The sequence below is a fragment of the Pontibacter aydingkolensis genome (genome assembly GCF_019443125.1).
Lineage (GTDB): Bacteria > Bacteroidota > Bacteroidia > Cytophagales > Hymenobacteraceae > Pontibacter > Pontibacter aydingkolensis.
In genome coordinates this window covers 34,615-92,285 of sequence record NZ_JAHYXK010000016.1, presented here as the reverse complement: position 1 = coordinate 92,285, position 57,671 = coordinate 34,615, and the positions used below count along the sequence as shown (strand labels likewise).

At 43.8% G+C, this 57,671-nt stretch carries 47 protein-coding genes and 1 tRNA gene (1 of these 48 running past the window's edge); 40 read left to right on the top strand and 8 right to left on the bottom strand.

The features are described from left to right. Positions 1–821: the start of a type I DNA topoisomerase gene (gene topA, locus K0O23_RS16145; RefSeq protein ID WP_219878485.1), read on the bottom strand. The gene continues 1,597 nt to the left of window position 1, outside the view; 821 of the gene's 2,418 nt are visible here — the first part of the coding sequence; it begins with the start codon at positions 819–821; the stop codon falls past the left edge of the window. Positions 822–991: 170 nt separating this feature from the next. On the opposite strand from topA, the gene K0O23_RS16140 reads away from it, so the two are divergent. The 11 genes from K0O23_RS16140 (at position 992) to K0O23_RS16090 (ending at position 14,320) form a co-directional block, all read left to right on the top strand. Continuing rightward, positions 992–1,483, top strand: coding sequence for a SixA phosphatase family protein (locus K0O23_RS16140; protein ID WP_219878484.1), 492 nt, complete (start codon positions 992–994; stop codon positions 1,481–1,483). Between the two features lie 108 nt (positions 1,484–1,591). Then, a complete protein-coding gene (locus K0O23_RS16135; protein ID WP_219878483.1) occupies positions 1,592–2,341 on the top strand; it encodes a ParA family protein in 750 nt (249 codons plus the stop codon). A 115-nt stretch (positions 2,342–2,456) separates the two neighbouring features. Then, a complete protein-coding gene (locus tag K0O23_RS16130; protein ID WP_219878482.1) occupies positions 2,457–6,977 on the top strand; it encodes a HAMP domain-containing protein in 4,521 nt (1,506 codons plus the stop codon). Continuing rightward, entirely contained in the window at positions 6,977–7,567 is a 591-nt protein-coding gene (locus K0O23_RS16125) for a chemotaxis protein CheW (protein ID WP_219878481.1), read from the top strand. The genes K0O23_RS16130 and K0O23_RS16125 overlap by 1 nt, the downstream gene beginning before the upstream one ends. A 26-nt stretch (positions 7,568–7,593) precedes the next feature. Beyond that, on the top strand, positions 7,594–7,956 hold the full coding sequence (locus K0O23_RS16120; protein ID WP_219878480.1) for a response regulator: 363 nt from the start codon (positions 7,594–7,596) through the stop codon (positions 7,954–7,956). A 127-nt stretch (positions 7,957–8,083) separates the two neighbouring features. Beyond that, positions 8,084–9,718, top strand: coding sequence for a chemotaxis protein CheA (locus tag K0O23_RS16115; RefSeq protein WP_219878479.1), 1,635 nt, complete (start codon positions 8,084–8,086; stop codon positions 9,716–9,718). A 41-nt stretch (positions 9,719–9,759) separates the two neighbouring features. Beyond that, positions 9,760–10,404 carry a chemotaxis protein CheC gene (locus tag K0O23_RS16110; protein WP_219878478.1) on the top strand — a complete coding sequence of 215 codons (645 nt, stop codon included), beginning with the start codon at positions 9,760–9,762 and terminating at the stop codon, positions 10,402–10,404. Between the two features lie 44 nt (positions 10,405–10,448). Next, complete coding sequence (locus K0O23_RS16105) at positions 10,449–11,258, top strand: hypothetical protein (RefSeq protein ID WP_219878477.1); 810 nt, start codon at positions 10,449–10,451, stop codon at positions 11,256–11,258. Between the two features lie 159 nt (positions 11,259–11,417). Continuing rightward, positions 11,418–12,749 (top strand): polyamine aminopropyltransferase, encoded by a 1,332-nt coding sequence (gene speE, locus K0O23_RS16100; protein ID WP_219878476.1) that lies wholly within the window; start codon positions 11,418–11,420, stop codon positions 12,747–12,749. Then, positions 12,742–13,812, top strand: a complete 1,071-nt coding sequence (locus tag K0O23_RS16095; RefSeq protein ID WP_219878475.1) for an agmatinase family protein — start codon at positions 12,742–12,744, stop codon at positions 13,810–13,812. The genes speE and K0O23_RS16095 overlap by 8 nt, the downstream gene beginning before the upstream one ends. Before the next feature lie 175 nt (positions 13,813–13,987). Continuing rightward, positions 13,988–14,320 (top strand): phage holin family protein, encoded by a 333-nt coding sequence (locus K0O23_RS16090; protein ID WP_219878474.1) that lies wholly within the window; start codon positions 13,988–13,990, stop codon positions 14,318–14,320. 104 nt (positions 14,321–14,424) lie between these two features. On the opposite strand, the gene K0O23_RS16085 is transcribed toward K0O23_RS16090, so the two are convergent. Further along, on the bottom strand, positions 14,425–14,757 hold the full coding sequence (locus K0O23_RS16085) for a four-helix bundle copper-binding protein (RefSeq protein ID WP_219878473.1): 333 nt from the start codon (positions 14,755–14,757) through the stop codon (positions 14,425–14,427). Between the two features lie 239 nt (positions 14,758–14,996). Here K0O23_RS16085 and recQ point away from each other — a divergent pair, with 239 nt between their 5' ends. After that, positions 14,997–17,129: a DNA helicase RecQ gene (gene recQ, locus K0O23_RS16080; protein WP_219878472.1), complete on the top strand. Its 2,133-nt coding sequence runs from the start codon at positions 14,997–14,999 to the stop codon at positions 17,127–17,129. Positions 17,130–17,208: 79 nt separating this feature from the next. On the opposite strand, the gene K0O23_RS16075 is transcribed toward recQ, so the two are convergent. Beyond that, positions 17,209–18,594 (bottom strand): S8 family serine peptidase, encoded by a 1,386-nt coding sequence (locus K0O23_RS16075; protein ID WP_219878471.1) that lies wholly within the window; start codon positions 18,592–18,594, stop codon positions 17,209–17,211. Positions 18,595–19,155: 561 nt separating this feature from the next. Here K0O23_RS16075 and K0O23_RS16070 point away from each other — a divergent pair. Together K0O23_RS16070 and K0O23_RS16065 are read left to right on the top strand one after the other, a co-directional pair. Further along, entirely contained in the window at positions 19,156–19,902 is a 747-nt protein-coding gene (locus K0O23_RS16070) for a LexA family transcriptional regulator (protein WP_317195703.1), read from the top strand. A gap of 163 nt (positions 19,903–20,065) precedes the next feature. After that, a complete protein-coding gene (locus K0O23_RS16065; protein ID WP_219878469.1) occupies positions 20,066–20,785 on the top strand; it encodes a pirin family protein in 720 nt (239 codons plus the stop codon). A gap of 194 nt (positions 20,786–20,979) precedes the next feature. Here K0O23_RS16065 and K0O23_RS16060 read toward each other — a convergent pair. Next, a tRNA-Met gene (locus tag K0O23_RS16060) sits at positions 20,980–21,053 on the bottom strand. 135 nt (positions 21,054–21,188) lie between these two features. Between K0O23_RS16060 and K0O23_RS16055 the strand changes: the two genes are divergently transcribed. The 8 genes from K0O23_RS16055 to bshB1 all read left to right on the top strand — a co-directional run bounded on the left by K0O23_RS16055 (position 21,189) and on the right by bshB1 (position 29,812). Further along, the gene (locus K0O23_RS16055) at positions 21,189–21,593 is read left to right on the top strand and encodes an START-like domain-containing protein (protein ID WP_219878468.1); all 405 of its coding nucleotides are present in this window, start codon (positions 21,189–21,191) and stop codon (positions 21,591–21,593) included. Positions 21,594–21,698: 105 nt separating this feature from the next. Continuing rightward, positions 21,699–23,111 carry an LptF/LptG family permease gene (locus K0O23_RS16050; RefSeq protein ID WP_219878467.1) on the top strand — a complete coding sequence of 471 codons (1,413 nt, stop codon included), beginning with the start codon at positions 21,699–21,701 and terminating at the stop codon, positions 23,109–23,111. A gap of 111 nt (positions 23,112–23,222) precedes the next feature. Continuing rightward, on the top strand, positions 23,223–23,498 hold the full coding sequence (rpsO, locus tag K0O23_RS16045; RefSeq protein ID WP_219878466.1) for a 30S ribosomal protein S15: 276 nt from the start codon (positions 23,223–23,225) through the stop codon (positions 23,496–23,498). Between the two features lie 134 nt (positions 23,499–23,632). After that, entirely contained in the window at positions 23,633–25,765 is a 2,133-nt protein-coding gene (gene pnp / locus K0O23_RS16040) for a polyribonucleotide nucleotidyltransferase (protein ID WP_219878465.1), read from the top strand. Positions 25,766–25,956: 191 nt separating this feature from the next. Then, positions 25,957–26,820 (top strand): sigma-70 family RNA polymerase sigma factor, encoded by an 864-nt coding sequence (locus tag K0O23_RS16035; protein WP_007656436.1) that lies wholly within the window; start codon positions 25,957–25,959, stop codon positions 26,818–26,820. A gap of 145 nt (positions 26,821–26,965) precedes the next feature. Then, positions 26,966–27,904 (top strand): thioredoxin-disulfide reductase, encoded by a 939-nt coding sequence (gene trxB, locus K0O23_RS16030; RefSeq protein ID WP_219878464.1) that lies wholly within the window; start codon positions 26,966–26,968, stop codon positions 27,902–27,904. A 128-nt stretch (positions 27,905–28,032) separates the two neighbouring features. Then, entirely contained in the window at positions 28,033–29,082 is a 1,050-nt protein-coding gene (locus K0O23_RS16025) for a M23 family metallopeptidase (protein ID WP_219878463.1), read from the top strand. Positions 29,083–29,092: 10 nt separating this feature from the next. Next, entirely contained in the window at positions 29,093–29,812 is a 720-nt protein-coding gene (gene bshB1 / locus K0O23_RS16020) for a bacillithiol biosynthesis deacetylase BshB1 (protein WP_219878462.1), read from the top strand. A gap of 106 nt (positions 29,813–29,918) precedes the next feature. On the opposite strand, the gene accC is transcribed toward bshB1, so the two are convergent. Beyond that, positions 29,919–31,424: an acetyl-CoA carboxylase biotin carboxylase subunit gene (accC, locus tag K0O23_RS16015; protein ID WP_219878461.1), complete on the bottom strand. Its 1,506-nt coding sequence runs from the start codon at positions 31,422–31,424 to the stop codon at positions 29,919–29,921. A gap of 213 nt (positions 31,425–31,637) precedes the next feature. Between accC and K0O23_RS16010 the strand changes: the two genes are divergently transcribed. Beyond that, on the top strand, positions 31,638–32,876 hold the full coding sequence (locus K0O23_RS16010) for an aminotransferase class I/II-fold pyridoxal phosphate-dependent enzyme (RefSeq protein WP_219878460.1): 1,239 nt from the start codon (positions 31,638–31,640) through the stop codon (positions 32,874–32,876). 106 nt (positions 32,877–32,982) lie between these two features. Further along, positions 32,983–33,174: a histone H1 gene (locus K0O23_RS16005; protein ID WP_219878459.1), complete on the top strand. Its 192-nt coding sequence runs from the start codon at positions 32,983–32,985 to the stop codon at positions 33,172–33,174. 78 nt (positions 33,175–33,252) lie between these two features. On the opposite strand, the gene tyrS is transcribed toward K0O23_RS16005, so the two are convergent. Next, a complete protein-coding gene (tyrS, locus tag K0O23_RS16000; protein ID WP_219878458.1) occupies positions 33,253–34,557 on the bottom strand; it encodes a tyrosine--tRNA ligase in 1,305 nt (434 codons plus the stop codon). Between the two features lie 166 nt (positions 34,558–34,723). Here tyrS and K0O23_RS15995 point away from each other — a divergent pair, with 166 nt between their 5' ends. From K0O23_RS15995 to trmB, 10 genes are all read left to right on the top strand, one after another. After that, entirely contained in the window at positions 34,724–35,173 is a 450-nt protein-coding gene (locus tag K0O23_RS15995; RefSeq protein ID WP_219878457.1) for a GNAT family N-acetyltransferase, read from the top strand. 139 nt (positions 35,174–35,312) lie between these two features. Next, positions 35,313–36,359 carry a DNA polymerase III subunit delta gene (holA, locus tag K0O23_RS15990; protein ID WP_219878456.1) on the top strand — a complete coding sequence of 349 codons (1,047 nt, stop codon included), beginning with the start codon at positions 35,313–35,315 and terminating at the stop codon, positions 36,357–36,359. A 235-nt stretch (positions 36,360–36,594) separates the two neighbouring features. Beyond that, positions 36,595–39,654: a tetratricopeptide repeat protein gene (locus K0O23_RS15985; protein WP_219878455.1), complete on the top strand. Its 3,060-nt coding sequence runs from the start codon at positions 36,595–36,597 to the stop codon at positions 39,652–39,654. Between the two features lie 41 nt (positions 39,655–39,695). Beyond that, on the top strand, positions 39,696–41,378 hold the full coding sequence (locus K0O23_RS15980) for a TonB-dependent receptor (RefSeq protein ID WP_219878454.1): 1,683 nt from the start codon (positions 39,696–39,698) through the stop codon (positions 41,376–41,378). 6 nt (positions 41,379–41,384) lie between these two features. Next, positions 41,385–42,530 (top strand): HU domain-containing protein, encoded by a 1,146-nt coding sequence (locus K0O23_RS15975; protein ID WP_219878453.1) that lies wholly within the window; start codon positions 41,385–41,387, stop codon positions 42,528–42,530. Position 42,531: 1 nt separating this feature from the next. Next, positions 42,532–43,236: a MotA/TolQ/ExbB proton channel family protein gene (locus K0O23_RS15970; protein WP_246597157.1), complete on the top strand. Its 705-nt coding sequence runs from the start codon at positions 42,532–42,534 to the stop codon at positions 43,234–43,236. Positions 43,237–43,238: 2 nt separating this feature from the next. Then, positions 43,239–43,637, top strand: a complete 399-nt coding sequence (locus K0O23_RS15965; protein WP_219878452.1) for an ExbD/TolR family protein — start codon at positions 43,239–43,241, stop codon at positions 43,635–43,637. Positions 43,638–43,646: 9 nt separating this feature from the next. Continuing rightward, positions 43,647–44,567: an energy transducer TonB gene (locus K0O23_RS15960; protein WP_219878451.1), complete on the top strand. Its 921-nt coding sequence runs from the start codon at positions 43,647–43,649 to the stop codon at positions 44,565–44,567. A gap of 54 nt (positions 44,568–44,621) precedes the next feature. Next, entirely contained in the window at positions 44,622–45,869 is a 1,248-nt protein-coding gene (locus K0O23_RS15955) for a bifunctional folylpolyglutamate synthase/dihydrofolate synthase (protein ID WP_246597156.1), read from the top strand. A 3-nt stretch (positions 45,870–45,872) separates the two neighbouring features. Beyond that, a complete protein-coding gene (trmB, locus tag K0O23_RS15950) occupies positions 45,873–46,529 on the top strand; it encodes a tRNA (guanosine(46)-N7)-methyltransferase TrmB (protein ID WP_219878449.1) in 657 nt (218 codons plus the stop codon). A 177-nt stretch (positions 46,530–46,706) separates the two neighbouring features. Here the strand turns inward: trmB and trpF are convergent, their stop codons facing one another. Then, positions 46,707–47,330, bottom strand: a complete 624-nt coding sequence (gene trpF / locus K0O23_RS15945; protein ID WP_219878448.1) for a phosphoribosylanthranilate isomerase — start codon at positions 47,328–47,330, stop codon at positions 46,707–46,709. A gap of 248 nt (positions 47,331–47,578) precedes the next feature. Here trpF and mnmA point away from each other — a divergent pair, with 248 nt between their 5' ends. From mnmA to K0O23_RS15920, 5 genes are read left to right on the top strand one after another with little or no spacing between them, the layout of a single operon-like run. Beyond that, complete coding sequence (mnmA, locus tag K0O23_RS15940) at positions 47,579–48,724, top strand: tRNA 2-thiouridine(34) synthase MnmA (RefSeq protein WP_219878447.1); 1,146 nt, start codon at positions 47,579–47,581, stop codon at positions 48,722–48,724. Between the two features lie 6 nt (positions 48,725–48,730). Then, on the top strand, positions 48,731–49,462 hold the full coding sequence (locus K0O23_RS15935) for a hypothetical protein (protein WP_219878446.1): 732 nt from the start codon (positions 48,731–48,733) through the stop codon (positions 49,460–49,462). Between the two features lie 3 nt (positions 49,463–49,465). Beyond that, a complete protein-coding gene (locus tag K0O23_RS15930; RefSeq protein ID WP_219878445.1) occupies positions 49,466–51,124 on the top strand; it encodes a S8 family serine peptidase in 1,659 nt (552 codons plus the stop codon). A gap of 48 nt (positions 51,125–51,172) precedes the next feature. Continuing rightward, positions 51,173–51,829: a ribulose-phosphate 3-epimerase gene (gene rpe, locus K0O23_RS15925; protein WP_219878444.1), complete on the top strand. Its 657-nt coding sequence runs from the start codon at positions 51,173–51,175 to the stop codon at positions 51,827–51,829. 12 nt (positions 51,830–51,841) lie between these two features. Then, a complete protein-coding gene (locus K0O23_RS15920) occupies positions 51,842–54,277 on the top strand; it encodes a TonB-dependent receptor (RefSeq protein WP_219878443.1) in 2,436 nt (811 codons plus the stop codon). Positions 54,278–54,339: 62 nt separating this feature from the next. On the opposite strand, the gene K0O23_RS15915 is transcribed toward K0O23_RS15920, so the two are convergent. Continuing rightward, entirely contained in the window at positions 54,340–55,203 is an 864-nt protein-coding gene (locus tag K0O23_RS15915; protein ID WP_219878442.1) for a DUF2911 domain-containing protein, read from the bottom strand. A gap of 559 nt (positions 55,204–55,762) precedes the next feature. Between K0O23_RS15915 and K0O23_RS15910 the strand changes: the two genes are divergently transcribed. After that, the coding region (locus K0O23_RS15910; RefSeq protein WP_219878441.1) for a beta strand repeat-containing protein at positions 55,763–57,671 on the top strand (1,909 nt) is incomplete at its 3' end.

Genomic DNA, 57,671 nt, shown 5'->3' with positions numbered 1-57,671 from the left:
CGCTGCGCTACGGTCATGGTTTGTGCTACCGAAAAGTATAGCTTGCGGCTGGCTTCCTGCTGTAGGGTAGAGGTGGTAAATGGGGGTGCAGGTGTGCGCTTTAAAGGCTTTTTCTCAAGGTTTTCAATAGTATAATCGGCCCCGATGCATTTTTGAAGAAATGCCTGGGCTTCTTCTTCAGACTTGAATTTTGCAGGCAGTTCAGCCTCTAATGTTTTACCCTGCACTTCAAACTGTGCTGTTACCCTGAAAGACGCCTCGGCATTAAAGCGCTCAATTTCACGCTCACGCTCCACTACAAGGCGCACTGCTACAGACTGCACACGTCCGGCTGATAGGCCTGTCTTAATCTTTTTCCATAGTACAGGCGATAACTCAAAACCAACAATACGGTCAAGTATGCGGCGTGCCTGCTGTGCATTAACCAGGTCCATGTCGATGCTTCGCGGCGAGCTGATGGCATTGATGATGGCGTTCTTAGTGATTTCTCTGAAAACAATTCTTCTTGTTTTCTGGTCATTCAGATTCAGGGCCTCAGTCAGATGCCAGGATATAGCTTCTCCTTCGCGGTCATCGTCCGATGCCAGCCAAACTGTTTCGGCTTCTTTTGCTAATTTCTTTAACTGTGATACAACTTCTCTTTTGTCGCTTGATACAACATAGGTAGGCTTAAAACCATGGGCTATGTCAATGGCGTTGTTGCCTTTAGGTAAATCGCGCACGTGTCCGAAACTTGATTTCACCACGAAGTCTTTCCCTAAATAGCCCTCAATCGTTTTAGCCTTTGCTGGCGACTCTACAATTACTAAATTTTTTATCATTCTTATTAGTTACAGGCAAGTTTGGCCGAAATTTGCCCAAAGTTCAAATAATTTTTCAAACAATTACAACCTATCTCGTATAACATAGGTTTAATCTCAGAAGATTTTCAGGTTATTTTTTAGTATTATTATAACACATTTGCCTCTATACGAACATATCTGTCTTTTATATGCAACGTAAAATACTCATTTGCAGACACGGCGAGTCAGAAGACCCTTATCCGCTGCAACCAGATTTTGAACGTAAATTAACGCCCTTCGGTACGCAACAAGTAAAAGATACAGGTGTATGGCTACGGGAGAATTTTGCTAAAGTAGATAAAATACTGTCGAGCCCTGCCAAAAGGACAAGTCAAACTACTCGTATAATTGCTGCCAAACTATACTTTGAAGAAGAGCGCGTTGATTACCTGCCTGACCTGTATAATGCTAAAGAGTATGAGTTGCTTAAATGCCTTGCAGCCTTGCCTGATAATGCCCGTACGGTTTTGCTTGTAGGACATAACCCTGGTGTAACCCGGCTTGTGCGCGAACTTACAGACAAGATGGTAGGCTACCTGGATACAGCACAGGCTGTAAGTATAACTATTGACCTGAAAAGTTGGGAGGAAATACATTTTACAACTGGCACATTATCAAATAATACTGCACAGCAAGTATAATATAGTGTTTATACTTGCAAGGCTTATATTTTAGGTTAAATCAGAATTTCTTATCTTTAAGAATATTTATACATGCCACTAAACTATAACGGCTAAGTTTAAACCTCCATGAAAACGACTGTTGTAGCTGTCATTAACCAAAAGGGCGGCACCGGAAAAACTACAACTACCATTAATCTTGGTAGTGCGCTAAATAAATGCGGTAAGAAGGTTTTACTTATTGACTTGGATCCTCAGAGCAATTTATCCTACTCCCTTGCTATTCCTAATGCAGACAGCACACTTGCAGATGTATTTTTGGGTACAAAAAATCTGAATGATATTTTAATTGAAAAAGATGGCATCTGGATAGCGCCCGGCTCCAATGATCTTGTTGATATTGAGATATCGCTGGTGGGTGAAAGTAACAGGGAATCCTTTCTTAAAAGTATACTTTCAGAGGCGAAAGACTTTGACTATGTGCTCATTGACTGCCCTCCGTCGCTTTCCGTACTAACACTGAATGCACTAACTGCCGCACAGGAAGTTCTTATTCCACTGCAGATGGAAGTTCTGACGTTGCAGGGGCTTGATCAGATTACCAAAACAGTTGCAAAAGTAAAAAAAGCGTTTAATTCTAAACTTAAAATAAAGGGAATCGTAGTGGTGATGTTTGATATCCGCAGAAAGCTTAGTTTAGAAGTATTGCAATACCTTAAAGATAACGTGGAAGAAAGAATATTTGACAGTCATATCCGGCTTAACGTAAAGCTGGCAGAAGCACCATCATTTGGTAAAAGCATACTTGACTACGATGCATCATCTAACGGAGCCAAAGATTACATAGCGCTGGCAGAAGAGTATCTCACATTGAATTAGGTCTGCATACTACCGCCTGATTAGTTTTTAATCTGTATATTGCATATAGTAGCTAAGTATAAACAAAAGGTATACTTTCCTTTTTTGACTTACACCCAATCCAACCAATAGAAATATGGCCTTAGGTAAAAACTTGAAGCTGAGTAAAGACAAACTCATTAGTGATGTAGAAACCAAGCCTCAGAAGCCCTCCACTTCTAAAGCAAAGGCAGAAGAGAAAGCACCAGTTGCCAGTCTTAATAATGAAGAGCCTGCAAAGCCTGCGGTTGCAGCAAAAGAAAGTGGTAAGCGGAAGAACCTCACAGAGGCTCCTTTACCACTCAATGGTAACGGAGATAAAAAAGAGACCTTATCATATAATCCCGAATACATAAGCGAGCAGCTTAATAAGGTGTTGTATGCACTTGATGCCTTTAAAAAGGGCGATATCTCTGTGCGACTTACAAAACAGAACAACGATATTTTTGCCGAGATAGCTGAAGCTTATAACTCAATGGTGGAGATGATCGGTGGTGTAGGTGGCGAGGTGTCGCGTATATCTAAAGTTGCGGGTGTAGAGGGTAACCTGAAAGCACGTGCTTCTGCAGAAAGCGCCTCCGGTTTCTGGAAAGACATGATCAACAACATTAATGGTCTTGTTGACTCGATTGCAGTACCTGTATTGGAAGTGGGTAAAGTACTCAAGAATATATCGCGCGGTAACCTGGATGAAACATTCCAGATTCCGGTGTCGGGTGACTTTAAGGTGATGGCCGAAACCATTAACCGCACCATTGATAACCTGAACCTGTTTGCCGGTGAAGTAACGCGTGTGGCCCTGGAAGTGGGTACAGAGGGTAAACTGGGCGGCCAGGCATCAGTGCCGAATGTGGCAGGTGTTTGGAAAGACCTTACGGATAATGTGAACACCATGGCCTCTAACCTGACTTTACAGGTACGAGACATTGCAAACGTGGCAACTGCCGTGGCAAAGGGTAACCTGACCCAGAAGGTATCGGTGGATGTACGCGGGGAGTTTGCCCAGCTAAAGGACAACGTAAACCAAATGGTGGACTCACTTAACATCTTCGCTGACGAGGTAACCCGTGTGGCACGTGAAGTGGGTACGGAAGGTAGACTGGGTGGACAAGCCAAAGTGCCGAACGTGGGTGGCGTTTGGAAGGACCTGACTGACAACGTGAACACGATGGCCAGCAACCTTACTTCCCAGATGCGTGACATTGCCAATGTATCTACGGCGGTGGCGAAAGGTGACCTGACCCAAAAAATCACAGTAAATGTAAAAGGCGAGATGGCTGAGCTGAAAGACATCATCAACCAGATGGTGGACTCGCTTAACATCTTTGCCGGTGAGGTAACGCGAGTAGCACGCGAGGTAGGTACTGAAGGCAAACTGGGCGGTCAGGCAAACGTGCCTAAAGTAGAAGGTACCTGGAAAGAGCTTACCGATAACGTGAACCTGATGGCTGGCAACCTGACCAGCCAGGTACGTGACATCGCCAATGTAGCAACCGCTGTGGCGAAAGGCGACCTTACACAGAAAGTATCTGTTGACGTGAAAGGCGAACTGGGAGAGTTGAAAGACATCCTGAATGCTATGGTGGACAGACTGAACGTGTTTGGTGCGGAAGTAACCAGAGTGGCACGCGAGGTAGGTACTGAAGGTATACTTGGCGGTCAGGCAAATGTGCCTAACGTAGCAGGTATCTGGAAAGAACTTACCGATAACGTGAACCTGATGGCTGGCAACCTGACCAGCCAGGTACGTGACATCGCCAATGTAGCAACCGCTGTGGCGAAAGGCGATCTAAGCCAGAAGATAACAGTTAATGTACGCGGTGAGTTAGCCGACCTGAAGGAAAACCTGAACCAGATGGTGGACTCACTGAACATCTTCGCGGACGAGGTAACCCGTGTGGCGCGTGAGGTGGGTACAGAGGGTAACCTGGGTGGCCAGGCTGCTGTGCCTAACGTAGGCGGCGTTTGGAAAGACCTGACTGATAATGTAAATACCATGGCTGCGAACTTAACCAGCCAGGTACGGGATATAGCTAATGTAGCAACAGCCGTTGCAAAAGGCGACCTTACACAGAAAGTATCCGTGGATGTGAAAGGCGAGATGGCTGAACTTAAAGTCAATCTGAACCAGATGGTGGACTCGCTGAACATCTTCGCAGGTGAGGTAACCCGTGTGGCGCGTGAGGTGGGTACAGAGGGTAAACTGGGTGGCCAGGCTGCCGTGCCTAACGTAGGCGGCGTTTGGAAAGACCTGACTGATAATGTGAATACGATGGCCTCTAACCTGACAACGCAGGTACGTGGTATAGCTAATGTGGCTACTGCGGTTGCGAAAGGCGACCTGACGCAGAAGATAACAGTAGAGACACGCGGTGAGATGGCCGACCTGAAGGAAAACCTGAACCAGATGGTGGACTCACTGAATATTTTTGGTGACGAGGTAACACGAGTGGCGCGTGAGGTGGGTACTGAGGGTAAACTGGGCGGCCAGGCGATTGTGCCTAACGTAGGCGGTGCTTGGAAAGACCTGACAGACAACGTAAACTACATGGCAAGTAACCTGACCTCTCAGGTACGAGATATTGCCAAAGTAGCTACTGCGGTTGCGAAAGGCGACTTAACTCAGAAAGTATCGGTGGAAGCGAGAGGGGAGATCCTTGATCTGAAGGAAAACCTTAACCAGATGGTGGACTCACTGAATATTTTCGCTGATGAGGTAACTCGTGTGGCACGTGAAGTGGGAACGGAAGGTAGACTGGGCGGACAGGCAAATGTGCCTAAAGTTAGAGGCACCTGGAAAGAGCTTACTGATAACGTAAACACCATGGCATCCAACCTGACTTCTCAGGTGCGTGATATAGCTGCGGTTGCTACTGCGGTTGCCAAAGGTGACCTGACTCAGAAAGTATCCGTGGATGTGAAAGGCGAACTTGGTGAACTGAAGGAGAACATCAACCGAATGGTGGACTCGCTGAACATCTTCGCAGGTGAGGTAACCCGTGTGGCCCTTGAGGTGGGTACGGAAGGTAAACTGGGTGGCCAGGCTGCCGTGCCTAACGTAGGCGGCGTTTGGAAAGACCTGACTGATAATGTGAATACCATGGCCTCTAACCTGACAACACAGGTACGAGGTATCGTAAAAGTAGTAACCGCAGTATCGAAGGGTGACCTTACCCAGAAACTGATGCTGGAGGCAAAAGGCGAAGTAGCAGAACTGGCTGAAACGATCAACACCATGGTGGTTGACCTGAACCGACTGGCAGGTGAGGTATCTCGTGTGGCCAGGGTAGCAGGTATTGAAGGAAAACTGACTGAGCGCGCCACTTTACAAGGTGTTGGTGGTAGCTGGAAAGAACTGGTTGATACACTGAACGACCTGCTGGAGTCAATTGTAACGCCGGTACTGGAAGTATCACGTGTAGTTCGTGCTATCTCTGAAGGTGACCTGACTCAAAAAGTAGAGATACAGACGGCAGGTGATATTCTGGATATGGCTAATGCCCTTAATCTTGCAGTAGAAACCCTGAACTCACTATTAGGTGAAATAAATGATTCGTCGCTGGTAGTAGGTAGCTCTTCTGAAGAGATGGCTTCCAGAGGTCTTGATATGAACAGGGTAACACTGGATGTGGCACTCGCCATGCAGCAAATGGCTGAGGGTGCACAGAACCAAGCCCTTAAAACAGATCAGGCCTTTAAGCTGATCGAAGAGATCATGAAAGCCACGAAAGAAACTGCCAATCGTGCAGAAGTGGTGAACAAATCTGCTTTGCTTGGTGAGGAAACATCACAGCTGGGTCTGAAAACAGTAGCAGAAGTGGTGAAGAACATGGAAGAGATCTCCAGCTCGGCTTCACTAACCTCTAAAACCATTGAAGTATTAAGTGCCCGTTCTCAGGAGATATCCAAATCACTGGGTGTGATCACCGACATCGCTGCCCAGACTAATCTACTTGCCCTGAACGCTGCTATTGAGGCGGCCCGTGCAGGTGAGGCAGGCAGAGGTTTCGCGGTAGTAGCCGAAGAGATCAGAAAACTGGCTGAAGGATCACGTAAGTCTGCAAGTGAGATTTCTACGCTGGTAGATGACGTTAAAAAAGATACGGCATCTGCTGCGATGGCGATCTCTACCATGGAGGGACGTGTATTAAAAGGTAAGAATGCGACTTTCGAAGCTTCCGGTGCCTTTAAGAATATTGCAGCATCAAGCGGCGAAACACTCCGTACAGCTCAGGACATCTTAACGGCAACTGAAGTTCAGAAGGCATCCATCGGTGATGTTGTGAAGTATGTGGAGGAAGTTGTTGCTATTGCCGAGCAAACAGCTTCGGGTACGCAGCAGGTTGCAAGCACAGCCAAGCAACTGTCGGCTTCGATGCAGGCACTTACATCTTCGTCTCAGAACCTGAACGATATTGCTGCAGACCTTCAGATCAGCATATCAGCATTTAAACTGATTGATGGTAATCTGATCTTCAACAATTCTAAGAACCGAAAAATGCTGTCGATGCCTGTTTCTACAAAAGCAGAGAGAGCTGCCACTGGCAATAAGCGTCTGGCTACCAAGACAAAAGTTAGTAGTTCTTCAAAAACAGGAGGAGACTCGAACAATAAGTAATGGCTAAGCAAAAGAAAGAGGAAGCGATTGCTCCTGAAGAAAATATAAATACGTTGCCTGTACCTGCTACAAACGGAAACACCGTAGCTGAACAGAGCAAAGCGCAGGAAGTAGTTAAAGAGGAAAATGTACACCTGATCGTTTTTAAGCTTGGTGACGAACACTACGCCATTAAAATTGATCAGGTAAAGGAAGTAACCCTTACGCCAATTATAACGCGCATGCCTCGCACGCCTGATTTTGTGCAGGGTGTTGCCAATATACGCGGTGATATTATTGCCATAGTTGACCTGGAAAAACGCTTTAATATAAGACCTGCAGCAGTTACAGAGGGCTTAAACCCTAATGTGACCTATACGCTCGTTATTGAGGCAAAAGATTACAGCATAGGTGTGGTGGTTAAGGAAGTTCCTCAGTCCCTGAACCTTTCTATGTCCAGGATAGACAGGGCGCCATCGTTCCTACAGGACACTAACATCAAGGAGAATTACATAGAGGGTATCGCCAAAGTTGATAACCGTCTGATCATTGTGCTGGATATGCTTAGAATTTTATCGAGTGATGAGATAAAACAGCTAACCGGAAAATAATACCGTTATAACACTTAAATAAAAGTATGAAAAGAATACTGATTGTAGATGACTCTTTCTACATGCGCACCATGTTAAAGAACATGCTGACAGATGCGGGTTACGAAGTAGTAGGTGAGGCTCCTAACGGACAGACTGCACTTGAACTGGCAAAGGAAACAACCCCAGACCTGATAACACTTGATGTGATACTGCCTGATAACACAGGATTGGATGTACTGAAGGGTATCAAAAAAGATCAGCCGGAAATGAAAGTAATAATAGTTAGTGCCGTTGGTCAGGAAGTTATTGTAAATGAAGCGCTTGAGTATGGTGCACTTTCCTATATAGTAAAGCCTTTCTCAGAAGAAAAAGTGCTGGAAGTTGTAAATAAAGCACTTCAGGATTAATTAAGTATAATTACTCTGGTATCCCAATCAGCTTTATACTTTGGATAATGCATCTTTAACAGGTGGCAGCTAAAAGTATAAAAAAGGGAAGTATGGCTAACTGGGCTTGGTCTTCGGACAACGTTGCATGAAATCGAGAGAACAGGAATACAAGGAAATATTTATTGCTGAGGCTTTAGAGTATTACGACTCTTTAAACAGGCATATCAGCGAACTGGAAAAGCAACCGCAGGATGATCGTATTCTGGCGGAGATATTTCGTTTGCTGCATAACCTGAAGGCAAATGCTAAAGCTATCGGTTACCTGCAGATATCAGATATTTCGCATAAGCTGGAAACAGCCTTTAGCCTGATCCGCAATAAGGAGCTCAACTTCAGTGATGAGGTGGTAACAGTTCTGTTTGACGGTATCGACATGCTCGGCGACCTAATAACGAATGTAGACAACCCTGTTCCGGTTGAGCCTGATCCGGTTTTGCTCCGTAATCTGGATATCATTGTCGACAGTTTGTCCGACAGTGCTATTGAGCTTGCCAAGATCCAGAAATACTCGTCGTCCAAGAATTTGTCTTTATCTGATCTGATCTACATTCAGATTAAGAAGCTGGACCACATGCTTAACTTAGTTGGCGAGTTGATCATTGACAGAGACAGGATAATTTCTCTTAGCCGTGAGTTAAACAACGACGACCTGAAAGTAGTTAGCTCCCACCTGTATCGCATCACAGAAGAACTGCAATACAGTGTAATGGATGCGCGCCTGGTTAATATCGGCACTTTATTCAATAAGTTCCCGAGAATTGTCCGCGATATTGCTTCTGCTGAGCAGAAGGATATTTATCTTAAGATCATTGGTCAGGATATACAGATTGACAGAAATATTCTTCAGATAATTACGGATTCGCTTTTGCACCTGGTTCGTAATGCGATCACACACGGTATAGAGCTGCCCAAAGAGCGAGAAAAAGCGAATAAGCCAAGAGCAGGATCGCTTGTACTTAGTGCACGAAACGAGCGGGATAACGTGATTATCAAGCTGGAGGACGACGGAAGAGGCATCGACTTGAAACAAGTCAGAAAAACAGCAGTCCGGAATAAATTGGTTGCCCCGGATATAGCAGAAGACCTCCCTGATTCTGAGGTACTGTCTTTCTTATTTGAGCCTGGTTTTTCTACGGCAAAGGAAGTAACAGAATTTTCAGGTAGAGGTGTTGGCCTTGATGTAGTAAAAAATGCAATCGATTCTATTGGAGGCCGCTTGCACATTGACTCTATATCTGGAGAAGGTACTACGTTTGCCATGCAGCTGCCGACCTCTATTGCCGTTAAAGGTGCTTTGCTATTTGAAGTTGACAGTATTTTTTATGCTATACCGCTGATACACACAGAACAGGTAATAGCGCTCGACAAAGACGAACTACATGAGGTTGGCGATGTAATGGTTGCCGACTTGAAAGGAGAGACCGTGACGGTAGTTTACCTGAACGAGCTTTTAAATGCCGATGAGGCGACAATTAACCTCGGTGACAAGACCAGACTTCAAGGGCAGATACAAAACATAGTAGTTGTATCCTACAATAACAGGAAGCTCGGATTGATTGTAGATAAACTATACAGGCAGCAGGACATAGTAGTGAAACCGCTAAATAAACCGCTTGATAAAATTGACCTGTATGGTGGCGTAACACTTTTAGGAACCGGTAAAGTTTGCCTGGTACTGGATGTACCGGCAATAACCAGGTATTTTATTCACAGAAGATAGGAACCGTGGGGATGGGAAAGGAAACGACTAAAATGGAAACTATGATGGCACCTCAGATATCTGAACTGGAGAGGGACATAATAAAAGAGATTTTAAACATTGGACTGGCCAGGGCCGCAGATTCGTTTGCTGCTATCGCAAAAGATAAAGTCTTACTTAAAGTCCCGGATATTAAGCTTGTTGAATTGAAGGATTTACTACAGTTAGTTGAACAGTATGCCGATACCCACAACATTATTCAGTCTGATATTAAAGGTGACTTTAACGGGGCAACGCTTATGCTGTTCTCAGACGATCACATTGTGCGTCTTTCAGAGGTTTGCCTGAGTATGCTTGATGTGCAGAAGGGAGAACTTTCTGTGATGCAGGAGTCGCTTCTACTTGAGATAAGTAATATCATAACTGGTGCACTGGTAACACAGATGGCTAATATTCTTAAGGCTCATATCTATGGATCGCCGCCCAAGGCACCTAAATCGCAGATCGCAGATTCGTTAAAAGACATATTGGTGCATAATCCTTTGTTTAAGCCATTGGTATTTACAGTGATAACCCGTTTTACGCATAATTACAAAAGTGTAGAACTGCCGCTGCTGTTGTTCTTCGATTCAAACACGCTTCTAAAAATGCTCGAAATAATCCGTACGTTTGATCTGGGGAAAAACACACTTACAGAAACCGAATAGTAACTTTAGGAGTATGGCTTAAAGTATAAATCTTTACGCCTCACATGCCTACACCCAAGCAAAGTTTAAGCAAGTACGAAATAATAGGCTATGCCCTTATACTGGCCGGCGCAATAGTATTGTTTTGGGGTACAGTAAAATTTAACCTGCTGCACGAACTTTATACCGATCCGTCTGATAGAAAGGGTGGGGTATTTGGAGAGTATGGAGAATTCATTGGTGGTATTGTAGGCTCGCTTTGGGCACTGGCCGGCGTGTTCCTGTTCTTTGCCACACTTACGTATCAAAAGCGCGAATTCGAATTGCAGCGCTACGAGTTGCATAAAACACAAAAGATATTTCAGCAACAAAATTTCTCTACGCTTTATATCAGCTTTGTTAATAAGCATAATGATATCATAGACTCCCTTACCGCCTACGATATTAACCAAAGTCCCCGGAAAGGCAGTAATTTCTTTGTTTTCTTTCAGGAGAAAGTATTGTCATCATTTGTGCAGAAGGTACGCAGCCTTAGCCCTGAACAAAAATCAGAAAAAGAACTACACCGGCTTTTTGAGGAATACTTTACCTATCATTTCTCCTTCTATCAGAATAGCCTCGACCCCTATTTAAAAAACCTGAGCGTTTTGTTCAGGCTGATACAGCGTTACCGTTCAGAAACCCACGACGAGGGCGAATATTACAGCTTTATCACCAAGGCCAACTTTACCCAATCAGAGCTATTCCTGACATACCACGTTGCAAAGTTTAACCTGCTAAAAGAGTTTACCACACTCGATAATACCTTTAATGCCTTTGATGACCTGGTTGAAGCGTACAGAGTAGAGAGTATCGTGGGGCAGGAGCTTAACTAGAACAGATTGAACTAAGTATAAAACCTGTAAAAAAGTATTTAGCACTAACACATTGGTAGGCAATGCAGTATATGTATGTGCTGCATAGTCATTTTTGATTATAGCGCTAGATTTCGTTTTTTTACCCAAATATTCATTTTTAACCTTTCATACCCATTGATGAACGCTTTAGGTAGACACATTTTAGTTGAATTTTACGATTGCTCCCCTGAGCTTATGAACGATGTGGTTCATATCGAAAACAGTATGGTAGCCGCTGCCGAAACAGCCGGTGCCACTGTGATTAATAGCACGTTTCACCACTTTTCGCCTTATGGCGTTTCTGGTGTGGTTGTTATTCAGGAGAGCCACCTGGCTATACACACATGGCCAGAGTTTGGCTATGCAGCCGTAGATCTTTTTACCTGTGGTGATTCAGTGGATCCGTGGGTATCGTACACTTTCCTTAAGGAAGCTTTTGAAGCAGGCCATGGTTCTTCTATGGAGCTGCGCAGAGGGCAGCTTAACCTTTTAAAGCGTACCGATTTTAACCTGGAAGCACTGCGTGATGTATCGCAAAAACCAAACGATGTGCCCGGCACTATTACACGCGATGTATGGTTTACAGAGCGCGACGAGAATATTGCCTTGTCACTGAAGCACTCAGGAAACCAACTTTACAAAAAAGACTCTGACTATCAGCGTGTAGAGGTTTTCGAAACGTTGGCATACGGTAACATGCTTACACTGGACGGTATGGTCATGTGCACTCAGAAAGATGAGTATGTGTACCATGAGATGATCACGCACGTGCCTATGTTTAGCCACCGTAAGGCAAAAAGAGCATTGGTAATTGGCGGAGGCGATGGCGGCACTGTAAGAGAACTGTTGCGCCATGAGCAGCTGGAAGAAGTAACACTGGTAGAGATCGATGAACTAGTTATAGAGGCTTGTAAGCTTCATTTACCAGAAACCGCTGTCGCATTTGATAACCCACGCCTAAACTTATTAGTGGAGGATGGCATCAAGTATATCAACGAATGCGAAGATGGCCGTTACGACCTTATCATAGTTGACTCTGCAGATCCTGTTGGTCCGGGAGAAGGATTATTTACCGCTGAGTTCTACCAGCAGGTACACCGTTGCCTTACACCCGATGGCGTTATGATCACGCAGTCTGAGTCTCCTAGGTTTAACAGCGCAGTTTTTGTTGAGATCTATGATACCTATAAGCAGATATTCGGAGAGAGCAAAGTACATTGTTATCTGGCTGCAATTCCAACGTATCCAACGGGCACCTGGAGTTTCTCATATTCTTCTAAGGGCGACTCAAGTCCATTGATCTATGATAAAACAGCTGCTGCAAAGTTCTCTAAAGAGCAGGGCTTGAAGTATTACAACGAAGACATCCATGCGGCTGCCTTTGCCTTACCTAATTTTGTTAAAGAGCTTCTTAACAAAGGGTCACAGGAAATAATTGAACAGTATTCTGCAGAACCAACAAATGAATAGTAAAGAGCAAAAGATCGCCAACTTCGACCCAAACGGAGTGGGTGATATCAGCGGTGGACTTTTCGGGCTACCTTTTACTGTTGAAGAATCAGAGGTTGTGATCATCCCGACACCTTGGGAAGTTACCGTTTCTTACAGTGCAGGTACAGCACAGGGGCCACAGGCTGTTATGGATGCGTCTCCTCAGCTGGACCTTTTTGAACCTTCTATTCCGGATGCCTGGAAGTTAGGTATAGCCATGGAAGAAATATCCGAAAAGTGGCTTGCTACAAGTGATACCCTTCGCCAGAAAGCAGAGGATTACATTAACTGGCTGGAAGAGGGGAGTCCTGAGGCTAACAACGCCCAGTTTAGTAACGTTACAACCGAAGTTACTGCCAAAGGCGAAGAGTTTCTGAACTGGCTAAAGCAAAAGGCGTTGGGATATCTTAACCAGGGTAAAATGGTGGGCGTACTAGGCGGCGACCATAGCACACCACTTGGCCTGATGCATGCGCTCGCAGAAAAACACGAAGAGTATGGTATACTTCAGGTAGATGCACATGCAGATCTGCGCGAAGCTTACGAAGGCTTTGAGTATTCTCATGCCTCTATCATGTATAATGCCCTTAAGTTACCCCAGGTAAAGAAGTTGGTGCAGGTAGGTATTCGTGATATTTGCCAGGCAGAAGCAGAACTCGCAGCTCAGTCTAACGGCAGGGTTACCATTTTCTACGATGCCACCCTTAAAGAGAACATGTATGCCGGCGACAGCTGGAAAAAAGAGTGTAAGAAAATTATTGCACAGCTTCCGCAGAAAGTCTACATCAGTTTTGATATTGATGGCCTTGACCCGAAACTATGCCCGGCAACAGGTACTCCGGTGCCTGGTGGCCTTGAATTTGAACAGGCTGTATTCCTTATCAAGTACCTGGTGAAGTCTGGCCGTGAGATAATCGGATTTGACCTGTGCGAGGTTGCACCCGGCGAAAGTGAGTGGAATGGTAACGTAGGTGCCCGTGTACTGCAGAAGCTATGCAACTGGATGGCTGTGTCGCAGGGAAAATTGCAAGCTCAGTTTTAGTGCTGCGACTTTCTAAAGTATAAATGGCTACGTTAAGCCTTCTTAAAATGCCTGGTAGTATAGCTTACTGCCAGGCATTTTCTATACTTAAGCAATCGTAAATCTTTATATTTTAATTCATCGTAAAGGCCAGCAAAGTACTACCTTACAGATTATACTTTACTAACTAGATACTATGGGGTTCATCGTAAAACTTTTGATCACAGCTGCAGCTGCTATGGCGGCAGCCTACATATTGCCGGGAGTTACAATTGATAATTTAATTACTGCACTTATACTTGCCTTGGTGCTGGCAGTATTAAATGCTATTGTAAAGCCTGTGCTGGTATTCTTGACTATACCTGTAACTATACTTACTCTTGGTATTTTTCTGCTTGTGATCAACGCCATCATCATACTTCTGGCAGATTACCTAGTGGCAGGCTTTGATACAAGTGGCTTTTTTGCAGCATTGCTATTTAGCTTGGTTCTGGCCATCATTGAGTCTATACTGGATCTTATCTTCTAGTTATACTGGTATGAACTACAAGTATATCTTTTAAATATAAGTATAAAATAACATGGGCCGGAATAGCTACTCCGGCCCATGTTATTTTAAGATAAAAGCTTAGTTTAACGCTGCATCCAGGCTTCGCATGCCTCTGCACATTCACGGCAGGCGTCTGCACATTTCTGGCAATGGTCATGATCATGCTTGCGGCACTCTTCCTCACAAAGTCTGCAAATTTCAATACACTCTTTCATTACATGTTTTGCATGTGCAGAATCGCGGGCAACAAAACGGGCTGTTAATGTGCAGATGTCAGCGCAGTCCCGATCCAGCATGATACACTTCGCCATCTCTTTAACATTATCTTCATGCAGGCAGGCAGTAGCACAGGTTTCGCAGGCTGTTATACATTTGATCAGTACATGCTCAAGTTCGTTTGTTCTTTCAGATTTCATAGTTATATGTTTATAGTTTAAACTCTATTAAGGTACGGGCTTGTAAAATCAGGGTTATTGAAAGCTGGTATCTAACCATTTTTAAAAGATTTGTCTAGGTTTTTAGCAGCTAATTGAATTATTGTCAGAGTAAAAGATTTAGTAAAAGTATAGCTCGTTATTGCCGGCGGTAATAGCTAACTTTGAAGTATAAACAGATGGAGATGAAACAGGTAAATGCCTGTATTTGAAGATTAAGTATGGTTACGATTCGTAAAGCAAGAGAGGCACTGAAGTTATACTTTGGGTATGAGCAATTCAGGCCCATGCAGGAGCAGATAATAGATGGTGTGTTGCAGGGGAAGGATGTCGTGGTACTAATGCCTACTGGCGGAGGCAAATCTGTTTGTTTCCAGGTTCCTGCTATTGTTATGCCAGGTATTTGCGTTGTGATATCCCCGCTTATTGCCCTCATGAAGGACCAGGTAGAAGCGTTGCTTGCAAATGGTATTCCGGCTGCTTACATAAACAGTTCACAGTCTGCGGACCAACAATATCAAATAGAGAACCAATGCCTTGAAGGTAAGCTCAAATTGCTTTATGTGTCTCCTGAAAAGTTGCTTTCTTCTGGTTTTCTGTCTTTTTTAAAACGCATTAAAGTATCCCTTTTTGCTGTAGACGAAGCACACTGTATATCAGCCTGGGGCCACGACTTCCGGCCAGAGTACACACAGTTAAAGGCAATAAAACAGCAGTTTCCATCTGTACCTGTAATTGCCTTAACAGCAACAGCCGACAAACTTACGCAGAAGGATATACAGGAACAGTTATACTTGCGCAACCCTGAAGTATATGTAGCGTCATTCGACAGGCCTAATATTAACCTTATGGTTAAGCCAGGGCGTGACAGATTTAATAAAATTACTGAGTTTCTTAACCGCCACCATAACCAGCCGGGCATAATCTACTGCCTTAGCCGGAAAGGAGTAGAGGCGCTGGCCAATAAACTGAAAGCAAATGGATACAGCGCCACGTATTACCATGCAGGTATGTCGCCAAACCAGCGTGCCAAAGCGCAGGAAGATTTTCTAAGAGACAATGTGCAGATAGTATGCGCTACTATTGCCTTTGGTATGGGTATAGATAAATCAAATGTGCGCTGGGTTATACATTACAACCTGCCTAAAAACATAGAGGGCTATTACCAGGAAATTGGCCGTGCCGGCCGTGATGGCGCCAAATCGGATGCACTTCTTTTTTACAGCTTTGCAGATGTTATGAACATGCGCAACATGCTACAGGAGAACCAAAGCCGCGAAACACAGACAGAACTGCAACTGGTAAAACTGGAACGAATGCAGCAGTTTGCGGAAGCATCGGCCTGCCGTAGAAGGATTTTGCTTCAATATTTTGGAGAAACTATGCGTAAGGACTGCGGTAACTGTGATATCTGCCGTAATCCTCCTGTCAGGTTTGATGGTACACTCCTGGCTCAAAAAGCACTATCTGCCATTGCCCGTACACAGGAGCAGGTAAACATGGGATTGTTGGTAGATGTGTTGCGCGGTGCACGTACCAGCCAGGTAATGCAGCATGGTTTTGACAGAATAAAAACCTATGGTGCTGGCCGCGAAGTTAGTACCATGGACTGGAATCGTTACCTGCACCAGTTGCTTAACGAAGGATACATGGAGATGGCCTATGACCAAGGTTATACTTTAAAGCTGACAGAGCACAGCAATCAGGTTTTGTTCGAAGGCCGCAAAGTACAGTTAGTTAAGTTCGAGGATGTAAAGCAGGAGGAGCCAGCTGTAAAAGCACGTCCGAAGCGTGAACTGATAAAAGATGCCCTGTTTGAGCGCCTGAGAGCATTGCGTAAACGGATTGCCGATGAGGCAGGGGTGCCGCCATATGTGGTGTTTACAGATACCACCCTGCAGGAGATGGCTGCCGAACGCCCTACTACTAAGATTGCAATGCTGTCTATTTCCGGGGTGGGTGCTCAGAAATTTGAACGCTACGGCGACCAGTTTATGAGTGAGATAATTGACTTTATAAACGACGAACAGGCCAAAGGCAGTAAAATGAAGGGAGCTACCCACCTGGCTACTTTTGAGCTACTTAAACAGGGTTACACAATTGAGCAGATTGCGATACAGCGTAACTTAAATCCAGTTACAATATTCTCACACATCGCCACTTTGTTTGAGCAGGGGTATGATATTGATCTTTATAAGTATGTGTCTAAGGGGGAGTATAAAGTAATAAGCAAGGCTATTGCTAAACTGGGCGTAGACGCAAAGCTTAAAGACCTGTTCGAATTTCTGGAAGAAAACTACGAGTACTATAAAATCAGGCTTTCTGTATCGATCTTCAAAAAGGAGAAGGCATAGAATAAGTACCGGACAAGTATAAAACAGAGAGGGCTGCCAGTTATGGCAGCCCTCTCTGTTTTATAGTATAATCTACTAATTACTTTACAGAAGCAATTGGATCAGGGGTATTGTCTTTATCACCAGTAATAGTGCCTTGTGAGTAAACAGTACCTCTCAGTAGTAATACACCCGCAACGTGAGGCGCTGCAAATGATGTACCATAGCCACCGCTACCAATACCGCCACCTTTAGTCGTAACAGTAACGTTAGCACCCGGAGCAGCAAAGTCTACAGAGGCACCATAGTTAGAAGAAGACCATAGACGGTTGTAAACATCCATGGCAGATATAGTATAAACACCCGGAGCATCTACACGGGCAGGAGAAGTGCCAGAGCAGTCTACGCCACTGTTACCTGCAGCTATGGCGAAGAAAATACCTTTGGCAGCTGCTGCAATTACAGCGTTGTCAAGTGTAGAAGAAATACCTGCGCCAAGGCTCATGTTTACCACATCACCTGGCTTGGCATACGTACTTGCATGGTTTACAGCTGAGATCGCTCTTGAAACTGTTCCACTCCCCACATCATCAAATACGCGTAGTGCTACAACTTTGGCATTGGCTGCAACACCGATCATACCAGAACCATTATTTTTGGCTGCGATAACACCGGCAACTGAAGTACCGTGTCCGTAACCGTCTTCAACAGAAGTAACGCCATAAATAAATGATACGCTTCTGCTCAGGTCCACGTTAAGGTCTGGGTGGTCAGTGTCGATACCTGAGTCGATAACCCATACAGTTTTACCTGTACCGTCGCCATAACCTACGCGCTCAATATTCCAAGGTAGGTTTTCACCAGCTATTGGCGTGATAGTAGTATAAGAGTTTGTTGTTGGAGCAGGAGCTGGTGCTGGAGCAGGCTCAGTTGTAACCGGATCTGTTGGCGTTGGCTCAGTAGGAGTAGGTTCTGTAGGAGTTGGCGTAGGATCTGTTGTTGTGCCGCCGTTATTCTTTTTAGTGCCTCCTTTACCTGTATTTGTAAAGTCTTTGTTGTTTCCTTTGCCTAACGATATTACTCTATCCTGCTCAATATAAGCTACATTTGAGTTTTTTCGTAGGTTAGCTACTTGTTCTTCGGAAAGTCGGGCAGCAAAACCGTTAACTACACCGTCAAATTTTTGTACCAGATCAGTGCGGGAGATATTGGCTTCATTTAACATACGATCGCGCATAGTACTGAAGCTAGCTCGCTCAGTTGTAGACATATCGTTTGAGCCAGAAGAGCTGAGTTTGCTCTTGCCATTCTTAAACACCACTATATACTGGCCTGCAATGGCATTGCCAATTTCACTTGGTGATTGTTCTACACTGCTTTCAAACTGATTTTCCATCAGTTCTTCTTTCTGGCACCCTACTAGTGTAACTGCTGAGGCTAGTGCAAGACATGACACTGTTCTTTTCAAACCACTTTTAATTGTCATAATTCTTTGGCTAAAAATTAAAAAATATTTACTGTCTGATGTAACCTTTATTTCAAAGTGTCGTAACCCGTGTTTTATTTAAAAAGTTCAAGTCCCTGCCAAAAATAATGGCTAAATTTCAAGTATGAATTTTCCGACGTTGATGGTAGGAGAGCTAACTTAAAATATAGGAAATCTATCGGTGTTTATGTTGTGTTAAATTGCACCATATATGATTACACTCACAACATAATCTTTAAGTCTGTTTTATAAATACCTTTAAAAGATAAATATACAGGCTTTTTGCTTTAATTAGCAAATCTAAAGGTGGTGAGATTAAATGTATTTATATGATTATGCAAAGAACTTGGTGGATGGATTATAATTTGTGATGTTATCACCATGAAAAGTTAGATTAATTATATTTATCTAAGTTGCTAATTTAAATGCTAATATGTTTAGTATTTTATAGTTGCTATTGTTATCTTTACAGAAAGAAAGAGATATTTAATCTATACTATTTATATTATTAGCTAAAACATTTGGCAGATCAGCAGTATGGTAACTTCAAACATTAGGTATTTGCGAAAAAGCGCTGGCTACACCCAAGCCCAGTTGGCCGATAAGCTGGACATTAAGCGTTCATTAGTGGGTGCGTACGAAGAGGGAAGGGCAGAACCAAAATTGACCACTTTGGTTAATTTTGCAAAGTTGTTTGACATAACTCTTGATGATTTGATCACCAGGGATTTGTCTGATCCTAATACACAAAAAGATAGTGTGGCCAAAGGAGGCGGTAAACTTAGGGTGCTTGCAATTACTGTTGATGAGCAGCAGCGTGAAAATATTGAGCTGGTTCCTTATAAAGCAAGTGCCGGATATTTAAATGGTTACGCTGATTCTGAGTTTATAGAAGATTTACCGCGGTTTAAGCTGCCAATGCTTGGCACTGGTGGTACTTACCGTGCTTTCGAGATTAGTGGAGATTCCATGTTGCCAATTGCATCTGGTACCGTCATCGTTGGACGTTTTATTGAAGACTGGTCTACAATCAAGGATGGAACGCCTTGTATTGTTGTGAGTCAGAAAGAAGGGGTTGTTTTTAAACGGATTTTCAATAAGATCAAAGATGCTGCCGTATTGCGGCTTCATTCTGATAATCCGGTTTATTCACCATACGAAATCGGGGTTGAGGATGTGATAGAGATATGGGAGGCTAAATCATACATAAGCTCTTCCTTCCCAATTGCAGACCTGTCGCTTGATAAACTTTCCTCGATTGTTCTTGATCTGCAGAAAGAGGTACAGAAATTAAAGAAAGTAGAGTAACAGTTTTTCAATCATATTTTAAACAGCAAGGTCCTGCCAATGCGGCAGGACCTTGCTGTTTATATGCCTGGCATTATAATAAGGCCATTTGTTTTAACTAGCTAAATAGTTTATCCGTACAGCATAGCAATTGCGATTGTTTTAAGATAAACTATGCATACAAATGATAAAACTTATAACTGCTGCTGAGCGTCACACGGCTAATGTCGGTGATTGGCTGTCTTCCCACTATCTGTTCTCCTTTGCAGATTACTACAACCCTGCCAATGTGCAGTTTGGGCCACTTAAGGTATTTAATGATGATGTCATGAAAGGAGGATCCAGCCTTCCTGACCATCCGCATGCCGAAATGGAAGTTGTTACTGTAATGCTTGACGGGGAACTTACTCATAGAGATAGTTTAGGAAACGAAACCAAGCTTAAAGCCGGAGAGGTGCAGCGAATGTCAGCCGGTACAGGCCTAACGCACTCTGAGACAAACGAGGGCGAGGTGTCTGCCCATTTTTACCAGCTGTGGTTTTTACCCAACAAGAAGGGCGTTTCACCAGCTTATGAGCAAATGGCCATTGACTTTTTGGATAATGATGGGCGTTTAACTCCATTGGTTACGGGGCAGAGAGTGTTAGAGAATGTGCTCTATATGAACTCGAACTCTACCGTATATTTTGGCAAACTAGGGCAGGGGAAGGATATTGATTTTAAAACCTTTAAGATTCGGAAAACACTTATATATATTATTAAAGGCAATATGCTGGTAAACAACGTGGAAGCGGACCAGCATGACCAGGTGCGCCTGGAAGACTACGACTTTGTAAGTATACATGCCGTTTCTGATGCAGAATTTTTGTTGATAGATGTGCCGGCGCTGGAAGTCAATTATTGATTATACCTTATGCATTAGAAAATAATTGAATAGCGCCAGATCTGATGTGTTTTGGTTATTAGCAAACTATTTAATCAAGGCAGAGAAGGTCAAGTGGGTTCTGTTTTGAGTAAAGTACACTTACTTAATTGTGAACAAGTATCACAATACGATAAATGAAAAAGCCTGCTGGAATACACCAGCAGGCTTTTTTGTAGCGGGGAGCAGAATCGAACTGCCGACCTCAGGGTTATGAATCCTGCGCTCTAACCATCTGAGCTACCCCGCCGAATTGTGGTGCAAATATAGCTGTTTGGGATTTAAATATGCAAGCAATGAATCAAAAAAAAATATTTTAGTTTTTAGATATATATAGAATCAGAAATAAGTACTATAATTACTCAGACACTTTCATTACTTATTTATGACGAGAGCTACCAAGACAAAATTTGTACGCGAGTACCCTATTAACGCTTCTGCAAAACTACTGTATCCGTATTTAAGCACACCAAGTGGTTTGGCTCAATGGTTTTGTGATGATGTTACCGTGAATGAAGACAAAGTATACAATTTTGTGTGGGACGGCCGTAGCCATTTTGCCGAGATGACCGGGCTTCGCACGAACAAATCTGTGCGCTATCTTTTTCTGGATGAAAATAAACAACATATCACGGATGGCCCTTACGTAGATTTCTCAATTGAATCTAGTGAACTTACCCAAGAGCAGTTTCTTAAAGTAGTAGACTATTCTGACGAAGATGACGTGGAGGAACTCGAAGAGCTTTGGGATAACTTGTTTCATAATCTGAAGGAAATTGTTGGAGGGTAGTACCGATACAACTCTATCTGCTTATCTTTGCACGATTTTTGGAAGCCCCGTGTTTAATTTGGACATGGTGGCATTCAACTGCTGTTCCGCCATTTTTAGGCTCTCATGAAAAAACTAGATAAGCTTATAATTCGGTCATTTTTTGGCCCTTTCATACTCACTTTTGCTGTTGTTGAGTTTATACTGTTAACACAGTATATGCTCAAGTATCTTGACGAACTGGTGGGGAAGGACCTTGGTGCAAGTATATTCGGGGAGTTACTGTTCTATTTCAGTTTGAACATGGCTCCGGTGGCATTGCCCTTGGCTGTGCTATTATCGTCACTGATGACCTTTGGTACGATGGGAGAGCACCATGAACTCACCGCAATTAAGACTTCAGGCATAAATCTCACGCGTATACTTCTTCCTGTCTTTCTGTTAGTCTCTGCACTTACAGTTGGCGCTTTTTTCTTTAACAATGTCATGGTGCCTAAGGCTAACCTTAAGGCGTATAGTTTGCTCTGGGATATCAGGCAGAAGAAACCTGCTATGAATTTTAAAGAAGGCGCTTTTTATAACGGCCTGCCAGGTTTAAGTATAAAAATAAATAAAAAAGTAAATGATGAGGGTGCCATGAAGGACATTATGATTTATGACCATTCAAAAGGAGGGGCAAACTCCAGAGTTATACTTGCTGATTCTGGCAGAATGTACACAGATTTTAATGACGCTTACCTTGTAATGGAACTCTACGACGGCAACACTTATGTGGATGATCAGACCAGTGGTATGCGAAACTCCAACGAGCAGTTCATCAGACAGGAGTTTGATGAGAGCAAGATCATTGTTAGCCTTGCCTCTTTTAACCTCGACAGAACCCGCGAGGAGCTCTTCTCAGATAATAAAATGATGAAGAACATCAAGCAGCTTAACGTTGTTACCGATTCACTGAGAAATTATGCAGGCCGCGAGAAAAAATTATATGCCCCCAATGTTGACCCTTTCTTTATGTATTTTAAAGCCGATACAGGGGATGTTAAAAACGGCTTAAGGTTTAAGGGGCAAGTAGTAGAAAAAGAGCTGCCTGCTATCAATGCAGATGTTATGGCAATGGCTACTAACAAGGCTAGAAATATAAAGAGTTTTACATCAAGTTACCTGGAGCGCATCAATAATACAATGCGCGACGCTAATAACTATGAGATCGAGATCTGGCGAAAGTATACCCAATCTGTAGCCATACTTGTTATGTTCCTTATTGGCGCACCGCTTGGGGCAATTATTAAAAAAGGTGGTTTGGGTGTACCGGTGATCATCTCCATTGTATTCTTTATACTGATGTATGTATTAGCCATACTAGGGGAGAAGTGGGCCCGCGAGGGGTTGGTGCCTGTAGGAGCAGGGATGTGGGGGGCAAACCTGATACTATTGCCAATCGGTCTTTTCTTTTTATACCAGGCCCGTAACGATTCAAGTTTGCTGGAGATGGACTTCTGGCGTAAACTTATGGCCCGTATGCGCCGCAACAAGCTTTAATGCGTCAAAGATGTCAGTACAAATAATTTTTTATTAAAATTATTTGTATATCTTTGCGCCTTATACAGCAATCTTACGAACGAAAAAACACAGATTGATATTTTATACGCAATGAAATTAACTACTGAAGCGAAACAAGAAATTTTTGAAAAGCACGGCCAGGCAAAGTCTAAGACTGACACAGGGTCTCCGGAAGCTCAGATTGCGCTTTTTACTACGCGCATCGCTGACCTTACAGAGCACCTGAAGGTTCACAGAAAAGACTTCTCAACTCGTTTAGGCCTTTTAAAGCTGGTAGGTAAAAGAAGAAGACTTCTTAACTACCTTCAGAAAAATGACATTGAAAGATACAGAGCAATTATTGCTGAGCTAGGTATCAGAAAATAAACGCTTTTTATATTAGGGAATTCACATTGGGGATTCCCTAATCTTTTTCTAAGTACCCCTCTTTCCTCCTTTTTGCCAGTACCCAGCAGTGGCCGCAAAGGGCAGCCCTGTTTTTAGATGAAAAATAATTGAAGATGTCACAAAACGCGATCACAAAAACCATTCTTCTTCCTGATGGCAGGGAGATCATAATCGAAACTGGTAAACTAGCCAAGCAGGCTGACGGTTCTGTAGTAGTTAAAATGGGTAACACCATGCTGCTTGCAGCCATTGTCTCTAACAAAGATGCCCGTGAGGGAGTTGACTTCTTGCCTTTATCTGTAGACTATCAGGAGAAATTTGCCTCTTCAGGTAAAATTCCAGGAGGTTTCCTTAAAAGAGAAGCAAGATTATCTGATTACGAAGTATTAGTGTCTCGTTTGGTTGACCGTGTGCTGCGCCCGCTGTTCCCAGGTGATTATCATGCAGAGACGCAAATGACGATACACCTTATCTCTGCAGACACGGAGATTATGCCAGATGCACTGGCAGCTCTTGCCGCTTCTGCAGCGCTGGCAGTATCTGATATTCCATTTAACGGCCCGATCTCTGAAGTGCGTGTTGCACGTATCGATGGCCAGTTAGTAATTAACCCAACTGTTACAGACCTGCAGAGAGCCGATATCGATATGATGGTAGGTGCCTCTATTGATAGCGTTGTGATGGTGGAAGGGGAAATGAACGAGGTTTCTGAGTCAGAAATGCTGGAGGCTATTCAGTATGCACACGAAGCCATCAAAGTACAGTGTCAGGCACAGCTTGAGCTAGCTGAAATGGTTGGCAAGACAGTGAAGCGTGAGTACTCGCACGAGACGCACGACGAAGAACTGCGCCAGAAAATATACGATGCCACTTATGCTAAGGCTTACGAAGTTGCTAAGAGAGGCAGCGATGTAAAGTCTGACCGTAAATCTGGCTTTGCTTCTGTTTTAGATGAGTTTGTAGAATCTCTTGGTGAAGACCACGGGTATGACATGACGCTGATCAAAACATACTACCACGATGTAGAGAAGGATGCTGTTCGTAACATGATCCTGAACGACAGAGTTCGTCTGGATGGCCGTGCACTTGATCAGATCCGTCCAATCTGGTCTGAGATCAACTATCTTCCTGCTACACACGGTTCTGCTGTATTTACACGCGGTGAAACTCAGTCTTTGACTACAGTAACTCTGGGCACTAAGCTTGACGAGCAGTTGATCGACAGTGCTATGGTGTCTGGTACAAATAAATTCTTGTTACACTATAACTTCCCTGCATTCTCTACAGGCGAGGTTAGACCAAACAGAGGCCCGGGTCGTCGTGAGATCGGTCATGGAAACCTGGCACTTCGTGCGCTTAAGAAAGTGTTACCGGAAGAGAATCCATATACTATCCGTATCGTTTCTGATATCCTTGAGTCTAACGGTTCATCTTCTATGGCTACAGTATGTGCGGGCTCGTTAGCGCTTATGGATGCCGGCGTACCAATAAAAGGTGCTGTTTCTGGTATTGCCATGGGACTTATTACAGATGAGAAGACAGGTAAGTTTGCCGTTCTTTCTGACATCTTGGGTGACGAAGACCACTTAGGTGACATGGACTTTAAAGTTGCCGGTACAAGAAATGGTATCACAGCTTGCCAGATGGATATTAAAGTTAACGGTTTATCTTCTGAAGTACTTCAGCAGGCGCTTGCTCAGGCGAACGCAGGTCGTTTACATATCCTGAACGAAATGAGTAAAACCATTTCTGAGCCCAACGCTGATTATAAACCACACACCCCACGTTCATTTAACATCGTTATCGATAAAGAGTTTATTGGTGCAGTTATCGGACCAGGTGGTAAAGTGATTCAGCAGATCCAAAAAGACACAGGAGCTACGATCATCATTGAAGAGAAAAATGAGAAAGGCCATGTAAGTATTTTTGCCAGCAACCAGGATGCCATGGACAGTGCGATCGGTAAGATCAAGGCCATTGTTTCGCAACCTGAGATCGGTGAAGTATACATCGGTAAAGTTAAATCTATCCAGCCTTACGGTGCATTCGTTGAGTTTATGCCTGGTAAAGATGGATTACTTCATATCTCTGAAATTAAGCATGAGCGCCTTGAAACCATGGACGGCGTGCTTGAGATAGGCGAGGAGATAAAGGTTAAACTTATCGATGTAGATAAAAAGACGGGTAAATTCAAGCTTTCCCGTAAAGTTCTGTTGCCTAAACCAGAGGCTTCTCAGCAACAATAGACTATCATTTAAAGCTCCTGGTGCCGCTCCCAAAGAGGACATAAGGGCACCGGGAGCTTTTTCTTTTACTGCGCAAGCTATTACGTCTTGATTTTATTTATAAGATGTAAGAACTTTGCGCGGTTTTTTAATGTTAAGTCACCGAGCCAAATTCTTAATTTTAACAATTTTTGCAATAATATTATACTCTGATGAGACAACTCAAGATAAGCAAACAGATTACGAACCGCGAGAGCCAGTCGCTTGATAAATACTTACAGGAGATTGGTAAAGTAGATTTGCTTACTCCGGATGAAGAGGTGTCGTTGGCACAGAGAATAAAAGAAGGAGATCAGTTTGCGCTTGAGAAGTTAACAAAAGCTAACCTGCGATTCGTAGTTTCGGTGGCTAAACAATATCAAAACCAAGGTCTTTCTTTAGGTGACTTGATCAACGAAGGAAACCTGGGTCTTATTAAAGCAGCGAAGCGTTTCGACGAAACACGTGGTTTTAAATTTATTTCATATGCCGTTTGGTGGATTCGCCAGTCAATTCTACAGGCTTTAGCTGAACAGTCTCGTATTGTTAGGTTACCCCTTAACCGCGTAGGATCACTAAACAAGATCTCAAAATCTTTTTCAGAGCTTGAACAGAAGTTCGAGCGTGAGCCATCACCCGAAGAAATCGCTGAAGTACTGGAGTTAACTACCGCTGAAGTAGTTGATACCCTTAAAATATCTGGACGCCACGTGTCTGTAGATGCTCCTTTTGTGCAAGGTGAAGAAAACCGCCTGCTGGACGTGCTTGAAAATGAAGACGAAGAATCACCGGACACTGGTCTGATGAACGACTCGCTTCGCAAAGAAGTACAGCGTGCCCTGTCTACCCTTACAAAAAGAGAAGCAGACGTTATTACCTTATACTTTGGACTGAACGGAGAGCATTCTCTTACGCTGGAGGAAATCGGTGAGAAGTTTAACCTTACCCGTGAGCGTGTAAGACAGATCAAAGAAAAAGCGATCAGAAGACTTCGCCATACTTCCAGAAGCAAAGCACTTAAGCCGTATTTAGGTTAATAAAGTTTTTAAATAAAGGAGCCCCGGCAGCGATGCCGGGGCTTTTTTGTATATGCACAACAGCAATTTTGCGGGTATACATGCAGGCATAGGCCCAGAAATTTTGTATACTTGCATCCAAATTTCTTTGAGCACAGACATACAAATGGAAATAGAAAAAGTAAAATGCCTTATCATCGGTTCAGGTCCCGCTGGTTACACAGCAGCTATATATGCCTCAAGAGCCGGGCTTAACCCGGTTTTGTATCAGGGGTTGCAGCCAGGTGGTCAGTTAACCATTACCAATGATGTAGAGAACTATCCGGGTTACCCGGATGGCGTTATGGGGCCGGAGATGATGGAAGACTTTAAAAAACAGGCTGAACGTTTTGGTACTGATGTGCGCTATGGTATTGCTACTGCCGTTGACTTTTCTTCTCAGCCGCATAAAGTAACCATAGACGATCAAAAAGTTATTGAGGCATATACTGTTATTATTTCTACAGGTGCCTCTGCTAAATGGCTGGGTCTAGACTCTGAATCAAGACTGAACGGCAGCGGTGTTTCTGCCTGTGCCGTGTGCGATGGATTTTTTTACCGTGGCCAGGATGTAGCTATAGTAGGTGCCGGCGATACTGCAGCTGAAGAAGCAACATACCTTTCAAACCTATGCACTAAAGTATACATGATCGTGCGTAGAGAAGAGATGCGTGCCTCCACTATTATGCAGGAGCGCGTTAAAAAAACAAAGAATATTGAAATACTCTGGAACTCTGTTACAGATGAAATATTAGGTGATCAGACAGTAGAAGCTGTTAGGGTTAAAAATGTACTGACAAACGAAACCAAAGAGATTCCTGTAAAAGGTTTTTTCGTAGCCATTGGTCACAAACCAAACTCTGATATTTTTAAAGACTTTTTAAACCTGGACGAGAATGGTTATATACGCACGATCCCTGGAACTTCCAAAACGAATATAGACGGTGTATTTGCCTGTGGCGATGTGCAGGACTTTACATACCGTCAGGCCGTAACAGCAGCAGGTTCAGGCTGCATGGCTGCCCTTGATGCAGAACGTTACCTGGCTGCAAACGATTTGCACTAATTTTTTTACAAGACACTCAGTTAATTGCACTTTATTTAAGTGTACGTTGTTGAGAGCTTTACAATAAAATGGCTTTGATGCAGTTTAACATGCGAAAGCTATAAACGCGCCTGGCTAAATTTGATGTTATGTCAAAATTCAGATTATCCTTATTTATGGTACTTTCTTTACTCTGCTTTATAGGTGGGGTAGATAGTGCAATGGCACAAGGTAAAGTAAAGAAAGACCTTTTTAAAGCAAAGTCTCCGAAGATACAGTACGTCCGGCCTGATACTACTATCCTTATAAAGTATGATGAGTTTCCGGATGATCAATCTGATGCTGACAAGTCTATTTTCTTTAATCCAAAGAAAGAGCTTTCTATTGTCAGTGAGGATACATCTGAATTAGACCTGGGTGAACAGCACATCGTCGAAATGTCTGAAGAGGTTCTGGTTGACTCTACCTGGATCAGGATTGCAGGTTACTATGCTATTTGGGATACACGCAACATCAATCCGTACAGGATGGATGGCCGGCAGCTGAAAGATACAGTTGATATTAAATTGTATGATCCACGCAGCAACCGTAACTATAAAATGCCACTCGTTGAAACACCGGTAACCAGCCACTTTGGTAGTAGAGGAGGACGCTGGCACTACGGTACCGATATCGATCTTAACACGGGAGACTCTATTTTTGCCGCTTTTGATGGCGTGATCAGGATAAACAAATGGGATGGCGGCGGCTATGGTAATTATATCGTGGTGCGCCATTACAACGGCCTCGAAACGCTTTATGGCCACATGAGTAGACCAATTGCCCAGGTAGGTCAGTTTGTGAAGGCAGGCGACATTATTGGCCTGGGCGGAAGCACAGGTCGTAGCTCAGGACCACATCTGCATTATGAAGTACGTTACCAAGGCAACCCCATAGATCCTGAAAACATGTACAATTTCCCTGGCTATTTGCTTAAAGGGGAAAGTCTTACGATCACATCCGCTTTATTTAACTACTATAATAGGGCAAAGAGCAGCAGCAGCGGTGGACGTCGAACTTCATACCATACTGTAAGAAGCGGCGACACACTATCTGGCATTGGTAAAAAGTATGGCGTGTCTGCCAGTCAAATAGCTAAGCTTAATGGTATCAGCACCCGTACTACCTTAAAAGTTGGAAGAAAGCTCCGTATCAGATAACACAGAAACTATGAAATTAGACATACTTGCCTTTGCCTCACACCCAGATGATATTGAGTTAGGCTGTGCAGGTACGCTTATTGCCCATATTGCAGATGGCAAAAAAGTAGGCATTATCGATTTAACGCAAGGCGAGCTTGGCACGCGTGGCACACCTGAAACAAGGTTACAGGAAGCCGAGGATGCCAGCCGCATTATGGGATTGGCTATTAGAGAGAACCTAGGTTTTGCTGACGGTTTCTTTCAGAATGATAAAGCCCATCAGTTAAAAGTAGTGGAGATGATACGCAAGTATAAGCCAGAGCTTGTTATTATGAACGCTATATACGATCGCCACCCGGACCATGGGAGAGGCTCTGATCTGGTTTCTGAGTCTTGCTTTAAATCCGGTTTAAAGATGATCAAAACACAGAACGAGTCAGGAGAGGAGCAGGATGCCTGGAGACCAAAAGCAGTGTACCACTATATCCAGGATCGGTTTATAACGCCGGATGTGGTTGTTGACGTAACAGCTCACTGGGATAAAAAAATGGAAACGATCCGTGCTTTTAAATCTCAGTTTTTTAACCCAGACGATACTTCACCAAACACCTATATCTCTTCACCGGAGTTTCTGGATTTTATAGAATCCCGGGCAAAGGAAATGGGCCATTCCATTGGCGTTACCTATGGCGAAGGATTCACCAAGGAACGCAATATTGGGGTGAAGAGCCTGTTCGATTTGATCTAAAGTATATATGCTATACTTCTAAATTCCTGATCCGGAAATTAAAGTATAAACAGAGAGGGCGGTCGTATTTGGCCGCCCTCTCTGTTTATACTTTCTGCAGGTATACTTACCTTACTCTGTTCTTTCGCCAGTTAGAATTAACAGTAGCTGTGTGGCTGTTCGAGTTTACTGCACCTGATTTCCCTTTATTGTCATTTAGTAACATAGCTGTAAGCGCAACGCCAATCTCTTCAGAAGCCTCATCTAGTTCAAGGTTTAGATCCTCTGGTGTAAAATAGCGCTCAATAAATTTTGTGTCGAAGTTGCCGCTAACGAAAGCCTCATGTTGCAATACATACTTGCCAAATGGCAGCGTAGTTTCGATCCCTGTAATCACGTACTCATCAATGGCTCGCAGCATTTTATCAATAGCCTCTTGTCGGTCCTTGCCGAAGGTTACCAGTTTGGCGATCATCGGGTCGTAGTAGATCGGAATCTCCATGCCCTGCTCGAAACCATCATCTATACGCACTCCTAAGCCTTGCGGCCGCTTGTAAGTCACAAGTTTTCCAATATCCGGCAGGAAGTTGTTCGCAGGGTCTTCGGCATAAACGCGCAACTCCAGGGCGTGGCCATTTATTTGTAAGTCTTCCTGTGCGAAGCTCAATGGATTTCCTTCTGCAATCAGTATTTGCTCTTTTACCAGGTCAAGCCCTGTAATCTGTTCTGTAACCGGATGCTCTACCTGCAGGCGTGTATTCATTTCCAGGAAGTAGAAATTAAGGTTTTCATCCAGCAGAAACTCCACCGTGCCTGCACCTATATAGTCACAAGCTTTGGCCACGTTTACCGCACAGCGGCCCATTTCATCGCGCAGTTCAGGAGTAAGTACAGAAGAAGGTGCTTCTTCAACTACTTTCTGGTGGCGGCGCTGAATAGAGCATTCACGCTCGAACAGGTGCACAATATTGCCGTGTGTATCGCCAAGCACCTGAATTTCAATGTGCCGCGGCGAGCCGATATACTTTTCGATAAAGACAGAGCCATCACCAAAGGCTGAAGTTGCCTCACTTACGGCCATCTGCATCTGCTCTTCAAACTGGTGCACGCTTTCTACAATACGCATGCCTTTACCGCCGCCGCCTGCACTTGCCTTTATCAGGATCGGAAAGCCAACTTCGGTTGCAATTACTTTGGCCGCTTCAACATCTGTTATCGCCTCTTCGGTGCCCGGTACCATAGGTATGTTATACTTTGATACAGCAGCCTTGGCAGCGAGCTTACTGCCCATCAGCTCGATAGCCTCCGGAGATGGTCCGATAAAAATAAGGCCTGCCTCTTTAACTTTTTGGGCAAAACCAGCATTCTCAGACAAGAAACCGTAACCAGGATGTATGGCATCAACTCCCAGTTGCTTGCAAACATCAATGATCACGTCGCCGCGCAGGTAAGACTCGCTTGATTTGGGGCCGCCTACGCAAACGGCTTCGTCTGCAAAACGTACATGCAATGCGTTTCGGTCAGCTTCGCTGTAAACAGCTACTGTTTTGATTCCCATCTCTTTAGCTGTGCGCATTACCCGAAGGGCTATCTCACCCCGGTTGGCTATCAGTATCTTGTTTATTTTTCTCATGCAGGTGTTATATCAATTAGTATCCAAAGAAAACGCTTTAAGGGCAAAGTTAAAAGGCATAAGTATAAAAAGGCACTTCTGATATAATATATATACATTGTAATTGATGTTCTAAAAGCATAAATTTGCAAAGCTTGGAGCTATACAAAATATATTAGGTGTAGCCTGCAATTTAAAGTCTGAAATTATTCTGATAACCAAATTAATACACAAGTGGATTTATTTGAAAAGTTGTTGACCAACAGAGGTCCATTAGGAAGCCACTCTCATTATGCGCATGGCTATTTTACGTTTCCAAAGCTAGAAGGGGAGATCGCGCCACGCATGAAATTCAGAGGCAAAGAGGTGCTTACCTGGAGCTTAAACAACTATTTAGGTCTTGCTAACCACCCTGAGGTACGTAAAGCTGATGCTGAAGCTGCTGCTGAGTGGGGAATGGCTTACCCGATGGGAGCCCGTATCATGTCCGGTAACTCAAACCTACATGAGCAGCTGGAAGCTGAACTGGCTGAGTTTGTGCAAAAGCCTGATGCCTTGTTGCTTAACTTTGGTTACCAGGGTGTTGTTTCCATCATTGATGCGCTGGTTGACAGGCACGATGTCATCGTTTATGATGCCGAATCGCATGCTTGTATTATTGATGGTGTTCGTCTGCACCAGGGCAAGCGCTTTGTGTATGGTCACAACGACATGGAGAGCCTTGAGAAGCAGTTGGAGCGTGCTACACGCTGGACTGAGAACACAGGCGGCGCCATACTTGTAATCACGGAGGGTGTATTTGGTATGTCAGGTAAGCTGGGTAGCCTGGATAAGGTAATTGCCCTAAAAGAGAAATTCAGCTTCCGTTTATTTGTTGATGATGCACACGGATTCGGCACTATGGGCGAGACGGGTGCTGGTACAGGCGAGCACCTGAACTGCCAGGACGGGATCGATGTATACTTCTCCACGTTTGCCAAGTCGATGGCGAGTATTGGTGCCTTTGTTGCCTCTAACGAACAAGTGGTAGAGTATCTTCGCTATAACATGCGTTCTCAGATTTTCGCCAAGTCATTGCCAATGCCTTTGGTAGTTGGTGCACTTAAGCGTTTAGAACTGCTACGCACGAAACCAGAGCTTAAAGATCAGCTTTGGACAGTAGTAAATGCTTTGCAAACAGGTCTTCGTGAGAAGGGCTTTAACATTGGTGGCACTGAGTCTCCGGTGACGCCTGTTTTCCTTAACGGTCAGATTCCGGATGCTACCCAACTCACGCTTGACCTGCGTGAGAACTATAGCATTTTCTGCTCTATCGTGGTGTACCCGGTAGTGCCTAAAGATGTGATTATGCTGCGCCTTATCCCTACGGCAGTTCATACTTTGGCTGATGTGGAAGAGACGATCAATGCATTCGAAAAAATTGCACAAAAATTGGATAAAGGTTTGTATGCAAGTCCTGCAGTTACCGCTTAAGGGGCTGCAAAGGCATATATTAAAATTCGCTAATTTTTGCTTGTTTGTAACAAATGTGTATATTAGAGCAGTAAAAACAAATGTTTCACTATAACAAATAGCTCTAATGAACAACAACTTTAGCAAACTGAGAGACCTTGTAATGTCGTTGGAATCTGATTTCGAAAAATTCTACGATAAAGGTAACGCTGCTGCAGGTACTCGTGTACGTAAAGGCATGCAGGATCTTAAGAACATGGCTCAGGACATCCGTAAGGAAGTTCAGGATACAAAAAACAGCGCTACTACGAACAAATAAGTCGTAAACAGCCTGAATTAAATAAAAAAGGTGACCTGCAAAGGCCACCTTTTTTATTTATAAATAATTGTAAAACAGCTATTTAACAGTAACTAAGTAATAGTTCTTCTTACCTTTCTGTACTACCAGGTGCTTCTGCTGCAATAATTCAAAATCTACGGCATCATCTGGCCCGGCAACCTTCTGTCGGTTTATACTTACACCACCGTTTTTGATCATACGCTTAGCTTCACCCTTTGAATCGAAGATCTGGCCGCCTGTTACATCAGATAACAGGTCTGTTACTGTACCTGCTGTTTCAAAGCTTTCTTTTGTAATTTCGATCTGAGGCACGCCTTCAAAAATTGAGAGCAGAATATCCTCTTTCAGGCCCTTAAGCGTATTAAAATCACCTTTCCCAAATAAAATTTCTGATGCTTCTACTGCAGAATTATAATCTTCTTCGGAATGCACCCGAATTGTAACATCTTTAGCCAGGGCTTTCTGTAAAACCCTTAAATGGGGGGCTTGTTTGTGCTCTTCTGCCAATCGTGCAATTTCATCTTCCGGAAGCAAAGTATATACTTTAATCAGCTTCTCGGCTTCCTCGTCAGACAGGTTTAGCCAGAACTGGTAGAACTTGTAAGGAGAGGTAAGATTCGGATCTAACCACACATTACCACCTTCTGATTTTCCGAACTTAGTACCGTCTGATTTGGTAACCAGTTTGCCCACTAAAGCAAAGGCTTTACCGCCATCCATGCGGCGTATCAGTTCTGTTCCGGTTGTGATGTTTCCCCATTGGTCAGAAGCACCCATCTGTAGCTTTACACCTTTGTTTTTGTATAGGTGAAAGAAGTCGTAGCCCTGGATAAGTTGGTAAGAAAACTCCGTAAATGATAAGCCTTCGGCGCGATCGCCTTCTTCGTCGGCGCTGATGCGTTTCTTCACCGAGTCTTTGGCCATCATGTAATTTACAGTGAGGTGCTTTCCTACCTCACGCAAAAAGCCCAGAAAACTAAACTCCTTAAACCAATCGTAGTTGTTTACTATCTCGGCAGAATTAGCGTTACTGTTAAAGTCTAGGAACTTTTCCAGCTGAGCCTTTATACCTTCCTGGTTGGCGCGTAGCGTTTCTTCATCAAGTAAGTTGCGCTCTGCAGATTTGCCGGATGGGTCTCCAATCATACCTGTGGCACCGCCTACAAGAGCAACTGGCTTATGGCCTGCGAGTTGTAGGTGCACAAGCAGCATAATAGTGGCAAGATTACCTATGTGCAAAGAACTGGCAGTTGGGTCAAAACCAATATAGCCCGTTGTCATTTCGGCGGCCAGTTGTTCTTCTGTGCCCGGCATGAAATCATGGAGCATGCCTCTCCACCTTAATTCGTTAATAAGATTCATTTACACCAGTTTCGTCTGTTCATGGCAAATATAAAAAAGAGTTGGCAGTTTATTTGAGGCAAATGGTAAATGAGAGCCATACTTTATTCATAATCTATAGATCAGCTCTAAGTTTATATGTTTATACTTTACCTTTAACTGCTGGAGTCATTCATACTTTGATATCATGCAATTACAAATAAGACCGGCACAACTACAGGACCTGACAGCAGTTAAGGCAGTTGACGAATTACTTTTCGGCCAGGATACCTATCCCTTGTTTGCACTGAGACAATTGCTGGATATTACAGGTGATTTACTTTTAGTTGCTGAGTTTAACGAAAGTATAATAGGTTATGCTATTGGACACTACAATTCTGAAACTAAAACAGCCTGGTTCCTTTCGTTAGGTGTGCTACCGGAATTCAGAGGTCAGAGTATTGGAGAAAAGCTGATCGATTCTTTAATAGAGACTGTAGAGGCTAAGGGAGCAACAGCCATTTATTTAACCGTTGATCCGGTGAACAAAAGTGGTTTCAGATTATACGAAAAACTGGGCTTTGTTCAGCATCATTCCAAGCATAATTATTACCTGGATGGCATGCCAAGAATAGTTATGGTAAGAACTGCCTTATAAAGTATAAGTTTAAATGAGAAGTAAAGTTACTTTAGATTAATCCGAGAACAGGCTTTTAATTTGTTGCTGATGCCTTAAATTTGTAGGAGAGGAGCAATATTGTATTCCTGTTTACAGCTACCAAATCCCCATTACCGCAATGGCACACACACCCGAAGGTATTTTAGAGCAATTAAAGCAAAGGCAGTTTGCCCCGGTTTACTTTTTACAGGGCGAGGAATCTTTTTACATAGATACAATTGCCGAATACATAGAGCAGAACGCCCTACAGGAACATGAAAAAGGCTTTAATCAGGTGGTGGTGTATGGCAAGGATGTGGATGTGGCCACAGTATTGCTGCAGGCAAAGCGCTTCCCGATGATGTCGGACAGATCGGTAGTGATTGTAAAGGAGGCGCAAAGTATACAGGATATTGAAAAAGAGGAGGGAATGAAGCAGTTGGAGGCTTATCTTCAAAACCCGCTTCCGTCTACTATACTGGTGTTCTGCTACAAACATAAAACGCTGGATGGCAGAAAGAGTCTGGCCAAAATAATTGGTAAACATGCAGTATTGCTTACAACCAAAAAGCTTTACGACAACCAAGTACCAGCCTGGGTTACAAATTACCTTAAGCAGAAAAGTATAAAAGCCACTCCGCAGGCAGTACAGTTACTCAGTGAATACATTGGCTCAGACCTGTCCAGATTGGCAAACGAGATAGACAAACTGCTGATCAATCTAAAACCTGGTACTACTATAGACGAAGGGGTGGTGCAGGAAAACGTGGGCATTAGTAAGGAGTATAACATTTTCGAACTTCAGGCCGCACTTATCAGCCGCGATCCCTTAAAAGCGAACCGGATAATACATTATTTTGAGTCTAACCCGAAAAGTAATCCACTAATCCCTAATCTATCTATGCTTTTTAATTTTTTCACTAAACTGCTGATGCTGCACACCCAGGCAGATAAATCGGAAGCCGGAATGAAAAAGAGCCTGGGTTCTCAAGCCTGGAAAATCAAAGATTATGTGCAGGCTATGCGCGCTTACCCACCACAACGCTGCATCGATATCATACATTACATAAGAACAAGCGACTTGCAGGTGAAAGGTATTACTGGGGGCGATATGTCGGAAGTTGCTATTTTAACGGAGCTTATCTTTAAAATTCTGCACCCTGTGCCAAGGTTTTTGGCATCCTAAATGTTAAAAGTAATACTTCACACAATATTTTTATGGTTTCTATCATTGTATAGGTATTATGACATATTCTCTCTAAACTACTTTTTAAGAAAAGCGTTAAAGGCAGGCTGTGCTACTAATTTTTTAGTAACTTTGAGAATGGCACATATAGTTTAAACACAGTTTTACCCTAGTTCCAGCAATACATTCACTTCCACGAACAAAACTGATTATCCCAATGGGTAATAAAAAAAATATGAAATTAGCTTACAAAGTTGCGCTTATGTCGGTGTTGGCCGGTGGGTCTCATGTGGTGGCGGCGCAACATACGCAGGCTTTTACTTCTGATGATAGATTCTACCACGAAGGAGTAGAGCTTTTTGACCGTGCAAAGTATGGCGCTGCCCAGGAGGCCTTCAGAAAGTATATCAACCTGATTGGTGACAATGCTAAAACAGCCGATGCACAGTATTACTATGCTTTAAGCGGTTTATACCTGTTGCATCCAGATGCAGAGCAACTGATCCTGAATTTTGCCCGGACTTTTCCGTCACACCCAAAAACAGCCCTTGCCAATTACGAACTGGGTTTGTATTACTTTGAGCAGAAAAACTATAAGCGTGCTGCTGAATTGCTGCAACTTGCCCCGACACACCTGTTAAGTATAAAGCAAAACAAAGAACTGGAATTTAAGCTGGGTTACTCATACTTTGCCACCAAAGACTTTGATAACGCCAAGATCTGGTTTGACAAGAATAAGACAACAGGTTTTAGGGAAGAAGAACACCGTTTTGGATATGCTTCCAGTTACTACGCCGGTTATATTTCTTACCGGAAAGGAGATTACGCTGCTGCAAAAGCAGACTTAAAAGTAGCCGAGAAGAATGAGGCGTATGCCAACATAGTGCCTTATATGATCACTGAGATTCTTTACAAGGAGAATGACGTATACGAAGTGATCCGTTACGGTGAAGCCGCGCTGGCCAAAAAGCCTGCAGTGCAGCAAGCCGATGAGATCGCTTTGTTAGTGGGTGATGCTTATTACCAGAAAGCTGACTATAAGACAGCCGATAAATATTTTGATCAGTTTGCAGCCGGTAAAAAGACATTGGATCCGGTGGTGCAGTATAAATTTGGCTTTACAGACTACAAGAACAATAATTACAAGGATGCCATCACCCATTTTAAGGCAGTAGCCCTTAAGAAGGACGCGCTTGGACAGAACGCTGCCTATTACCTTGGGTTAAGTTACTTAAAGGAAAACAATAAGCAGTTTGCCTTAACTGCCTTTGATCAAGCCAGAAAGAACGATCATGATAAAGACGTAACAGAGGCTGCAACGCTAAAGTATGCGCAGGTAAGTTACGACCTTGGTAATTTCAGAGAAGTAATTAATGCGCTGGCTGATTTTAACAAGAACTACCCGAATTCAGACCAGGCAGAAGAGGCGGACAAGCTTTTAAGCGAATCATACTTTGGCTCTAACAATTATGCCGATGCCATTCGCCACATCGAAAGTCTGGAGAAGAAGAGTTGGCGTATACTTCAGACCTATCAGCGTGTAACTTATCACCATGCAGTTAACTTATTTAACGATGCTAAGTTTCCGGCGGCAGTTGCCATGCTCGACAAGTCTTTGCAGTACCCTTATGATAAAGATGTAACGGCGGCAAGTCATTTTGTAAAAGGAGAGGCCTATTCCATCGGGCAGCGTTACGATGATGCGATCAACAGCTATGGCGCGGTATTCCGTACCACGCAAAATGCCAAAGAAGATTATTATACAAAATCTCGTTACGGTATTGGCTACGCGTACTATAACACCAAACAGTACGATAAGGCCATGACGCACTTTAAGGCGTACCTAGATGCCATTAAGCCAAGCAACCCGAACTACAACGATGCTACGCTTCGTCTGGCCGATACGTACTATGTAAACAAAAACTACAACGAAGCACTAAGCCTTTACGAACGCGTGCTTTCCTCAAGCTCACCTGACCGTGATTATGCGCTTTTTCAGAAAGGCGTAATCAGCAGTATAACTGGTCGTAACGATAGGGCAGTTCAAGCTTTGCAAGAAGTAATTGCTAAGTATCCGCAGTCTCGTTACGCAGATGCTGCCCAGTACCAACGTACACTTATCGACTTTGAAGGCGGCAATTACCAGGCAGCAGTAAAAGGCTTTACAGCACTCATAAATAACATGCCTAACAGCAGACTGGTGCCAAATGCTTTGCAGAAGCGCGGTATTGCCTATGCTAATCTTGGTCAGAATAACCTGGCTATTGCGGATCAGCAACGCGTGCTTAACGAGTATCCTAACTCCAAGATTGCCAGTGGTGCTTTGTACAGCTTACAGGAGGTGCTAGGAGCCGAGAACAGAACCAGCGAGTTCGATACGTATCTGGATAAGTATAAATCTGCCAACCCGGAAAGTGATGCACTTGAAAGTATAGAGTTTAACTCAGCGAAGAACTTATACTTTGCTCAGAACTACGAGCAGGCGCTTCCTAAATTCGAGAAATTCATTGTTTCGTACCCTAAAAGCTCATTTGCTCCGGATGCCCGTTATTTCCTGGCAGACTCTTACCTGCGCCTGAACCGTACACAAACGGGTTTGCAGCGCATGAAAGAAGTGGTTACCGAAAATAAGTCGGAGTATGTGAACCGTGGTATACAACGTGTGGCAGACCTTGAGTTTGAAGCGAAGAATTACCCGGAAGCCATTAAATACTATAGCCGCCTGCGCGACCTGGCAGCAAACCGAAAAGAGCAGCAAACTGCTTTAATGGGCCTGATGCAAAGCTATTTCCGCACCAACGATTACGCAGGTACCAAGCGCGTGGCTAATGAGCTGATAAGCCAGGGCAATGCTTCGCTGAATGCTTATAACACTGCCCTGCTGCACAGAGCCAAGTCTACATATGCGCAGGGTAGTTTAGATCAGGCGCTTACAGAGCTACGCGAAACAGCAAAAGAGGCATCGGATATAAATGGGGCAGAGGCGCAGTACCTGGTTGCCGAGATTCTGCACAAACAGAAAAAGTATAAAGAGTCGCTGGATGTGGCCTTTGACTTTAATAACAAGTTCTCTAACTATGATTACTGGCTGGGTAAAACATTTATACTTATTGCAGATAATTATGCTGCTCAGGGCGAGATGTTCCAGGCCACCTCGACGCTTAACTCTATCATAGAGAATGCGCCAAACAAGGAGATCGTGGAAGAGGCTAAGCAGAAACTGGCAAAGCTGGAGGGCCGAGCCGCACCGGCCAACCAGAAGGCGCCAGCTAGCGACACGACAGGCAGACAGTAACAGATCAGTTTAATCAGATCATCAAGAACAGAATCATCAGCATGAAAAATAAATTAAAGTTAGCCTCTCTTGCCATTGTACTAAGTGTGGGCTACAGCTATTTTAACCAGGCACAGGCACAGGGTTGGGGCGAAGGCGCCAAGCTGGAAGATGCAGAGGTTGTAGTAGAGAAAAACCGTGTGATTGAATTGCCCCAGGCAGCCAGGAATTTCGAGAAGTTCAGAATTCCACCTCCTGAAACTGGTGATCGCAATGTGCTTTACCGCTATTCGGATTACCGTTTGCCAGGCCAGGATATAAACCTGCAGATGCGGGTGCTTACCATTAAACAGGATGAACTGACCAAGCTATACGGCAATTATCTGAAGGCTGGTGTAGGTAATTATGGCAGTTTATACTTGAAAGGTTACTTCCATAACAAGCGCAGCAAGGATACAGATTATGGTGCTGAAATTAGCCATATCAGTTCTGCCCGTGGCCCGGTAGATAAAGGCAACTCAGCAGTAGCCAACAGCAGCATTGGTGTGCATGGCGAACGTTACCTCAAAGGTCTTACGCTTGGTGGCAGGTTGAATTATGGTCGCGACAAGTATCATTTCTATGGCTATGCACCTAACCAGGAAGTAGAAGTAAACAAAGACGACATTCAGCAGGTGTTTAACAGAGTGGCAGCGGAAGGCACACTACACAACCAGACCTCTGGCGCACCTTTCCTTTACAACGCTAACCTGAGAGCAACTTACCTGAACGACCACTATAATATGTCTGAAGTTAATGTGGCCATGGGTATCCGTAGTGAGTACGGCATTGATGATGTATCAGCTTTTAAAGTAGATGCCGACCTATCGTTTCTGACGCACAAAGATGAGACCAGCGTAACCCGTAATTATGTTAAGATCTTCCCATCTTACCAACGTCAGTTCAATGCTGTGAAGCTAACATTAGGTGCCAACGTTGCTTATACCGGTGATACAGTTAATGATGCCCGTACATTTAATGTGTACCCGATGGCCAGAATAGCAGTAGAGCCAATAAAAGATAACCTTCAGATTTACGCTGGTTTAGGTGGTGATCTTGAAAGAGTTACTTTATACAGCCTGACCCAGGAAAACCCATGGATAGCTCCAAATGCGCAGGTAGCCGATATTAATAAAGGGCTGGAAGTTTATGCAGGTTTCCAGGCGAATATTGCCAACTATGTGCACTTAACAGGTCGTGTTGCCTATCAAAATTTCCGAAACTTATACTTTTATAACAACTCTGTTACCGACTCCACTAAGTTTGACCTGGTGTATGACGATGGCGTAACAAATGTTTTAAATTTTTATGCTGAAGGTTCTTTTAACTATTCTGATGAGTTGCGCATCGGATTAAAGGCTGATTATAACAAGTATAACACCAATAGCCTGGAGCAACCGTTTCACCGCCCAGAGTTGATGACCAGCGTTTTTGCTACCTATAACTTCTACGATAAGATTCTCTTTAATTCAGAACTTTACTATATTGGTAGCTCATTTGGCCGTATCACCCGACCTGACGGAACAACAGTGCTTCGCGAAACAGATAAAATCGTGGACCTGAACCTGAAGGCGGACTACAAATTCACAAATAATTTTACCATTTTTGTGATGGCCAATAACCTGTTTGGACAGAAATACGAAAGGTTCGTAAATTACCCGAGCAAAAGTATAAACGTGTTAGGTGGAGTTACCTATTCATTTTAATAGCCTATGGTTGAAAAGCACATAAAGTCATTGCTCTATGATCATGACTGTGTCATCATCCCCGATTTTGGAGGACTGATCACACGTTATGTGTCTGCCCGTATTAACCCGGTTAAGCACTCTTTTCTGCCACCCTCTAAAAAGGTGGCCTTTAACGAAAAACTTGTTTTAACTGATGGTTTACTTACAAGCACTATTGCCTATAAAAACCAAATCCCGAAAGAGGATGCGCAGCAAATGGTGGCTGAATTTGTGCGGCATGCTAAAGCAACATTGCACCAGGAGAACCGATTTGTACTTCGGGATGTTGGTGTATTCAAGTATAATGCAGAGCGCCGTATCGAGTTTGAGTTTGTGGAAACTGATAATATGCTGGACGCAAGCTTCGGTTTGCCTGAAATTACAGCCAGACCAATCAGGTTTGAAGAGCCAGCAGTGCTGCGCACCCTTAAAAAGGATCGGCAACCAGAACAGGCACAAACAAAGCTGCCCTTTAAAAAGCGACTAAAAAGAGCATATAATGTGGCTGCCGGAATAGCCTTAACTGGATTGACTGCTTCGGCTTTATACTTTTTCTCGCTGCAGGCCGATTACAATCTCAGCAGCCTGAATCCGATCATGCTCTTCAACCAAAGCTTTAACTCGGGTAGCACATTTGCCTCAGACAAGTATGCAGCCGACTATGTTCCGTTTTCGGAAGAGGAGAGGCTGGTAAACTACAAAGCAATACTTCCGGCAGCGCCACAGCCGATACTGGAAACAGAAGATGTGTTTGCAGAGCAGGAAGAGTATACTTTTAGTGAAAGTAATACTTTTGCAGAACAGGATGAAGTAGTTGTAAACGAGCCGGTTGATGAAGTTGAGTCTGTAGCTGAGGTTATCAAAGAGGCAGAGCCGGTTATCACAATTAAAGAGAAAACCAATCGTTTTTATATCATCACAGGTGGTTATTCTACTTATTTGAGTGCAGAAAACAGCCGTTATGAAGTACAAACGAAGGGCTTTGATGAGGCTAAGGTCCTTATACCAGGCCCAGGTAGCCGTTTATACCGTGTTTCTGTAGCGGATTTTGGAACAGAAGAGGAGGCGCGTAACGCCTTGAATAAATATAGAAGTACATTCGGAGAAACTATTTGGGTATTTAACTATTAAAATGACATCACTCTTATTACAAATCACAACAACACCAGTTGATACTACTACTGCCATAGCTGAGGGGGCTGAGGCAGCAGAAACTACTGTATCGCTATTAGATCTGGCTATGAATGGCGGCTGGGCTATGTTCCCGCTTGCGCTTCTTTCACTAGCTGCGCTTTACATTTTCTTTGAGCGTTACCTTACATTAAAAAAGGCTGCCAAGAACCCGGAAGGCTTTAACGACAGGATCAAAAGTATGGTACTGGCCGGCGACATCAATGGTGCTAAAATGCTTTGTGCACAAGCTAACACTCCGGTTTCAAGAATGATCTCTAAAGGTGTTTCTCGAATTGGCAGCCCTTTAAAGAACATCGAGACTTCTATTGAGAACGTGGGCAAGATAGAGATTAGCCGTTTGGAGCGAAACTTGTCTGCACTGGCTACCATTGCGGGTGCTGCTCCGATGCTTGGCTTCCTTGGTACGGTAACTGGTATGATCGGTGCCTTTATCGCTATTGCGCAGGCAGAAGGTTCTGTTAGCCCAAAGCTATTATCCAGCGGTATCTACGAGGCCATGGTAACAACAGCTACCGGCCTTATTATTGGTTTGCCTGCCTATGTAGGGTATAACTACCTCGTTTCTAAAATTGACAGCATTGTGCACTCAATGGAGTATTCTTCTATCGAGTTCCTTGATCTGTTACAAGAACCACAACTGTAAGAATGAATTTACGATCTAAAAACAGGATCAACCCGGAGTTCAGCATGTCGTCCATGACGGACATCATCTTCCTGTTACTTATATTTTTCATGCTTACCTCCAACTTCGTAACACCTTCTGGCTTACCGGTTAGTTTACCAAGCAGCAAGGCTTCTGATATTACCATGCAGAAGATAAGCGTTACGATCTCAAAGGATCTGCAGTATTACCTGAACGATAAACCAATTGCCTTAGAGCAGATAGAACCACAGTTGGCAGCGTTATTGCAGGGAGGAACAGAACAGGGTGCCGTAGTGTTACACGTAGACAAGACAGTACCAGTAGAGCACCTAGTAAAAGTGGCTGGTATTGCTAAAAATTTAAATGCCAGCGTAACATTGGCAACAGTACCAAGCGAATAAGAAAGAACTATGGCATTTGCCCAAACTCAAGAGGAAGAAAAAAATAAGCGCATTGCCGCCGGTGTAAGCATCGGGGTGCATGTGCTTATTCTGCTTTTCCTGATATACATGCTGGCCTGGCGAGCTCCGGACCCGCCTGCACCTGAACTAGGCATAGAGCTTAACTTTGGTTTGGATGCAGTAGGAAGCGGTGATGTTCAGACGCAAGCAACTCCAAACGAGTCTAAGAATGTAGAAGATAGCAAACCGGCACCAACTCAGCCTGATCCGCTACCTGAACCAGAGCCAACTCCAACGCCTACACCTCCGGTTAAAGCTGTAGAGGCGCCTAAGGTTGTTACAACTACTGCCGAGGCTCCTGTATCTGCTAAAGAGGTAGAAAAACCACAGCCTAAAAAGGAGACGGTTAAAGAAGAGGTTAAAAAACCAGTTGAGCAGCCGCCTAAAGAGGAAGTTGTGAAAAAGGAGCCTGAAAAGCCAAAGTCGCTTTACCCTGGCAACCCAACTAATAATACCGGTACTGGTAAAAGTGGTACATCTAATACTGCTACTGGCAACAACAACGGTGACGATGCGAACAAAGTAGGCGACAAAGGCGACCCTAGAGGTAGTTTAGAAGCTAAAGCACTATATGGCAAACCAGGAGGTGGTGCAGGCGGATCACTTAACATGGCCGGATGGGGCTGGGGTGACATTCCACGTATTAAGGATGCCTCTGCTGAAACAGGTAAAGTAGTTATAAAAGTAGTGATAGGTCCTGACGGTGGTGTAGAAAGCGCTACTGTAGTAGAGAAAACTGTTTCAACACAAATAGCAAATATTTACCGCGACGCTGTTTACCGTGATGCAACTTTTGTGAGAACAGGAGAGAACAGAAGTGGAACAGGAGGCGCTACAGGTTTTATCACATACATTATCACGAACAAATAATCCCTTTTGATGACTTATCAAGATTGTCTTGATTACCTATACCAGCAATTGCCGATGTACCAACGCATCGGCAATGCTGCTTTTAAGAAGAGCCTCGACAACATTATAGCCCTTTGCGACGCGCTGGGCCAGCCGCAGCTTAAGTTTAAAAGTATACATGTAGCTGGTACCAATGGCAAGGGCAGTAGCTCTCATATGCTGGCAGCGGTGCTACAGAAGTCGGGATACAAAACCGGTCTCTATACTTCGCCACACCTTAAATCATTTACAGAGCGCGTTAAAATTAACGGCCAGGAACTGCCCCAAGATTACCTTATTCGGTTTGTAGAGCAAAACAAAAACCTTTTTGAAAGTATAAAGCCGTCTTTTTTCGAGATGACGGTGGCGCTGGCTTTTAAATACTTTGCCGACGAGCAGGTGGATATTGCGGTGATTGAAGTAGGGCTGGGCGGAAGACTGGATTCTACAAATATTGTTACTCCGGAATTGTCGCTTATCACCAACATCGGCTACGACCATCAGGCGCTGCTTGGCGATACTATTGGCGCTATTGCCTTTGAGAAAGCCGGAATCATTAAACTGGGTGTACCGGCCGTTGTCAGCACAAAGCAGGAGGAGGCTGAAGAGGTTTTCCGGCTAAAGGCAAAGCAGGAGTCAGCACCTTTATACTTTGCCACTGACAGGTTCAGAATAGAGCTGGTAGAAGGCGATATAGAGCGGCAGGTGTTCAATGTATACAGCGACGAGATTCTATACTTAGCTGGTCTTGAACTAGACCTGACGGGCACGTATCAAAAATATAACCTGCCGGGAGTACTTCATGTACTGGCACTGCTTCAAGAGAAAGGCTATACTTTTCCGGAAGAGGCACTCCGTGCAGGGTTAGCTCATACTAAAAGTATAACCGGACTTAAAGGCCGTTGGCAAAAATTAAATAATGCTCCGTTAACTATTTGTGACACTGGTCATAACGAAGACGGCATTAAACAAATAGTTGAGCAGTTAGAAATGCTTAAGCCAAAGCAGGTGCACATGGTTTTCGGTACTGTAAATGATAAAGATATTACCAAAGTATTGCAGCTATTACCTAAAAAGTATAGGTATTACTTCTGCCAGGCCGATATTCCCAGGGCATTGCCAGTTCAGGAGCTGTATAATCAGGCAAAAAGTATAGGTTTGAATGGTACAGCTTATACTTCGGTAGCTGCTGCTATTTCAGCTGCCAAAGCAAATGTTGCTCCGGATGAGGTTATTTTTATTGGAGGTAGTACTTTTGTGGTTGCAGAGATTGAAGAACTATAAATAATGGGAAGATCAAAATTAGAAAAGTTTAGCGCCATTGCAGAGCGTGAAAACGTGATACAGGACGGTGATGAACTTTACGGGCAGTTATCCGGCAAATGGAAAAGTGAGTTCTTTGAGAACAATAACCCGATCATTTTAGAGGTTGGTTGTGGACGCGGAGAATACACGGTTGGTATGGCACGTTTGCACCAGGATAAGAATTACATCGGTACAGACATTAAAGGTGCCCGCATCTGGAAAGGAAGCTCAATGGCAGTGGAGGAGGAACTGGATAATGTAGCTTTCCTTAGAATCTTTATTGAGCAGATCGAAGAGCACTTTGCTGTCCATGAAGTCGACGAGATCTGGATTACCTTCCCGGACCCACGCCCAAAAGACCGCGACATTAAGCGTAGACTTACCTCACCACGTTTCCTGGATATGTATAGCCGTATTGTAAAACCAGGAGGTATTGTCCATCTAAAAACTGACAACCAGGGACTTTACGACTATACTTTAGAAGTGTTGCAGGAACGCAACGCAGAAAACCTGATCTATACTTCAAACCTGTACAACTCAGACCTGCAGGAGCATACCATGGGCATCTATACAACCTATGAAAAGCGTTACCTGGCAGACGGTATCCCAATCAAATACCTGCAGTTTAGGGTAAACTAATCGAGTTAGATCGTTTGGGAGTTAGAAAGGTAAAAAGGTATAAATCTGATCCTAATCTTAAAGTATAACAAAACGGCCTGCTGATCTATACTTCAGCAGGCCGTTTTAATTTATCTAGTAAGATTGGGTATGAGAATTTAATCTTTCTAACTCTCAAACGCTCTAACTTTCTAACTATTAAGCTTCTTCTATTTCTTCGAAAATCTCCTGTAGCTCGTCAAAGTCTTTAAACCCAGGCTTAATTTCATGACCTCCCTGCAAGCCAATCCCCTTCGGTTTAATCTGCTTAAGTGTTGTGTTGATGTTGTTTCTGTCGAGTCCGAAGCCAATGTATATATTAAACTTCTTGGCTATTTCTTTCAGGAATTTCGTGTTGGTATCATCAACTGTCGTGAAGTCGTCGGAATAGATAATGAAAGAGTCAACCACAGAACTGTAGAGCTCCATCATTTCGAGCAATTCGCTGTCAACGGTGTCTTTGTTTATAAAGATCTTCTGAATTACCGGGCGGTTTATCTCTTCGATCTCGTCAATCAGGTAGGGGGTGTTCAGTTGAATGTAATCCAGTTTAAACTCTTCGGCCAGGTCATTAATTATTTCTGGCTTGGCGCGCTCAAACTCACCGGCCAGTTGCACACCAGAAACCCAACCAGTAATCTCTTTTAAAGTATCCGCTTGTACGCGTGTAGGGTCGTCTAACTTCAGGTTAAAACCGATTATATCAACGCCCATGCCTGCACAATAGCGTGCGTCGCTTAAATTATTTATTCCGTTAACTATAACTGAGGTACGTAGGGCCATTGAACTATACTTTTATTTTGACTTAAAAAATCTTTTTAAAACCGCTGATTTGAAGCTTCAAAGTAAGCCCCTAAACCAAAACAATGCTACCTTTTTTGCATATTTTTTATACTTACGGTAATGTTAAATTTAAGAACATCTTATTTGTAGCTACAATATTTGGGCTCCTGAATCTTTATTACTCTGTTGTTGTTGCTATATTTGTGAAAAATCAATAATAATTCGCATTTTAGTTTATTAATATATAGATGAGTACAAAAGGAAGGGTGCTGGTAGCCATGAGTGGAGGTATTGATAGCTCGGTGGCAGCAGTAATGTTACATGAGCAAGGGTACGAAGTAATTGGCATGACTATGAAAACATGGGACTATGCCTCTAGTGGAAGTAGCAAAAAGGAAACCGGATGCTGCAGTCTCGACTCTATAAACGATGCCCGTAATATTGCCGTTAACCTTGGTTTTCCGCACTATATAATCGATATACGCGAAGAGTTTGGTGACTATGTGATCAACCACTTTACGGATGAGTACCTGGCTGGCCGTACGCCAAACCCGTGTGTGCTTTGCAATACGCACATTAAATGGGATGCTTTGCTTCGCCGCGCCGATCAGTTGGGTTGTGAGTTTATCGCTACCGGCCACTATGCCAATATTCGTGAGGAGAATGGCCGCTATGTGATATCCAAAGGCCTGGATGAGAATAAAGATCAGTCGTATGCGCTGTGGGGCATCTCGCAGAAAAGCCTTAGCCGTACTATTTTTCCGCTGGGCAAGCTTCACAAAACCGAAATACGCCAGATGGCCCTTGATCGCGGCTTTACCGAACTGGTAAACAAGCCGGAGTCTTACGAAATCTGTTTTATACCTGACAACGATTACCGTGGCTTTTTAAAGCGCCGTGTAGAGGGTTTGGAAGAGCAGGTTGCCGGCGGTGAATTTGTTTTGGAAGACGGTACTGTTATAGGCACCCACGAAGGTTATCCGTTTTATACGATCGGGCAGCGCAAAGGCCTTGGTGTGGCTTTAGGCTTCCCGGCTTATGTTACGCGAATCGAAAAAGAGACAAACCGCGTAGTGTTAGGAAATTTTGACGAACTGGCTAAAAACGCGATGACAGTTGGCAAGCTTACCATGGGTAAGTATGAGAACCTGATCGACAAGCCGTTGACTACCATTACAAAAGTACGCTATAACGATCGGGGTACAGAAGCAATTATTGAGCAGGAAGGAGACAAAATGAAAGTGCATTTCCTGAGAGGTGTGCATGCTATTGCCCCGGGCCAGGCAGCTGTTTTCTATGAAGGCGACGATGTAATTGGCGGTGGCTGGATTGAAACGAACTATAACGAGGATAAAGAGTATAACCTTGATTTTCAACTTAATGTGCTGCAATAGCAAAGTATGAGAAAGGCGCTGTTATTCTGTGTTTTATTCACTTTGGCAGGCTTGGCTGGCTGCGAGAGAAAGTATGTTGAGCTTGATCCCGAAGCCTTGGGCCTGGATTACCTGCCAGTAAAAGTAGGTGATTTTAAGATATACAAAGTAGTTGACATAAAGTACCGGAATAACGTTGGTGCCAAAGACAGCTTTGAAATGCGGGAAGTGGTAGATACCAGTTTCTTCGATCAGACAAACACGCTGAGTTATAAGATCATACGCTCTATTAAGCGCTATAACCAGACAGAGTGGGTAGAAGACTCCGTGATGACGCTCACGAAATCAGACAAGTTTGCCCTGCTGACCAAGGATAACACGATGTATGTAAAGCTGGTGTTCCCGGTGCAGGAGGGTAAACTTTGGTTAGGAGATGCCTACAACGATCGTGTAATAAACAACCTTGAGACAGATCCCTATCTGCGTAAAGAGCCTTATAAGTATACTTCTGTAGGTGAGCCATTTGAATTAAACGGAACTGTTTATCCTATAACGGTAACTGTTATACAAGGTACGCCCAAAGACAATTTTCTTCAACTGGATAACCGGAAAGAAGTGTATGCCAAAGGAATAGGTAAAGTATACAGGCTTTTTAACCGTGTTGTTTACTGTAACGACAGCAGTTGTCCGCAGGGCACAGGGTATAAACTAAACGGCCACGAACGCCACGAAACGCTAATCTCCTACGGAAGCAGATAATTCATGCGCCAGCTTTTGCTCTACATATCTGTCTTGTTGTTTGCGCCATACTTTGTGGCTCAGGCACAGGAAACTTCACCGGAGCAGAAAAGATTAGTATACTTTACAGACAAAGCCAATTCTCCCTACTCACTTCAACAACCTCAGGATTTCTTATCTTCCAGGGCATTGGAACGGCGCCAACGGCAAAGTATAGCCTTGAAAGAAAGAGACCTACCTGTCAACCCATCTTATGTTACCGGTCTAAAAGAGCAGGGGGTAAAGGTATGGTATACTTCCAGGTGGTTTAACGCCGCTGTTGTGCAATGTTCTGACCAAAAACTGGCTGAACTTGAAGCCTTACCATTTGTTAGATCAACCCAAACCTTAAACCGATTAGCTGGTCCGACTAATGCCATACTTCGCACTACCGGCAAGCTGGAAACTGTATCTCAAAGTTCTACTTTAGTTACTACGTTGGAAAAAGAAGACTACGGCAGAGCCTTTCACCAAGCGAACATGCTGGGGGCCGTAGAACTTCACAATACCGGTTTTCGCGGTGCCGGTATGACCATTGCTGTACTGGATGCTGGCTTTCCGGGAGTAAACACCATCAGCGCTTTTGCCCATCTTTTCCAAAATGACAAGATAAAAGGCACCTTTGATTTTGTGGCCAAGCAGGAGAATGTATACGGAGCCAACTCGCATGGTACTGCTGTTCTTTCTACTATGGCGGCTTACCAACCCGGCAAAATGATCGGTACGGCTTATGAGGCAGACTACATACTATTAAGAACTGAAGACGCAGCCACAGAACACAATATAGAGGAGATAAACTGGCTTTTAGGTGCAGAATATGCAGATAGTGCCGGGGCCGATGTTATCAATTCCTCGCTGGGATACAACATTTTCGACAGCCCTTCCAGAAGTTATACTTACAGCGAAATGGATGGCAACACTACTCTGGTCGCAAAAGCTGCAGACATTGCCGCTGCTGTTGGTATGTTGGTGGTGACCAGCGCAGGTAACGAAGGAACCAGCACCTGGAAGTATATTTCTTCGCCTGCAGACGCTGATTCTGTACTTGCTGTTGGTGCAGTTGATTCGTTGGGGGTAAAGGCATCTTTCAGCTCTTTTGGGCCAAGTGCCGATGGGCAGGTTAAACCTGATGTAGTGGCACTGGGCCGGTTGGCTTATGTGCTTACCACAACAGGCAATGTAGCCAAAAGTAACGGCACCTCTTTTTCAGGGCCAATTGTGGCAGGCTTTGCTACCAGCTTATGGCAGGCCAACCGGACTAAAACAAACTATGAGATCATTCAACTGTTGAGGCAAAGTGGTAGTCAGGCAGCCAACCCGGATAATAGTATAGGCTATGGAATACCGAGTTATAACCGCACAATTACTTCTTTAGCTAAACTTCCACCCAAAAATAAAGTGCTCATTACAAATCCGGTGTCAGATAAGCCGGTTATACTTATTTTAGGGCAGGACTGGCAAAAGCAGCCAGTTGAGGTACAAGTTATGGATGCAACGGGAAAACTGATGCTCAGGCAGCAAATTAAGCAGCCTGCCACAGAGCAGAAGCTCAACCTGGAGCCTCATTCTTTAAGTAAAGGCTTATACTTGTGCCGTGTTAGTTCAGGCAGTAGTGCTACTACAGTGCGCTTTATCAAATTATAGGATCGTTTTCATACTTTACCTTTACCCAAAAAAGTTACCTTTGCAGGTATGAGACCACTAATTGCCCCATCTGTACTTGCCTCAGACTTTGCTAATCTGCAGTCGGAGGTAGAAATGCTAAACAAAAGCCAGGCCGACTGGCTGCATATCGATATTATGGACGGCCGTTTTGTGCCGAACATCTCGTTTGGTTTTCCGGTAATGGAGGCCATAAAGAAGCACGCCCAAAAGCCAATGGATGTCCACTTGATGATCGTGGAGCCGGAGTTATACATCGAGCGTTTCCGGGCAGCCGGTGCCGACACTATTACCGTGCACATAGAGGCCTGCAACCATTTGCACCGCACTATACAGCAAATTAAAGCAACTGGTGCAAAAGCAGGCGTGGCTCTAAATCCGCATACCTCTATTAATCTGCTTGAGGATGTGATTGAAGACCTGGACCTTGTTTGCCTGATGTCGGTTAACCCTGGCTTTGGCGGACAGAAATTCATCGAGAACACGTACCGTAAGATCGAAGCGCTTAAGAACATGATTATCTCACGAAACGCCAATACCCTGATAGAGATTGACGGAGGTGTGAATGAGCAAAATGCAAAACCATTACTTGATAGAGGTGCGGATGTGCTGGTGGCTGGTAACTTTGTATTCTCTGCAGCTGACCCGATCCAGACAATTGCCAACTTAAAAAACGTTTTAAATTAATTTATACTGCTTATGCTGAAATATCTATCGGTATGGTTTATTATGCTTTTGCCGCTAGGTGTTTCAGCACAGCAAGCTTTTGTAACAGGTACAGTATTTGCCAGCACTGGTGACCCACTTGAACTGGCCACTGTAAGTATAAAAGGCACCACGGCCGCAACTCAAACCAATGCACTTGGCAGTTTCCGGTTAGAAGTACCAGCCAATAAAGAGTTTATACTTGTAGTTAGCTACCTTGGCTTTAGATCTCAGGAACGTACGCTTCTGCTGGCTCCAGATCAGACTCAAAGCCTTGGGTTTAAACTTGATCCTGACCCTAAACAACTGGGTACAGTAAATGTAAGGGGTAAGAACAACAACGACACCCGCGAAGAAGTAAGCGTAACAAAACTGGACCCACGACTTACCCGCAATTTACCTTCAGCTTACGGCGATTTTAACAAGATTCTGGTTACGCTGCCTGGCGTTTCCAGCAACAACGAGCTTTCCAGCACCTATTCGGTTAGAGGCGGCAACTACGACGAGAACTTGGTTTACGTTAATAACATCGAGATATACCGGCCCTTTCTGATTACGGCTGCCCAGCAGGAGGGACTTAGCTTTGTAAACCCGGATCTGGTGCAGGATATTGAGTTCTCTTCCGGAGGCTGGCAACCTAAGTATGGCGATAAGCTTTCGTCGGTGCTAAGTATAAAGTATAAAACGCCTCAGAAATTTGCTGCATCTGTTACCGGTGGCTTAACAGGTGGGTCGGTGCACCTGGAGTCTGCGTCTAAAAACAAGAAAGTTACTTACCTGCTTGGTGTGCGTCATAAAAACGGGCAGTACATGTTACAGGGCCTGCAAATAGATGGCGATTACCGACCTAGTTTCTCTGACGCTCAAGCATATGTAACCTACGACTTGAGTAAAAATGGGAGTGAAGCAGGAACTACTACACTAGGTATACTTGCCAGTTACGCACATAATAATTTCCTAGTGATACCGGAGAATAGGGTAACCACTTTTGGCACACGCCAGACACCGCTACGGCTTTATGTTGCTTTCGATGGGCAGGAACTGATGGAATACCGTACTTTTCAGACAGGAGTTAACCTTAACCATCGTTTTTCAGATAGTTTCAGCAGCGAGTTTATACTTTCCGGGGTACAATCCAGGGAGCGCGAGTTCAGAGACCTGGAGGCTGGATACCGGCTAAGTGAGGTAAGCGTAAATTCGAATAACCTGGGCGAAGATGAACGCACAAGAGGAGTAGGTAGCCAGTTCGACCACTCACGCAACACGTTACTGGCCCGCATTGCAACTGCTGAGAGCCGGAACAACTGGCGCGTAAGCCAGCGCAGCAATATACAGTTTGGAGTAAAAGCTGGCTTAGAGAATATCGACGATAAGATGGCGGAGTATGGTTTTGTTGATTCCGCTGATTTTGTAACACAAACCTATCTGCTAAACTCAGACCTTAACCTGAACAGCATGCGCTACAATGCTTACGCGCAGCATACCTACGAAATTGATTCTCTTAAGACCATTACTTACGGCATCAGGGCAAGTTACTGGGGCTTTAACAACGAGTTTACGTTTACGCCACGCGTTCAGTATTCTTTTATAACAAGGCACAACCCGGATTTATCCTTCAAGGCAGCAGTAGGTTTATACTATCAGCCTCCTTTTTACAGAGAGTTACGCGATTTTGAAGGCCAGCTGAACGAAGAAATTAAAGCACAGCGTTCTGTTCATGCTATTATTGGCTCTGATTACCTGTTTAAAGCATGGGGCCGTGATTTCAAGTTTACTGCCGAGGCCTATTACAAACACATAACCAACGTTATACCTTACGACGTGGACAATGTGCGGCTGCGCTATTATGCCAAAAACAACGCTAAGGCATACGCCACTGGCATGGACCTGCGCGTGAACGGGGAGTTTATAGAAGGGGCAGAGTCGTGGCTGAGCTTTGGCCTGATGCAGACAAAAGAGAACGTTACCGGCGACTCTACTTTTGTTTATGCTACAAACGGAGATATTACAGGCAAAAGAGAGGTAGGCTACCTGCGCAGGCCAACAGACCAACTCATGAATATCGGTGTATTCTTCCAGGATCATTTACCTGATAACCCGACTATCAGAATGTACCTGAATCTGGTGTATGGCAGCGGTTTGCCTTTTGGCCCGCCAAGGCAGCAGGAGTTCCGAAACGCTTTCAATGGTAAATCATACAAACGCCTAGACCTTGGTTTTTCGAAAGTGATCGTGCTGGAAAGTGAACTGGTAGAGCGCAACAGATTTTCGCTACAAAGTTTATGGATAGGTCTGGAGGTTCTAAACCTGATCGATGCCAACAATCGTGTTTCTTATACGTATGTGCAGGACGTAAATGGCCTTACCTATGCCGTACCCAACTTCCTGACAGGTCGCAGACTCAATCTTCGTTTCGTAGCTACCTTCTAAAACTTAAAAGTATGAAAAAAGGAGCCTATTCAGCTCCCTTTTTATACTTCAGTTTATATTTCTTAGCGCCTCTTTTTCCAAATATCATAGGCAGATTCTATCTCTCTGGCATACGTTTTATAAGAATCTGGTTCTGCGCTTCCTAGTTGGATAGCTTTGGCAGTTAAGTTAGCAGCCATTTCGTATTCTTTATTCTGAGCATAGAGCTTTGCCTTAATCCAGTTATTAAAGAAATTCTCTTTAATGGCAATTGATTTATTTATCCACTCCAAGGCTTTCTGGTGTTGTTCACGGCGGGGCAGCATAAACTCAGCGCTTTGCGCCCATATATACCAATCGTCAGGTTCAGCATTAGCTAGTGCCTGGTTAATGTTAGCTAATGCCTTTTTCTCCACTTCAGTCTCTATGTTCAGCGTAACAGTTACATTCTCCCATCTCAGATTAAGTTTGCCAGTGTTTGTGCCTATATCTGAAAACTGGAACTGCATGGTTTCTTGAAACGGTGCCTTAACAGGTTTCACTTCCAGGTAAGCCACATCTTCCAGTTCATTATAGCCTTCTAATCCCCATAATGTCGTATCGCGGTTCAAAATAATGTTCCAGGTAGAGTCTGCTTTTGGCAGCAGAAAAAAGGAGTAAGTGCCGGCAGGAACACGCTCATTATTCAGGAAAAGTTCATCGGTAAAAGTGATCAGTGTTGCCTCGTTAGCTCCCGCACGCCACATGGTACCAAAAGGAACCAGCGAACCAAAAATCTGTCTGCCTTTTACACTGGGAGCATGGTAGCTAACCGAAATATCAGTTAAGCCAATGGTTTGCTTTACAAAAGCCTCTGGGCTGGCTTGTGGTAATTTAAGCTGGGCATGCGCAGAGTGAGAAACGAAAACAGTTAATACTACTAATATGATTATGATGTGGCGATACATGTTTCAAAAAATTTATGCTTTACTGGATGAAGTATACCTAGAAAAAATTATGCCAGTTAAATGCTTCAACTATGTTGTATGCAAAATTAAGCAACAATTTAAACAAATGCTGTACAAGTTGTACTTACTTAAGAGATAGAAGAAAGTAACATGCTTAACAGATTTCTTAATATTTTAAAAATACAATATTAGATCGAGAATAATAATTGTAAAATATTTTTAATAAATAGCAACTTTCTTATTGTTTCGGTGTATATAGTATTTGTATAGTTACAATTAATATATGTTAGACACAGGTTAGAGTGTCTGATTTGAGAAGAATACCAACTTTTAGCATTATGTAGGCTTTGGTACTGCCTTACCCTACCTATCTGTATAAATAGTAGTGTCCATTTCTAATGCGAGTTCTACTATTGCAATAATTCAACTTTCATAAAGCATTTATTTATTTTTCTGATTAGCTGAGCTGAAAATCTGTGCGCTGCTTATTCAGAGAAGTATGGATAAATGAGTTTTGCCATTGATCTATAAATAATTAAAACTAATCAACCCAACTTTTATGCATGTAAAACTTTTACTAAAACCAACGGCAAAGTGGCGAATGCTCTATGTCGTTGCCTTGCTTGCTTCATTATCCTTTTTTGGGGTAAATGCTTTTGATACTTATGAACCCACAGTAGTATCTGATAAAGAGGATTATTCCCCAGGACAAACAGCCATAATTGAAGGATTTGGTTGGACTCAGGATAGTTTGGTGGATATACACCTTGTAGAGGATCCGGCACATGAGCATCATCATGGCTATCATGACACTAAAGTGGACTCTACAGGATATTGGAAAATTGAATATCCTATCGAAGACAGGCATCTAGGAGTAACTTTTACAGTGGAAGTAGTAGGTAAGCAAACAGGAAAAAAAGCAACCACTACGTTTACTGATGCTGGCCTTCAAAATGTTTCTGTAGTAGGCTCTAGTTTTTGTTCAGGTCAATCCTTGAATGTGAGTTTTGAAGCAGTAAGTGCAAATCTTGGTGCGACAGGACAATTTCCAAGTACTGCTGATTTTATTGCTGAACTTAGTAATGCTTCAGGAAGTTTTGCAAATCCAGTTAAAATAGGAGAGTTACTTAATACTGCCGGGAGTGGCGCTAGAAATATTACCGCAATAATACCCTCTAGTACCCCTTCAGGCTCAGGATATAGAATTCGAGTTAGGTCAGAAAATCCAGTTACAAATCAGCCTGATAATGGACTCAATTTAACAATTAGTAAGACTCCTTCTGCTCCAAGTGCCTCAAGCAATAGCCCTGTAACAGTAGGTGGATCATTGAATTTATTTGCCTCTGCAATAACTGGAGCTACTTATAGTTGGACAGGACCTAATGGATTTACGTCTAATCAGCAAAATCCTTCTATCTCATATGTAACGGCCGCGGCTGAAGGCAATTATTCAGTAATTGCTAAAGTAGGCGAATGTACTAGTGTAGCGGCAACTGTAGATGTTGTTATCAATACTATTCAACCAACTGCCCTTGAGGTAGCTACTGCTACAGGTACTTATGGTGGCACTACTTCTTTTTCCGCCACACTTACGTCAGGCGGCTCTCCTCTTAGTGATAAAACAATTTCTTTCACACTAAACGGTTCTCCTGTTGGTAGTGCAATTACTAACAGTAACGGTATCGCGACATTATCTAACGTGTCTATTGCTGGAATTAATGCTTCATCAACTGCATATGCAGGAGCTGTTGGGGCAAGTTTTGCAGCAGAATCTGGTTATGCTGCTAGTACTGGAAGTGGAAATCTTACTGTAAACAAGGCTTCTTCCACTATAGCAGTAACTGGCAGCAACACCTTCACTTATGACGGAACTGCACAAGGTCCAGCCACATCAACTATAACTGGCTCAACTGGAGCGGTAACCTACACCTACACTGGCACCAGCAATGGTGGAGTAGCTTACGCTGCTTCGGCTACCAAGCCAACGCTGGCCGGCTCTTACAGTGTCACAGCTATGCTAGCCGCCGATGACAACTACGACGGCAAGACTTCAGCAGCATATAGCTTCACCATCGGCAAAGCACCTTCTGTAACGACAGTAACAATCACAGGTGCTACTTTCACTTACACTGGCTCGGCTATCACGCCAGCGACCGTAAGCGTAACAGGTGCCGGCGGACTGGACATCACTCCGGATGCTGCCTACAGCAACAACACCAATGCCGGTACAGCCACTGCCAGCTTCAGCTATGCTGAGACTGCCAACCACCTTGCCTCTTCCGACAGCAAGACCTTCACGATCGGTAAGGCAGCTACTACTACAGTAGTAACCCTGGCTGAAGGGCCTTTCACTTACACTGGCTCGGCTATCACGCCAGCGACCGTAAGCGTAACAGGTGCCGGCGGACTGGACATCACTCCGGATGCTGCCTACAGCAACAACACCAATGCCGGTACAGCCACTGCCA

Excerpts from the sequence above, each read along its gene's own strand:
- accC (WP_219878461.1), bottom strand. The coding sequence starts at position 31,424 with ATGAGAAAAATAAACAAGATACTGATAGCCAACCGGGGTGAGATAGCC.
- K0O23_RS16105 (WP_219878477.1), top strand. The coding sequence starts at position 10,449 with ATGCCTACACCCAAGCAAAGTTTAAGCAAGTACGAAATAATAGGCTAT.
- K0O23_RS16120 (WP_219878480.1), top strand. The coding sequence starts at position 7,594 with ATGAAAAGAATACTGATTGTAGATGACTCTTTCTACATGCGCACCATG.
- K0O23_RS15970 (WP_246597157.1), top strand. The coding sequence starts at position 42,532 with ATGACATCACTCTTATTACAAATCACAACAACACCAGTTGATACTACT.
- K0O23_RS16090 (WP_219878474.1), top strand. The coding sequence starts at position 13,988 with ATGGGGTTCATCGTAAAACTTTTGATCACAGCTGCAGCTGCTATGGCG.
- pnp (WP_219878465.1), top strand. The coding sequence starts at position 23,633 with ATGTCACAAAACGCGATCACAAAAACCATTCTTCTTCCTGATGGCAGG.
- K0O23_RS16115 (WP_219878479.1), top strand. The coding sequence starts at position 8,084 with ATGAAATCGAGAGAACAGGAATACAAGGAAATATTTATTGCTGAGGCT.
- K0O23_RS16125 (WP_219878481.1), top strand. The coding sequence starts at position 6,977 with ATGGCTAAGCAAAAGAAAGAGGAAGCGATTGCTCCTGAAGAAAATATA.
- K0O23_RS15930 (WP_219878445.1), top strand. The coding sequence starts at position 49,466 with ATGCGCCAGCTTTTGCTCTACATATCTGTCTTGTTGTTTGCGCCATAC.
- K0O23_RS16085 (WP_219878473.1), bottom strand. The coding sequence starts at position 14,757 with ATGAAATCTGAAAGAACAAACGAACTTGAGCATGTACTGATCAAATGT.
- K0O23_RS16025 (WP_219878463.1), top strand. The coding sequence starts at position 28,033 with ATGTCAAAATTCAGATTATCCTTATTTATGGTACTTTCTTTACTCTGC.
- tyrS (WP_219878458.1), bottom strand. The coding sequence starts at position 34,557 with ATGAATCTTATTAACGAATTAAGGTGGAGAGGCATGCTCCATGATTTC.
- K0O23_RS16130 (WP_219878482.1), top strand. The coding sequence starts at position 2,457 with ATGGCCTTAGGTAAAAACTTGAAGCTGAGTAAAGACAAACTCATTAGT.
- K0O23_RS16005 (WP_219878459.1), top strand. The coding sequence starts at position 32,983 with ATGAACAACAACTTTAGCAAACTGAGAGACCTTGTAATGTCGTTGGAA.
- K0O23_RS15955 (WP_246597156.1), top strand. The coding sequence starts at position 44,622 with ATGTACCAACGCATCGGCAATGCTGCTTTTAAGAAGAGCCTCGACAAC.
- K0O23_RS16140 (WP_219878484.1), top strand. The coding sequence starts at position 992 with ATGCAACGTAAAATACTCATTTGCAGACACGGCGAGTCAGAAGACCCT.
- K0O23_RS16055 (WP_219878468.1), top strand. The coding sequence starts at position 21,189 with ATGACGAGAGCTACCAAGACAAAATTTGTACGCGAGTACCCTATTAAC.
- K0O23_RS15915 (WP_219878442.1), bottom strand. The coding sequence starts at position 55,203 with ATGTATCGCCACATCATAATCATATTAGTAGTATTAACTGTTTTCGTT.
- rpsO (WP_219878466.1), top strand. The coding sequence starts at position 23,223 with ATGAAATTAACTACTGAAGCGAAACAAGAAATTTTTGAAAAGCACGGC.
- K0O23_RS15960 (WP_219878451.1), top strand. The coding sequence starts at position 43,647 with ATGGCATTTGCCCAAACTCAAGAGGAAGAAAAAAATAAGCGCATTGCC.
- K0O23_RS16135 (WP_219878483.1), top strand. The coding sequence starts at position 1,592 with ATGAAAACGACTGTTGTAGCTGTCATTAACCAAAAGGGCGGCACCGGA.
- trxB (WP_219878464.1), top strand. The coding sequence starts at position 26,966 with ATGGAAATAGAAAAAGTAAAATGCCTTATCATCGGTTCAGGTCCCGCT.
- K0O23_RS16065 (WP_219878469.1), top strand. The coding sequence starts at position 20,066 with ATGATAAAACTTATAACTGCTGCTGAGCGTCACACGGCTAATGTCGGT.
- speE (WP_219878476.1), top strand. The coding sequence starts at position 11,418 with ATGAACGCTTTAGGTAGACACATTTTAGTTGAATTTTACGATTGCTCC.
- K0O23_RS15965 (WP_219878452.1), top strand. The coding sequence starts at position 43,239 with ATGAATTTACGATCTAAAAACAGGATCAACCCGGAGTTCAGCATGTCG.
- K0O23_RS16095 (WP_219878475.1), top strand. The coding sequence starts at position 12,742 with ATGAATAGTAAAGAGCAAAAGATCGCCAACTTCGACCCAAACGGAGTG.
- K0O23_RS15975 (WP_219878453.1), top strand. The coding sequence starts at position 41,385 with ATGGTTGAAAAGCACATAAAGTCATTGCTCTATGATCATGACTGTGTC.
- mnmA (WP_219878447.1), top strand. The coding sequence starts at position 47,579 with ATGAGTACAAAAGGAAGGGTGCTGGTAGCCATGAGTGGAGGTATTGAT.
- K0O23_RS15935 (WP_219878446.1), top strand. The coding sequence starts at position 48,731 with ATGAGAAAGGCGCTGTTATTCTGTGTTTTATTCACTTTGGCAGGCTTG.
- K0O23_RS15920 (WP_219878443.1), top strand. The coding sequence starts at position 51,842 with ATGCTGAAATATCTATCGGTATGGTTTATTATGCTTTTGCCGCTAGGT.
- K0O23_RS16035 (WP_007656436.1), top strand. The coding sequence starts at position 25,957 with ATGAGACAACTCAAGATAAGCAAACAGATTACGAACCGCGAGAGCCAG.
- K0O23_RS15995 (WP_219878457.1), top strand. The coding sequence starts at position 34,724 with ATGCAATTACAAATAAGACCGGCACAACTACAGGACCTGACAGCAGTT.
- K0O23_RS16110 (WP_219878478.1), top strand. The coding sequence starts at position 9,760 with ATGATGGCACCTCAGATATCTGAACTGGAGAGGGACATAATAAAAGAG.
- rpe (WP_219878444.1), top strand. The coding sequence starts at position 51,173 with ATGAGACCACTAATTGCCCCATCTGTACTTGCCTCAGACTTTGCTAAT.
- bshB1 (WP_219878462.1), top strand. The coding sequence starts at position 29,093 with ATGAAATTAGACATACTTGCCTTTGCCTCACACCCAGATGATATTGAG.
- trpF (WP_219878448.1), bottom strand. The coding sequence starts at position 47,330 with ATGGCCCTACGTACCTCAGTTATAGTTAACGGAATAAATAATTTAAGC.
- K0O23_RS15985 (WP_219878455.1), top strand. The coding sequence starts at position 36,595 with ATGAAATTAGCTTACAAAGTTGCGCTTATGTCGGTGTTGGCCGGTGGG.
- K0O23_RS16050 (WP_219878467.1), top strand. The coding sequence starts at position 21,699 with ATGAAAAAACTAGATAAGCTTATAATTCGGTCATTTTTTGGCCCTTTC.
- holA (WP_219878456.1), top strand. The coding sequence starts at position 35,313 with ATGGCACACACACCCGAAGGTATTTTAGAGCAATTAAAGCAAAGGCAG.
- trmB (WP_219878449.1), top strand. The coding sequence starts at position 45,873 with ATGGGAAGATCAAAATTAGAAAAGTTTAGCGCCATTGCAGAGCGTGAA.
- K0O23_RS16075 (WP_219878471.1), bottom strand. The coding sequence starts at position 18,594 with ATGACAATTAAAAGTGGTTTGAAAAGAACAGTGTCATGTCTTGCACTA.
- recQ (WP_219878472.1), top strand. The coding sequence starts at position 14,997 with ATGGTTACGATTCGTAAAGCAAGAGAGGCACTGAAGTTATACTTTGGG.
- K0O23_RS15980 (WP_219878454.1), top strand. The coding sequence starts at position 39,696 with ATGAAAAATAAATTAAAGTTAGCCTCTCTTGCCATTGTACTAAGTGTG.